Source organism: Acinetobacter sp. RUH 2624 (assembly GCF_000162375.2).
GTDB lineage: Bacteria > Pseudomonadota > Gammaproteobacteria > Pseudomonadales > Moraxellaceae > Acinetobacter > Acinetobacter nosocomialis.
This window is the reverse complement of record NZ_KI391939.1, coordinates 799,950-852,909: the sequence shown is the minus strand read 5'-3', so window position 1 is coordinate 852,909 and position 52,960 is coordinate 799,950. Positions and strand designations below refer to the sequence as shown.

The window sequence follows — 52,960 nt, the reverse complement described above, 5'->3', positions numbered from 1 at the left end:
TTTAGAGCGCTGTTACTGACAAATGATTGTACTCAGAGTATGTCTAGACGTGGAAACTGTTGGGATAATGCAGTGACTGAAAGCTTCTTTCATACGTTGAAAGGTCATGTGGTCCATGGCAGTGTGTTTGCCACTCGAAAAGAAGCGAATGCTGTCTTGTTTGACTATATTGAGATTTATTACAATCGGGTCAGAAGACATTCTGCAAATGGCTGGTTAAGCCCTGAAGCCTTTGAGAAGAAATATTTTAAGAATTTAGAGGGATTTGTTGTCCACGATACTGTCTAGGATCAGCTCTACGTAAAGGTGGACTATATAAAATGACTTCTTCTTCAGCTACTGCCAATAAAGCTGAAACAGCTTTATAGTCGTTATAAGAGTTTTCTAAAAACTCTCTCACTTGATGTGCAATGCTGGTCGGTTTATAACTTCGGCGTTCTTCCTCTGTTACGCCAAAATCATTAAGCACATCTTCTAATAATGGATAATGGGCATATTCAGGGTTTCCCTGATAGTAACCATCTCGATCGGCTCCAGGACGGAATCCAAACTCATCAAATATATTCAGGCTTAAAAGAAAACGCGGGAACATCTTTGCACCGGCATGCAATCTCGGCTCTAACTGCTTAGTTTGATACTGAGCCATTAATAAAGCATCTGTAAATGTTTGTACGATTGCATGACGATACTCTAAATGAATACGCTTTAAATTTTCTTTATTAATTTCTCCGTTATTTAAAGTTTCAATTGCAGGATGATGAGATACAGGATGCTGCGCAATCTTCGCTCTTAATTGAGTTAAAAAGTTAAGATTTTTATCCCAAAGTTCAGCTGAAATGCTTTGTTTCATCCCTGCGAGTGCCTTTTTCCTAGGATTATTAAAGTTCTCAAATTTTTTAGGCATAATCCACTCTCGTTAAACTTATTAAAGTTTTTTGTTTTTCCATATTTTATTTTAAAAACAAAGAGTTATACCAAAAATAAAACTCCTTTTATCAAAAATCCATATTAGAATTAAAATCATACGAAATCAAATAGAATATTTAAAAAAAGTTAAAAATAATGTCTATTATTTTTATAATATTAACTTGAATCAAATTATGTTTTTGATTATGATCAAATTGATTAAAAATTTAAAATCTATGTAAAGTAATAATTAGTTTTAACTAAATGGAATAGTAATGTCAAAAAAAGAAGATATTATAAATACTGCTTTGGATCTTTTTAACCAAATTGGTTATAACGCTACAGGCGTAGATAAAATTATTGCTGAATCAAACGTCGCGAAGATGACTTTTTATAAATACTTTCCCTCTAAAGAAAGTTTAATTATGGAGTGTCTGCATCATCGAAATATTAATATACAAAATTCAATTTATGAAAAATTAAATTTACATCCAGATGCTGAGCCGCTTGAAAGAATACATCTTATTTTTAACTGGTATATTGACTGGATTAATAGCGAAAACTTTAACGGTTGCTTGTTTAAGAAGGCATTTATTGAAGTATCTAAACAATACACTTCAATTCGTGAACCATTTCAAGAATATACAAATTGGCTTATCAATTTACTCAATAGTTTATTAGTAGAGTTAGATATTAAAGACCCTACTCCACTTACTCATATCATCATCTCGATTATTGATGGGATTATTATTGATGGAACCATTGATAAAGAATTGATTGATCTTGTAAAAAAATGGAGATATATCGAGTATTTAATTAAAACCGAGAATTCATAGTATTTTTAATATATAAAAAATTACTTTAAATTGATTTATTATATATTTTTCTATTACGGATTTAAAATATAATATTAATAAATATAAATTTTATTAAATATTTCAATTTAAAAATTAAAATAAATAAAGTTTAACATGTTGATAATTTTCTACCCTTTTAGACCAACTCATATTAGAATTCCGCAACCTTATTGTCTCCCACGTCTCTATGAAAAAGTTTTTAGGCAATTCTATCTTCAAAGCAGTTGGTTGGACCTATGATGTAGATCCTACAATTCTTGAAAAAAAACAAGTAATTATTGGGTTCGAGCACACTTCTAACCTTGATGCGATCTTATCAATCGCTCTGTTTCAAATCTTAGATTTAAAAATTCATACGCTAATTAAAAAAGAGCTTTTTAAAGGCCCAATGAAGCCCATACTTGAAAATCTAGGCGGTATTCCGGTAGACCGTAAAGCAAGTAAAGATATTGTTTCTCAAATGGTCGAAAAATTTCAAAGTAATGATACCTTCAATCTAGTCATTGCCCCTGAAGCAACTCGTGCAAAAGATGGATCTGAGCGCAAACCTATTCGTACAGGTTTCTGGCATATTGCAAAAGCTGCGAATGTTCCAATTGTACTGATGTATGCAAATGCAAGAACAAAGAAAGGTGGCATTTTAGGTAAAATTTACCCTTCAGATTTGCAAAAAGATCTTGAAACAATTAAAGAACTTTATGCGCAATATGATATTGATGTGAAGATTAACTAATTTGTTCTGTAAGCGCTTTTAAGACTAATTTTTTACTTAAATTTAGGCCTTCTAAGCGTTGCTAATTGGTTAACAAAACATAGGACAACAGTTTTCAAGAAAACCATGCCTATGATAATATTCTGTCACTTTTGCATTTTTTAATTTTTGGAGTTCACTTCCATGGCGGGTCATTCTAAATGGGCCAATATTAAGCATCGTAAAGCTAAACAAGATGCAAGTCGCGGTAAAGTTTTTACTAAATATATTCGTGAAATTGTGACTGCTGCCAGACTTGGTGGTGGAGATGCTGCTAGCAACCCTCGCCTTCGTGCTGTTGTCGAAAAAGCACTTTCAGTCAACATGACACGTGACACCATTAACCGTGCAATCCAACGTGGTGTGGGTGGTGAAGATAATGATGATTTAAAAGAAGTAACTTACGAAGGTTATGGCGTTGGTGGTGTTGCTGTCCTTATTGAAACAATGACAGATAACCTCAACCGTACAGTTCCAGATGTACGTCACTGTTTCAGTAAAACAAATGGTAACTTAGGAACTGCGGGTTCTGTATCTTATCTATTTACTAAACGTGGTGAAATTACTTTTGAAGATGTTTCTTTAGAAGACAAAATCATGGAAGTAGCTTTAGAAGCAGGTGCAGAAGATATTGAAGTTTCAGAAGATGAAATTTTAGTAATTACTTCACCAGAGACTTTTGGTGAAGTTCAAGATGCTCTTGCTGCCGCAGGTTTAAAATCTGATAATGCAGAAGTTGTGATGAGTCCATCAACAAAAGCTGAAATTACAGATATTGACCAAGCAAAACAAATTCTTAAAATGATTGATATGTTTGAAGATCTTGATGATGTACAAAACGTTTATACAAACGTTGAATTCTCGGAAGAAGTTTTAGCTCAATTAGATGCTTAAACCAAACATTGAAATTAAAAACGCACCAATTGGTGCGTTTTTCTATAGTTTATTTAATAAGTTATAACAGTTAAATACATTGTACTTTTTGATGACAAAGCTCGAATGTAGAGCGACTACATTGTCAATTTTACCAATGCGTCTTAATAAAATTTCGCTATAGTCATCCATATTGCGCGCCACTAATTCAAGAATGAAGTCAGCACTTTGACCCGTAACTAAAAATGCATTTGTAACTTCAGGAATAGCTTCAATTTCAGAAAGAAATTTATCGAAGGTTTCACTATCATGTTTACTTAAAGAGACTTGTAGCAAAATATGCAAAGTAAACCCTAGTTTGCTAAAGTTAATTTCTCTTTTAAGCTGCCCCATGATATTAGCTTCAATCAAATGCTTAATACGGCGATGGACAGAGCTAACTGAAAGATTAATCCGTTCTGAAAGCTCATTCAAATTCAGGTCTTCATGAGACAAAATTTCCAGAATTTGTTTATCAAAACGGTCAAGCTCCATCCTTTTCTCCAAATAGCATTTTATATAACTTAACAGTATATCCTAAAGCCAAGCCCACTTTAAAAATCAAACCAGATTAAAAATAGGAATAAGCTTTACTTTAATATCTTGAATCAAGTCTGTGCCTGTTAACTGTGCAGTAGCCTGGCATTTATAGCGCATTTGAAATCGCTATAGCGTTATATTTTTTTAATGTTTCACTTAGCACATCAGCAAAAGTATATCTTATTTCAAAAATCTCAAGCTTTATTTAATAAAATCAGTAGTTTTAAAATTTTTTAAAAAGTTGGCACTGTTTTTGTTATGCACATACGGGAAAACTTTATCCGATGTGGGGAATGCTTGTGAAAAATATCAAAACTTTAGTTCTAGCAATGACTACTATTAGCCTAACAGGTGTAGTTATGCCAGCCCATGCAGCTACTGACGCAGAAGTAGATGCTTTACGCAAAGAGGTTGGTGAGTTAAAACAACTTGTGCAGCAATTATCAAATCAGCAAAAAACAGCATCAGCAGTAAATACTCCAACAGTTTCACAAACGACAACCGTAGCTAGCTCACCAGCTCCTCAGAGCAAACCAGATTGGATGCAAATGCCTGATGGACAGACTCAAGTTAAGCTTTATGGAAATGTACGAGTAGATGCCACTTATGACTTTAAAGGTTCAAATGGAAGCATTTCAAATGCAGCCAACTATCCTTTAAACAAAGATGATCCAAGACAGGACTCGCTAAATGTATCTGCAGCAACCACACGTATTGGTTTAGATATCACCCGACCTACGCAATATGGCGATTTAACCGGAAAAATTGAAGCCGACTTTATGGGCGGTAATGGTGACAATGGTAGTGGAACTTTCCGTGTACGCCATGCCTATATGTCTTTAGGTAAATGGTTAGCAGGTCAAACCACTTCACCCTTTGTAAATACGGACACATCCCCAGAAACATTAGACTTTACTGGCGCAGTTGGTACAGGAACAACGCGTACAGTACAAGTTCGTTATACACAGCCTATTGATGCACAACAAAAAATATTATTTGCTTTAGAAGGTGGTGATGTTGAAAAAGTAGGAAATGTGGCGGGTGGAAGCCGCTTCCCTGCTCTAACCACTCGATATGATTTTAAAACTGCTGATAATAAAGGCTTATTACAACTTCATGGACTTGTTCATGAAAACCGAGTAGCACCTAAGGATAGTACGTCTGAAGAAAAATTTGGTTGGGGTGTCGGCATAGGTGGAAAATATGATATTACCCCTCAAGATAGCGTAGTTGCCAACTATTATCATGTTAAAGGTGATGGACGATATTTGTCTTATAGCAACTCTGCCTATGCATATGACACGGCGGCTCAAGACATCCAATTAGGTGAATTTGATAGCGCAGTGATCGGCTATCAACGTAAATGGAATCCATTATTACGCTCTACTTTCGCAATTGGCGGAGTTCAATATAAAGATGACAACACATACGCAAATAGTAATTTGACTAATACCAGTTATAACAAGGAAATTTATAATGCACTGGTAAACCTAATCTGGAACCCTGTCAAGAATATTGACTTAGGTGCAGAATATACCTATGGCCAGCGCAAAACATTTGCAGATGATAAAGGCGATTACTCACGCATAAATTTATTAGCAAAATATAATTTCTAAAAACTTAGAAATAAAAAAGAGCCTTTATAGGCTCTTTTTTATTGTTGTATTTAATGCATTGCCTGAATTTTCTGCAAGAAAAGTTTAGCACGCTCATGACGAGCTTCTAAATTATCAAAAAATTCATTGGTTGGACAATCTTCAAGAATTTTACCTTCATCCATGAAAATTAAACGGTTAGATACGCGTTTAGCAAAGCCCATTTCATGGGTAACACACATCATGGTCATACCTTCATGAGCAAGTTGCACCATAACTTCAAGCACTTCACCTACCATTTCAGGGTCGAGTGCCGAAGTAGGTTCATCAAACAACATACAGACTGGGTCCATAGATAAACCGCGAGCAATTGCAACACGTTGCTGCTGACCACCAGAGAGTTGTCCTGGAAATTTATCTTTGTGAGCAAGTAACCCAACTCGTTCTAAATACTTAAGCCCCTTTTCACGCGCTTCGGCAACTGAACGTTTTAACACCTTCACTTGAGCAATGGTTAAATTTTCCAAAACAGTCATGTGCGGAAAAAGTTCAAAATGCTGGAACACCATTCCTACACGAGAACGGAATTTCGCCAGATCAGTTTTTGGATCTTTTAATGAAACCCCGTCAACAATAATGTCACCTTGCTGAAATGGTTCTAAAGCATTTACAGTTTTAATGAGCGTTGATTTTCCTGAACCAGATGGCCCACAAACAACAACGACATCACCTTTTTCAATACTCGTCGTGCAATCTGTTAAAACCTGAAAATCACCATACCATTTAGAGATATGTTGGATGTCTATCATTGGCATTTAAAATCTCCAATTAGCGAATGATGGCAATTTTTTTCTGTAAACGTTTGACTAATTGCGATAGCACAAACGAGCTACAGAAATACACCACAGCGACGATTAAGTAGAATGTTGCTTTCGTTTCAGGGCCATATGTATTAGCCAATGTATCTGCACGACCTAAGAAGTCCGGAGCACTAATAACATAAACTAATGACACGTCCTGAAACAGAATAATAGTTTGAGTGAGTAATACTGGGAGCATATTACGGAAGGCCTGCGGTAACACTACATAACGCATAGATTGCCCATAGGTAAACCCTAAAGCGTAGCCTGCATTGACCTGACCTTTTGAAATAGACTGAATACCAGAACGTACAATTTCCGAGAAAAATGCAGCTTCAAAAATAGCAAAGGTTACAACACTCGAAAATAATGGCCCCCAATAAGTATCTGATTGAAACTCAAATATTTTTGGTAACAAAAAATAGAAAATAAAGATGACCTGAATTAATGGAATACCACGAAATAGATCTACATAGAACTTTGCAAAGTTACTTGCAATGGTGCTGTTAGATAAACGCATCATTGCTAATGGAGTTCCAATCAGGATCCCCCCCATCATCGCAAGCACCGTTACCGTAAGCGTGAAGATAAAACCTTCTTTTAATGCAGCAATAACATCAGGGTTATGTAGTAGAGAAAAATCCATAATTATTTTCCTCCCGAACCTAAACCTGGTACAGCCATACGTTTTTCAATCCATGCCATCACAAATTTAATGGTGTAGGTAATGATTAAATAAACCGGCGTAGACAGAATAAGAATGATAATGTCCTGAGAAGTTTCTTCTCGCATGGTTTTGGTGTAAGCAAAGAAGTTCAAAACACTTAATGCATATAGAACAGCAGAGTTCTTGAAGACATTCATTGCTTCTGAAGTAATGGTTGGCCATACCGTACGATATGCAACTGGTAAAATCACATAACGATAACTTTGCGCTGTTGTAAAACCCATTGCAGAAGCGGCAAATTTTTGTCCACGAGAAACCGTGTTAATCCCCGCTCTTACATGCTCAGAAACACGTGCTGCGGTATATAGACCCAAAGCAAAAACGCCAATAACAGCAGGATGATGATTTAAAATATTTTTCCACCAGCCACCTGCTACGACGTCCCCACTTCCGGCACTTAAACTATCTGGTAAGAACTCCGGGAATACAAAAGCCCAGAAGAATAACTGTACAATTAAAGGAATATTACGGAATATTTCGACATAACAGTTGCCGATAAAAGCAAGCGGTTTATTGGGTAAAGTACGAATTACCCCGAGGAGAGAACCTAATAAAAATGCGATAAGAAAGGCTACAACGGCAGTCCATACCATAGTAAAGACACCAGAACCTAACATTTGTAACCATGTGGGCGCCTCAGAATAGGCATTGTAGCTAGAGCTACCAATGACTTTACAAACTGATTCTGCCCATGCGGCTTTATCGACACCATATTCATTAGACTCCGCACAGAATATAGTCCAGTTTAGCGAGCCGACTGACATGTTTGCCCCTTAAATGAATATCTTAGAAAATAGACCACTTGTGCAAATGAGGTTTTACACTTGCACAAGTAAATTTAGGACAAAAGGATCTGGTTAGATTCCTGCATCTGTTGGGTGAGCTTTAAGTTTTTTGTAAGATGAACTTGGTTGCATGTTCAAATTAGTATTTTTTGGTGGGATTGGCGATAAGAACCATTTCTTATATAAAGCGTCCATTTGACCAGTTTTCCATAAATTATTTACGGTACGGTCGGCAATTGCTTTAAATTTTGGATCATCTTTTGCAATCATGATGCCATAAGGTTCTGATGAAAGTACTGGCCCTACAATTGCGAACGCTTTTGGTGTAGATGACTTAGCAATTAGTCCAGCTAAGATATTGTCATCCATAACAAATGCTGCGGCACGACCAGATGCCATCATGGCAAACGAGTCAGAATGGTCTTTACCATAAATGTTTTGTACATTAAGTGACTGACCTTTTTCATTCATTTTAATGTACTTGTCTGATGTTGTACCTTGAGTCGTAACGACCGCTTTACCATTTAAATCAGCTAGACTCTTAATACCAGAGTTGGCTTTAACAGCCATACGCACTTCTGTTGCATAGTAGTTTGTTGAAAAACCAACTTGCTGCTGACGTTGTTTAGAGTTTGTAGTTGTACCACATTCCATATCAATATTGCCGGCTAAAAGCTCAGGAATACGTGTTGATGAAGTTACTGCCTTGTATTCAACTTTTAAACCAGGCATTTTCAATTCTTTTTTAATATCATTTGCGAACTGGTTACAAATGTCGACTGCATAACCTACCGGTTTACCTCCAACAACGTATGAAATCGGGTCGGATGATTCTCGGTGACCAATAACGATTTTTCCAGTACTTTTAATTTTAGCTAATGTATCTGCTGCCTGAATTTGAGAAGTAGCACCAACCGTACAAAGCATAATTGTTGAAACAATGAGAGAGGTTGCAGAACGTTTCATAAGAACTCCTTGATGATCATTCTCTCTATTTGTCTACAGAATCATTCTTGTAGAGAAATAGAGCGATTTATTATTAAATTGCAATTATCGAGCCAACTTTTCCAAGCAGGACTCCATCCATTTGCTTCACTTATTATTCATCTGTTTCGCAGAATTAATACCTTTAAAACTGCTCACATGTTTCTACTTTAATCTATGTTTTAATCTTCTGTCTATTATTAAGCTCATCTATTTACACTTAAATGTGGCAAATATTGATTACAATGTAAACATATGCACAATAAAGTCGCTTAAATTTTTCTAAAAACAGTTTTTAGAAAAAGATTATTTTTTAATAAAAAGAAAAAGCAAACTTATTAAATAGTTAGAACAACGTGGATTAATTTTCTCAAAATAAGATAAATCATCAAAATAATATTTATAAATGTTTTAATAAAATCCATTTATAAAATTGATAGTAATATTTTTTACAATTAAAATGCTTTTAGAAATATGAAAAAAAGGCCCGATTTATTTCGAGCCTTTTTATAAAACCTATAGATTAAATGCCTCTCCAATCAACGCGGGCATTTCTTTCAGTTTGATAGATTCTTAAAACATATTGTCCAAGTGGCAAATCAAGTAAACTTTTTTGATAATTGCTCCACTCTGGAGACACCTCTTCATCCTCTTCGGGTTCCCATGGCGTACCTTTTATTTCTAATAAAGGTGCAAGCATAGAACATACTGAAATATCAGCGAGGCTTAATCGGTCTCCAACCATATAACGTCCTTGATTTTCAATAAGATACTGATTCAGTTCATTGATGAGTTCATCCATACGCTCTTTTGACTGGCTCACCACTTCCCCTTCAAGCTTATAGTTCTTTTTTACTAAAGTTTTGAGGAAAGGTTTTGATATTTTTTCAAACTGACGCAAGTAACCTTGTTCGCCCATCATAATCTCGAGAGCATGGTCGCCATGGGCTAAAGTATGCGCTAGTGCCCAACGACGTACATGCACACCCAGTTCATCTGCCAAACTATCAATCTTAAGTGTTTGCTGCCTAAGTTGCTCATCACGGCGTAAAAGTGCATGTTCTGGATAAGTATCATCCAGATAAAGCGCAATTTTAGTTGATTCAGCAATCCAGCGATGGTCATCTTTCAAAATCGGCAATAAGTTTTGCCCTGTTTTGAGTTGTGCAAAAGCACGATGAAAGCCAGGAATCAAATTATGTGCAACGTAATCAAGTTCTTTATGGTCTAACAACCAGCGAGCTTTTTCACAATAATGAGATAAAGGAAACTGATACAAAACCCGCATAAAATCTCCACGTTTATTTTTATTTGACTATTCGTACAAAAATCGTCTTCGGTAAATAGATACTTTAGAAGCTATTTTTAATGAAAACAATGGATATTGTGCTCATTTTTCACTGACAGTTAGGTCTATATTTTTTATATCTTTTTTTACCGTACTTATAGCTCTTTTTCATATTAAAAAGGCTTTAGTAATTCATTTTGCAAATAAAAATTATAATTCTTTGATTTTTAATATGTTTCTATATCTCTATTTATCTATTAAAAATCAAAAAAAGTGCTTTGCATTTTTATTCATAAGCTGAGCATAAGTCTTCGTTTAGTGGAAAAATATTTCTTTTGTAAGGTAATGACAGCAATACAAGGTGTCATTATGTCTAATTCTCTATCTAAAACGACGGCATACGTCCAAGTCATTCAAAATGATCAACAAGCGATTAATGCTGCTTATCAAGTGGCTGATTTTGCTTTAGAGGGTCGTAATACACGTGATCAACAACGCCAACTTCCTTATGAGCAAATTGAAAGTTTTAGCCAAAAAGGTTTAGGTGGAATTCGCATTGCAAAAAAATATGGCGGTGCATTTGTTTCCAATAAAACACTGGCACAAGTTTTCCGTATTTTAAGTAAAGGCGATGCAAATGTTGGTCAAATTCCACAAAATCAGATTAGCCTGTTGAACCTGATTGAAATCATGGGTACAGAACAACAAAAACAATTTATCTTTTCAGAAATATTAGCTGGTAAACGTCTTGCCAACGGTGGTCCAGAGCGTAATACACATGACTCAAAAACACTAAAAACTACCCTTACCATTGAAAATGGAAAATATATTTTAAACGGCGAAAAGTTTTATTCGACAGGAACAAGCTTTGCGCATTGGCTCGCAATTAAAGCGGTTCATCCTGAAGGTCATGTTGTTTTAGTGATTGTTAACCGAGATGCTCAAGGCATTGAAGTCATTAATGACTGGAATGGGTTTGGTCAGCGTACTACAGCGAGTGGTACGGTTAAATTAAATCAAGTTGAAGTTAATCCTGATCTTATTTTTGATGAACGCTTATTAACACAAGTTCCTACCTATCGCGGTGCGTATTCGCAGTTATTACAAGTGGCAATTGATGTCGGTATTGCGGAAGCTGCTTTTGAAGATACTTTATCGACTATACACAAAGCACGCCCAATTATTGATGCAAATGTTGAAAAAGCCAGCTTTGAACATTACACACTGCAAGAAATGGGTAAGTTAAATATTTTACTCGACGCAGCAATTTTACTGCTTGATGAAGCTGCTGAATATTTAGATGAACTTGACCAACTTGAAAATGTGACTGATGAACAAGTAGCTAAAGCTTCAATTTTGGTTGCTGAAGCAAAAGTCTACGCCAATGATGCGGCTCTACAAATCTCTGAAAAACTACTAGAGCTAGGTGGTAGCCGTTCAAGCTTAAGCCAACACAATTTAGATCAACATTGGCGAAATGCCCGTGTACATACCTTACACGACCCTGTTCGCTGGAAATTACATGCCATTGGCAATTATTACCTTAATGGTCATTTCCCTGCCCGCCATGCCTGGATTTAAGGAGCAATTGTCATGACTTCATATCAATCAGTTCAAACCAAACAAACATCGGTATCTGGTCAAGCACATATTATTCAAAATGATGCTGAAGCTTTAGAAGTAGCCAAACAATTTGCCGAACAATTTAAAAAAACCGCAGTTGAGCGAGACGCTAAACGAATTTTACCGTATACCGAAATTGATGCATTGAGCCAGTCTGGACTTTGGGCAATTACAGTACCCAAGCAATATGGAGGTGCGGAAGTTTCAAGCCATACCGTTGCCAAAGTAATTGCGCTTTTAAGTGGTGCCGATGGTTCAATCGGACAAATTCCACAAAACCATTTCTATGCATTAGAAGTGTTACGTAATACGGGCACAGAAGCTCAGAAACAACGTTTATATGGCGAAGTGCTAAATGGCACTCGCTTTGGTAATGCACTTGCTGAGTTTAAAACCAAAACTTCAACCCATAAACAAACCAATATTCGTCCGCATGAAAATGGATATCTCATTCAGGGTGAAAAGTTTTACTGCACAGGAAGTTTATTTGCTCACCGTATTCCAACCTTAGTTTTAGATGATGCAGGTCGAGAGTATCTAGCCTTTGTAAAAAATGGTTCACAAGGATTGAAACTTGTTGATGACTGGTCTGGTTTTGGACAGAAAACCACAGGTAGCGGAACGGTTAAATTTGATCAGGTTTTTGTAGATGCAGATGATGTCATTCCTTTTGATACTGCATTTTTACAACCAACCTTAGTCGGTCCTTTTGCCCAAATTATGCATGCATCTATTGAGGTAGGCATTGCACGTGCAGCCTTTGAAGAAAGTTTGCAAAGAGTGCATCAAGCTCGCCCATGGATTGATTCAAATGTAGAAACTGCAAACCAAGATCCTTTAACGATTTATGAATTAGGACGCATTGCGGTAGATGTACGAGCTAGTGAAGTCCTATTAAAACAGGCAGCTCAATCAATTGATGCTGCAAAAATTGAAACCACACCTGAAAGCATTGCTAAAGCATCCATCGATGTTGCAAAAGTACGTGCTCATAGTACCGATATCGCACTCAAAGCATCGTCTAAGCTGATTGAACTTGCTGGTAGCCGTGGTAGTCAGTCTCAAGATGGCCTAGACCGTTTCTGGCGTAATGCGCGAGTACATACCTTACATGATGCTGCACGATGGAAATATTACTTTATTGGGAACTATGTTCTTAACGGTGTTCTACCACCTCGTCGGGGGACATTGTAATGGCAGACTTTAAAGCAAAAGAAATTCTACTAAATGCCTTTGATATGAACTGTGTTGGTCATATCAATCATGGCTTATGGACACATCCACGTGATGAATCACATCGTTTTAACGAATTGAGCTACTGGACAGAACAAGCCAAAACCTTAGAAAGTGGTTTATTTGACGGTTTGTTTATTGCGGACATTACAGGTGTGTATGACGTCTATCAAAATGGTATAGATCTCACTTTAAAAGAGTCCATTCAGCTTCCGAGCCATGACCCGTCTACACTTATTTCAGCTATGGCAACAGTTACACAAAACTTAAGTTTTGGTGTCACTGTGAATTTGAGCTATGAGCATCCGTATCAGTTTGCACGCCGCTTTGCGAGTCTCGACCATTTAACTCAAGGTCGTATTGGCTGGAATATCGTGACAGGTTATTTAGATAGTGCCGAACGGTTAATTGGTCAAAAAGGTTTAAAAGACCACGATGCTCGCTATGAACAAGCCGAAGAGTTTTTAGAGCTCTGCTATAAATATTGGGAAGGATCTTGGGAAAACGACGCCGTTAAAAAAGATAAAGTACAGCGTGTTTTTACAGATCCATCTAAAGTTCACACTATTCACCACCACGGAAAATATTACCAAAGTGAAGGTGTGTTTCAGGTGTCTCCTTCTGTGCAACGCACCCCGACACTGTTTCAAGCAGGTGCTTCACCAAAAGGCATGCAGTTTGCGACTCGTCATGCTGAGTGTGTATTTATTGGCGGCGACAAACCCGAAAAAATACGTGAACAAGTGAAAAAGATTCGTGATCTTGCAGAACAACAAGGCCGTTCAGCGGATGACATTAAAGTCTTTGTCGGTATAACCGTTGTTGTGGCCGAAACACATGATCTGGCCGTACAAAAACTTAATGAATATCGTCAATATGCAAGTCCTGAAGCAGGCCTCGCACATTATGCGAGTTCAACAGGCATTGACTTAAGTAAATTTGCTGACGATGAAGCAATTCCTTACCAAAAAAGTAACAGCATTGTTTCGATTACCGAAAAATTTAAAGAACAGCAAATCACAAAAAATGACTTAAAAGCTCAACATGTTTTAGGTGGCCGTTATCCCCTTATCATGGGTAGTGGCGAAGAAGTTGCTGAATACTTAATTCATCTTTTAGATGAGACTGATATTGATGGCTTTAATTTGACACGTACAGTTGCGCCTGAGTCTCACCACGACTTTATTCGCTTGGTTATTCCTGAACTACAGCAACGTGGTCGCTATAAAACTGCATATAAAACGGGTTCACTACGGAACAAAATTTTTAATCGGGGTGATCAATTACCAGAACAACACCCTGTTCAAGCGTTCCGATGTAGTCCCTATAACAACAGCAAAAACCTAACAAAAATTGAAGAAATAACCGCTTAAATTTGGAGATAGACATGGCTCAAACAGCCTCTAAAAAATGGCTAGGCGTAGGCTTAGTCGTTGTAGTCCTTTTTGTTGCTTTATTCTTATGGAATAAACATCGTCAAAGTGGCTCAAATGAACTTGTGATTGGCATTAGTCCACCATTTGCAAAACCTTTACAAGCTGCTGCCGATGAAGCAAAAAAACAAGGTTTAAATGTAAAACTGGTTGAGTTTTCTGACTGGAATACCCCAAACATTACCTTAAATCATGGGGATATTGATGCGAACTTTTTCCAGCATCAACCTTTCTTAGACAATGCAATTAAAGAAACAGGCTTTAAATTAAAGGCATTTGCAGTAGGTGCAGCGTCACATGTAGGACTTTATTCAAAGAAATATAAAAGCCTTGATGAAGTGCCACAAAACGCACGTGTAGTCATTCCAAATGATCCAGTGAATCAAGGTCGTGCACTACTACTTTTACAGCAAGCTAAATTAATTACGCTTAAAGATTCAAACAATCATTTATCTGCACTTAAAGATGTAGTTTCAAACCCTAAAAATTTGCAATTCGTAGAGGTTGAAGGGCCACAGACTGCCCGTGCGATTGATGATGTTGACTTGGCTTTTGGCTATCCACATTACTTACGCTTAGCAAAAACAGCTGACCCTAATAGTGCGCTTTTACTTGATGACAATACCAATAAGCGTTATGCCATTTTGTTTGTAGTGCGTGATGACTATCAAGATAAGGGCGACAAACTAAAGAAATTTGTTGAGATCTATCAAAACTCGCCAAAAGTTAAAGCTGTGTTAGACGCTGAAATTGGGCCAAAACTTTGGTTCCCTGGCTGGAAGTAATAACGGAAAGATTATGGCGATTCAGTTCAAACAGCATAAGCCTTGGTTACTCGGAATTACGATTTTAATCGTAGTTCTGGGCCTCGTCGGTTACCGTTATATTAAAAATAAACAAACCGATGATGTTTTAACGATTGGCATTAGCCCGCCTTATGCTGAGCTATTACAAAGCGTTGCCAATGAAGTAGAAAAGCAAGGCGTTCATGTCAAGCTTGTTGAATTTTCTGATTGGCGGGCACCAAACGTTGCCGTACAAAACGGTGATATTGATGCAAACTTTTTCCAGCAAAGCGTATTTCTACGTAATGCTGTTAAAGAAACGGGCTATGACTTACATGCATTTGGTGTGGGCTCAGGAAGTCATGTCGGTTTATATTCAAAAAAATATAAATCACTTGAAGAATTACCTTCAAAAGCACGTGTGGCTATTCCAAATGATCCAGTCAATTTAGCTCGTGCTTTAATTTTATTGCACCGTGCAGGTTTAATTCAGCTTAAAGACATAAATAATGAACTCTCAACAACCCAAGACATTATTGCAAATCCTAAACAACTGAGCTTTGTTGAAGTTGAAGGCCCTCAAACTGCACATGCATATAATGATGTCGATTTAATTTTCGGCTTCCCCCACTACTTAAAAATGGCAAAGGTAACCGACCCACATAGCGCATTATTTTTAGATCCAATCGATAAAAAATATGCAATTTTGTTTGTGACCCGTCGCGATTACCAAGACAAAAACCAAAAACTTGCAACCTTTGTTAAAGCATTCCAGAACTCAAAACAAGCACAAGACATTCTGGATAAAGACTTTGGTAAAGGTTTGTGGTTTCAAGGCTGGAAATAAGGAGAATGGCAATGGTGAGTTTTGGATCACAAGTTGATTTTTCTCTACCTCATATCAAAATTCGTGGTTTAAATAAGTTTTACCAATCTCAAGGTCAAAAACTGCATGCGTTAAAAGAGATTAACCTTGATATCCCACAAGGTAAGATTTTAGGCATTATTGGTAAAAGTGGTGCGGGAAAATCTTCCCTACTCCGCACTTTAAATGGCTTAGAACAAGTAAATACTGGCAGCATTCATATTCATCAACAAAATATTGCTGAATTGAGTCATGCTGAACTCATTCAAACCCGCCAGCGCATTGGAATGATTTTTCAACATTTCAATTTGATGTCTGCAAAAACGGTCTGGGAAAATGTGGCATTGCCCTTAAAAGTTTCCAATTACAACAAAGCAGATATCGACCAACGTGTAAATGAAGTTCTGGCACTCGTAGGTCTTGCAGATAAATCTAACTATTATCCATCACAACTTTCTGGCGGACAAAAGCAACGTGTTGGTATTGCACGTGCACTTGTTCACCACCCTGAAATTTTACTATGTGACGAGGCGACATCAGCACTCGACCCTGAAAGTACTGCCACTATTTTGGCTTTACTTAAAAAGATTAATCAGGAACTTGGCCTCACCATTGTATTAATTACTCACGAAATGCAGGTCATTCGAGAAATTTGTGATCAAGTCGTTGTGATTGATCAAGGTGAGATTGTAGAGGCTGGACAAGTTTGGTCGGTATTTTCACGACCAGAACAACAAATTACTCAAGAACTGTTAAACCTTGAGCAAATTACCCTGCCTTTTAAAATCAGCCCTCTACCCGATGAAAATTCGACGCATATAATCCTAAAACTGAAATATGAGGCGGAAGCACATCAGGTTTCGGATATTCAAGAACTCCTTGCTAGATTTAAAGCACCAGTCAATTTATATCAAAGTCAGGTGGATACCATTCAAGGGCATATTATTGGCTCGCTTTTAGTTGGTATTCCTAACGTAGAAATTGATCTTTCATCTATACAACAAGATGCATTAACAGCAAATGCACAATTTGAGGTACTTGGCTATGCAAGACCAGCTCATTGATTTATTAATTACTGGAACTGTAGATACCTTACTCATGGTAGGTGCATCTGCATTTATTGCTTTTTTAATTGGCTTACCTATTGCTGTTGTTTTAGTCAGTACTTCTGAACATGGCATTCACCCGTCGCAAAAGATTAATCAGTCTTTGGGTTGGGTCATCAACATTACTCGTTCTGTACCTTTTCTTATTTTAATGGTTGCACTTATTCCTCTTACTCGCTGGATTGTCGGCACAAGTTATGGCGTATGGGCAGCGGTGGTTCCACTAACTATTGCCGCCATTCCATTTTTTGCGCGTATTGCAGAAGTCAGCTTACGTGAAGTCGATCAAGGCTTAATTGAAGCAGCACAAGCCATGGGTTGTAACCGTAAACAAATTATTTGGCATGTACTTTTACCAGAGGCTTTGCCGGGTATTGTGGCAGGCTTTACAGTGACTATTGTGACCATGATTAACTCATCTGCGATTGCTGGTGCTATTGGTGCGGGTGGCTTAGGAGACATTGCTTATCGATACGGTTATCAACGTTTTGATATGCAAATTATGTTGGCTGTAATTTTAGTGCTCATTATTTTAGTCATGTTAGTACAAGCGACTGGCGATGCATTAGCCCAGCAACTTGATAAACGTAAAGTTTAAAAGTAATACACCCCTGCTCTAGCCATGACTTTGTCATGGCTTTCATGTAAAATCAGCGACAATTTTTAATTTACACATTTGTGAGTGGTTTTCATGGGTTTTAATTGCGGTATTGTTGGTCTGCCAAACGTAGGGAAATCTACCCTTTTCAATGCATTAACGAAAGCAGCGATTGCAGCGGAAAACTTCCCTTTCTGTACCATTGAACCAAACACAGGTATTGTTCCTGTACCAGATCCACGTTTAGACAAACTTGCTGCGATTGTTAAACCACAGCGTATTTTGCCAACCACAATGGAATTTGTGGACATTGCAGGTCTTGTTGCTGGTGCCTCAAAAGGTGAAGGTTTGGGTAACCAGTTCCTTGCTAACATTCGTGAAACTGATGCGATTGCTCACGTTGTACGTTGTTTCGAAGATGAAAACGTCATACACGTAAATGGCAAAATTGATCCGTTAGACGACATCGCAACTATTAATACTGAACTTGCACTTGCAGACCTTGAAACTGTTGCTAAAGCAATTTTACGCTTAACTAAAGTAGCTAAAGGCGGTGACAAAGAAGCTGTAGCAACTAAAGCAGTTTTAGAAAAAATTCAACCGTTGCTTGACGAAGGTAAACCAGCTCGTGCAGCTGATTTGTCTGATGACGAGCGTAAATTAGTTCGTGGTTTTGGTTTAATGACTTTAAAACCAACTATGTATATTGCAAACGTTGCAGAAGATGGTTTTGAAAACAACCCACACTTAGAAGCAGTTAAAAAACTTGCGGCTGAAGAAAACGCTATCGTTGTTCCTCTTTGCAACCAGATTGAAGCTGAAATTTCATTATTAGAAGATGAAGATCGTGCTGAGTTCTTAGAAGCAATGGGTATGGAAGAACCTGGCTTAAACGTGGTTATCCGTGCAGGTTATGCGCTTTTAGGTTTACAAACTTATTTCACTGCCGGTGTACAAGAAGTACGTGCTTGGACAGTAAAAGTTGGTGCAACCGCTCCTCAAGCAGCTGGTGTGATTCATACCGACTTTGAAAAAGGCTTTATCCGTGCTGAAGTTGTTGCATACGATGACTTCGTACAATACAACGGTGAGAACGGCGCTAAAGAAGCTGGTAAATGGCGTTTAGAAGGTAAAACTTACGTCGTTCAAGACGGCGATGTTATGCACTTCCGTTTTAACGTTTAAGTTAAAGCTAAAAAAGCCCCAATATATTGGGGCTTTTTTTATATTTAATGACTTAAATCCATCGCCTCTCGTTTACTACGGGCCTCTTGTAGAATACGCGCATGCAAAGGCTTTCTAAAACCTAGCATAAATATAAATTCTGCCAATACAAATAATGGACCTATCGCAAGTCCTATTACATCATCAACAAAAGCAGGTTTTTTCTTTTCAAAATAATGACCTACAAACTGAAACACCCATCCCACTACAAAGAAACCAATACTTGCAGCCAACCATTGTCCTAAAGAAAGCTCGGCAATTTGACTCGCCAATGGATACACAGCCACCAATATAATGAGCATGATTAAGCCAAAAACTTTATCTAAAAATAAATAGTAAATTGAGCTTATTGCAATCAACACTATGGCTAAAGTGAGTTTAAAACTGTAAATGTCTAGTCCAGCTCTTGCTGTTAAACATAAAATTGAAAATACAATAAGCGGAATACCAACAAAGTGCGTCAAAATATTTTGATGATTTAAATGATAAGCCGCATATTGGCTCAGTTTCTGTTCCAGATTTGACATAAGTTATTCCCTATTCACCTAACTATAGCCATACTGTACAAATAAGGAAAATTTAAAGTTGTCAGCTATTTGACAAAGTAATGAATTTTTTCATGGATGGGCTGATATTGGATCTTATTTATATTAACCGATTAAAAGAAAACACATGGTTTAGTGTGCTGCCGGAAACATTCCAAAAGTTTATTCTAGAATATGGCAAGCAAATTACTTTTGAGAAAAATAGCTACGTTTTCCACGCTCAAGATGAGTTTGATGGTATTTATACCGTCCTTGAAGGCTCAATTAGCTTGGGTTATGTCGATGTAAATGGTAATGAAGCACTTTCTGCAATTGCTGAGCCGATTATGTGGTTCGGTGAAATATCTTTAATTGACCATGAACCACGTTCGCACGATGCGATTGCTTTGAAAAAAAGTACAGTTCTACATATTCCTGCAAAACCATTAAATGACTTACTCAAAGATAATCCGTATTATTGGTACTATTTTGCACGCTTAACCAGCCAAAAACTCAGGTACGTTTTTTTAGAACAGATTGCCATACAAACACGCAGTCTTTCTCAAAGACTTGCTCAACGTCTTTTATTTATTTTAGAGGGTTACGGCAATCATCTTATTGTCCAAGAAAGACAAATTCATATTTCTCAAGACCAATTAGCTAATATGCTAACCGTCTCAAGACAAACCATTAATCATGAATTAAACCTTTTAGAAAAACAAAATATTATTAAAATTTCGTTTAGAAAAATTGAGATTTTAGATATTGAAAAATTAAATTTAATTGCAAAATCGCATACTTAAAGGTGCTATATAATAAAAACTTAAAATTAAATTAAAAAATCAGATAACACTGCAAAATAAAACATTGTTCAAACTCTATTTCACAAAATAAGTATTCCAAAACAGAAATTTTCATCTTACACTCAAACTGAGCAATAATACTCAACAAGGCGCTGATTAACATGAAAAAATTATCAACAATTCTTACAGCTGGCGTATTGGCAATGTTAAGTGTTTCGGCATTTGCATGTCCAAAAGGAACTCAACTCCAAGGAGGAACTGGACCACATCATAAAGGCGGTAAATGTGTTGCTGTAAGCGGCAAGACTACTGCTCAAAAAGCAAAAAAAGAAGCTGAAAAAACAAAAACAGATGTTAAAAAAGATATGAATGAGCAGAAACATGCTGCAATGACTAGCGCAACTCACGCTAAACAAGAAGCAAATCAAGCTACTCATCAAATGAAACAAGATGCTGTAAAAACTGCGAACACTGCTAAAACCGCAACAAAACCATAATTAATATTGATTAATTTATGGATATAAAAAGGCGAGATTTAAAATCTCGCTTTTTTATATGTAGTCTCTTTATTTCGGAGATGTATTTCCTAAATTAGGATTATCAATCGCGTCCTTACATTGCTGCTTATCACGCTCATAATCAGCCTGTTTTTGAGCAACAGAATTTGCATTTTCCACAGTTTCTCTCGCCCACACATCTAAACTGGTTAAGGCTTTGCGGCAAAGCGCATATTTTCCTTCAGTGACCGAATCCGTCATTTTCACATTAATACGCCAATCCGTACTGAGCTGACGCAGTGGTTTACGAACTTTATCATTTATCTGACTAAGCTGTTTTCCATAGACTAAAGGATCAACGGTATTAATGAGTGTCCATGCTTTGTTTGCATAGGCCGTTGCATCATTGGTTAATTTCGGCGCTGGTTTAATTTCAACTTTTTTATCCGTGCTCTGATTTCCATTATCACAGCCTTGCAATATAAATACGCTCGCACTCAGGATGGCGATATAAACTAAACGAGTTTTTGACTTGAACATATCAAACTGCCGAATTAAACATTTCGGCACTATGCTATTAAATTCGGCTACAATACTCAATCTTTCAAGTTATTATAATTGGTTTACTGCCAAGGTGTCTTGTGTCAAATCAACAACAGATGGCTGCTCAAACAGCAACTTTTTGGCAGGGTGCCAAAGATAGTCAAGCCATCGTACTTACTTATTTACCGGTTTCTTTTGCCTTTGGCGTTTCTGCATCTCAATTTGGTTTTAGCCCATGGGAAGCATTTTTTCTTTCATGTTCAATGTATGCAGGTGCTAGCCAATTTTTAGTGGTGGCTCTTTTAGCAAGCGGCTCCTCTATTTGGCTAACTGCCCTAACGGTTATTGCACTTGATATTCGCCATGTACTTTATGGTCCAGCACTATATAACCTAATTCCAAATAAACTGAACTTAAAAAAGACGGCTGTTTGGGCTTGGGGCCTTACAGATGAGGTTTTTGCGAGTGGAATGATTCAGCTTTCACAGCGCAAGCAGCAATGGTCTGAATCTTGGATGTTAGGCTTAAGTCTGTTCAGCTGGATGTCTTGGGCAAGTGGTTCATTGTTAGGTGGGCTATTTGCAGATCAAGTCGCTCATCTTCCAAAGTTTTTACAAGCAGCTTTAGATTTCTTATTACCTGCTTTATTTTTAAGTTTTTTACTCGCGGCTTTTGAACGTAAACATACTTTAGTCGTCGGTGTATCCTTAATCGTTTCAGCCTTGGCCTGTTATTGGATTAACTTATCTGCTGCTATTTTTATTGGTATTTTTTCAGGCATTTTAGCGGGTCTATTTAAACATTATGTGCTGAAACAGTTTGATGAGGTTGAAGCCTAATATGAACTTAGAAATTATTTTGGTCGGCATTATTGTTGGTATTGCTAATTTTGCTTCCCGCTTCGGACCATTTTTTGTTATACAGAAACTACAAGGTACTCATCAAAAACGTGGGGCTGTCTGGATAAAAATTGCTTTAGGAAGTATTGGTATATCTGCAATTAGTGCAATGCTTGTGGTTGCCACCCTGCCCCCACTTCTTAAAAATCCAGATAAAAGTTTAGCAATGCTCATCGGCTTTCTGGTTTTAGCAGGTCTTTATTTTAAATTTAAGAAAATTGTTCCTGCGACGTTAACTGCTGCACTCGTTTATGGCTTGATCTACACTTATTTACCTTTATAAATAGATAAACTTATCAACATTATATAATATATAAATGCTAGAAGTGATTAAAAATAATGACTTCTAGCATGAAAAACTCATTTTTGAAATTTATTAAAAGATAACACCATCTAGCGATTAGAGATAAAAATGTCACAAGTTAAAATTTATGCAAATGAACAAACGATCATGCAATATCGAGAAATGCTTTCTCATGCGATTCATCAAGCGCTCATTGAAGAGTTGAAATACCCAATCGAGAAAAGATTTCAAAGGTTTATTAGCCTTAAACCAGAAAACTTTATCTATCCTTCAGATCGAAGCCAGCACTACGTTATTATTGAACTTTCAATGTTTACTGGCCGAAGCACCGAAGCCAAGAAAAGATTAATCCAAACCTTATTTCGTAATATTCAACAGTATTGCCGAATTAATCCTCAAGACATTGAAATCACAATTTTCGAAACCCCTAAAGAAAATTGGGGTATCCGTGGTCAAAACGCAGATGAATTACATTTAAATTATCAAGTTAACGTTTAAAAACGACTTACCTCATTGTCTGACAAAATTCATCTTTTTATGCGTTATAAGGCTTAACTCCACCATAAGTTCTGCTATGCTTAAAAAAATAATTTTGTCAGGATGATTCGCATGAGCGTGACACTCGGTACCCCACTTCAATCTTCTGCATTTAAAGTTTTATTGTTAGGTTCAGGAGAGCTTGGCAAAGAAGTTGTAATTTCCCTACAACGCCTTGGTGTAGAAGTACATGCAGCCGACCGTTATGATCACGCACCAGCTATGCAAGTTGCACATTTTTCTTATGTGTTAAACATGGCTGACCCTACTCAATTAAAACAGCTCATTGAAAAAGTTAAACCGAATTTAATTGTTCCAGAAATTGAAGCGATTGCGACAGAAGTTTTGCTTGAGATTGAAGCTAACCAAACAGCAACTGTCATTCCTTCTGCTAAAGCTGTAAACCTCACCATGAACCGTGAAGGTATTCGCCGACTTGCTGCTGAAGAGCTTGGTTTACCTACTTCTGCTTATCGTTTTGCTGACTCTTTAGAAAGTTTCCGCGCAGCTTGTGATGATATTGGTTATCCGAACTTTGTAAAACCAGTCATGTCATCTTCAGGTAAAGGTCAGTCTCGCGTAAAAAGTTTCGATGAAGTCGACGCGGCTTGGGAATATGCAATGCAAGGTGGTCGTGTTAACCAAGGCACTGTCATTATTGAATCTCAAATTGATTTTGATTTTGAAATTACCTTACTTACTGTTCGTGCTAAAAACCCTGAAACCGGTGAAATTGAAACTCACTACTGTGACCCAATTGGTCACCGCCAAGATGCAGGCGACTATGTAGAAAGCTGGCAACCTCAACCAATGACACCTGCTGCACTTGAAGAAGCAAAACGTATTGCAAATAAAGTGACAACAGCACTTGGTGGCTGTGGTATTTTTGGTGTAGAACTGTTTATCAAGGGTGATAAAGTTTGGTTCAGTGAAGTTTCTCCTCGTCCACACGACACAGGACTTGTAACTTTAGCGTCTCAGTATCAAAGTGAATTTGAATTACATGCACGCGCCATTTTAGGTTTACCTGTAAATACAGCACGTCACAGTGTGGCCGCAAGTGCCGTAATTTATGCTGGAGTCGATGCTAATAATTTAAGTTATAGCAATCTGAATGTAGCCTTAGCTCACCCAGATACTGACTTACGTTTATTTGGCAAACCTGAAGGTTTCAAGCGTCGCCGTATGGGTGTCGCAACGGCTCGTGCTGAAAATACTGATATTGCCCGTACTTTAGCGAAAGAAACCGCTGATCAAGTAAGCGTTCAAACAAACTCTTAATTTTTACTTATTGGTAGACCCATTTTCATGATCAATACATCGCCATTGTTGAACTATGTCTCAAGTCATCATGATATTAAAGCCATTAATCAGTGGCGAACGGATGTAGAAAAACAGTTGCAAGATTCATATGAAAATGGGCAATCTATTCGTGAAATTATTAAAGCTCGTTCAGATTTAGTTGATGAAGCACTGATCTTTTTATGGAAACATGCTGAACTTGATCAGACTGAATTGGGTCTTTTTGCTGTAGGTGGTTATGGGCGCCGTGAAATGCTGCCCTATTCCGACGTCGATATCATGATCCTATCGGAACATGAAATTAACGAAGAAAATGAAAAACGCATCTCTACTTTTATTTCTTCATTATGGGACGTTGGAAACTTTAAACCCGGCATTAGCGTTCGTACCATTCAAAGCTGTGTTGAACAAGCCGCTACCGATTTAACGGTTGCAACCACTTTAATTGAAGCGCGTTTAATAACAGGTAATACTCAACTTGCAAGATGGCCTCGCCGCATTGTTTCACAAACATGGACAGATAAAACCTTTTATGACGCAAAAATGGCAGAACAAGCCAAGCGTTACCACCAACACAACAATACTGAAAGTAATTTAGAACCTGACATTAAAAATGCACCAGGTGGTATTCGTGATATTAACCAGATTGGTTGGATTGCTAAACGCCACTTCCGTGTAAACCGTATTTATGACTTAGTACATTTAGGCTTTATTTCAGAATTTGAATTGGGTGTTTTAGAAGAAGCAGAAAGTTTTCTTTGGGAAATCCGTCACCACTTACACCGTTTAGCCAAACGTGATGAAAACCGTTTGCTTTTCGATCACCAAAGGGAAATTGCCGCTAAATTTGGATATGTGCGCCAAGAAGGCCAACCTGTAAATTATGGCGTTGAGCAATTCATGAAACGCTACTATCGTACGGCACAACAGGTTTCAACACTGAATGAAATGTTGCTGGCGTATTTTAGTGAGTCTGTCATTACTCCTCGACTCCCCAACTATGAACGCAAAATTGAAGTTGTTAACGATCACTTTAAGATTGTCGATAATAAACTTGCCGTACAGCATCATAAAATATTTGCAGAACATCCAAGTGCGATTTTAGAGTTGTTCTATATTTTAGCGAATCGACCAGATATCGAAGGTATTCGTGCTCGAACTTTGCGCTTACTTATTCTTGCAGCAAAAAGAATTAACCAAAGTTACCGTAATAACCCAGAAAACCAAGCACTGTTTATGTCGATTATTCGCTCACCGTATCGTCTATACGATACCTTAGTTGCGATGAAACGTTATGGTGTTTTAGGAAACTATATTCCTGCTTTTGGGCAAATTATGGGTCTTATGCAATATGACCTATTCCATATCTATACGGTCGATGCTCACACCTTATTACTACTACGTAATTTAAATCGTTTTAGAGAACCTGAATTTGCCAAAGAGTTCCCTGTGGTAAGCTCAGTTTTCCAACGTCTTGCCCGTCAAGATATTGTCTTTATTGCTGCATTATTCCATGACATTGCAAAAGGCCGTGGTGGTGACCACAGCGAACTTGGTGCAGAAGACGCGATTGAGTTTGGACGTGCACATGGCTTTACAGAGCGTGAATGCAAATTAATCGCATGGCTCATTCAAAATCATTTACTCATGTCTTTGACAGCTCAGAAAAAAGATATTTCCGATCCGGATGTTGTTAAAGATTTCGCTGAAAAACTTGGTGATATGGAGCATCTTGATTATCTCTATACTTTGACGGTTGCCGATATTAATGCGACAAATCCAAAACTCTGGAATACATGGCGCGCATCACTTATGCGTCAGCTTTATACCCATGCCCGTGATGTAATCCGTACTGGTTTAGGTCGTCCTGTTGACTATCAAATGCTGATTGAAGACACTAAGTTTGCAGCAAGTGAATTACTGGTAAATAACTTTGCATTAGCTGATGTCGAAAAAGTATGGCAAGAACTTGGTGATGAATACTTCATTAAAGAGTCAGCAGACGAAATTGCATGGCACACACAAGCAATTTTAAAACATGGTGATAATCCGGAGCCATTAGTCCTCTTGCGTGCCCACCGTAAAGCAGCTCAGGATGCTGTGCAAATCTTTATTTATACACGCGATCAACCTAATCTCTTTGCCACAACCGTTGCTGTTTTAGACCGAATGAACCTAGACGTTCAGGACGCAAAAATTATCACGGCAAGTACAGCATTTAGCTTAGACACTTATGTTGTACTCGATCGTTTCGGTACATTACTTACCGACCCAGAACGCGAAGAAACTGTTAAAAATGCATTAGTGAAGGCACTTAGCCAACCAGACCAATACCCTGGGCTAATGCAACGCCGTATTCCACGTCAATTACGTCACTTCGATATTGAAAATACAGTCGACGTTACATTGAATGAAGCTCTACAGCAAAACATGGTCGAAATTTCAACACTTGACCATCCTGGCCTACTTGCACGTGTAGGTGGTTTATTTATGATGCAAGGTTTAGACATCCATTCAGCCCGAATCGCAACTTTAGGTGAACGTGCCGAAGATATTTTCTTTGTCACCAAAAAAGATGGAAAACCGCTGAATAACGAAGAGGTCAAACTCTTCTCGGAAAAACTGAAAGCTGCATTAGATGAAGCATCTAATCAAATTTGTCAGCACTGAAACTCAACTACTTGGTAACTGTTTAATGAACTCTAGCTTGTCGTTATTACATCCGTATCCATTTGAAAAGTTAAACCAACTTTTTAAGGATACTACTCCTGCTAACCTTCCCTTGATTCCACTATCAATTGGTGAACCTAAGCATCCAGCACCAGAGTTTGTTAAACAGGCTATTATTGATAACTTTAATCATCTATCCACTTATCCAAACAGCAAAGGCTTACCTGAGCTTCGCCAAAGTATTGCAGAGTGGTTAACTAAGCGCTTTAAACTTAATAGTATTAGTGCTGAAAACCATATTTTGCCTGTATCTGGTACACGTGAAGGTATTTTCTCTTTTGTTCAAGCTTTGATTAACCGTGAAGATGCACCCTATGTGGTGATGCCAAATCCGTTTTATCAAATTTATGAAGGTGCTGCTTTACTCGCAGGTGCTAAGCCATACTTTATTAATTGCACAGAAGAAAATGGTTATTTAGGTGACTTTGACGCAGTACCAGCAGAGGTTTGGGAAAAGACAGCGCTTCTTTTTGTATGTACACCGGGCAACCCAACAGGTACTGTACTTTCTAAAGAGCAATTTAAAAAGCTGATTGCCCTATCTGATCAATATAATTTTGTTATTGCTTCTGATGAATGCTATTCAGAACTTTGGTTTGACCAAGCCCCTACAGGTTTATTAGAAGTTTGTGCTGAACTTGGCCGTGATGACTACAAAAACTGTATCGTCTTCCATTCACTTTCAAAACGCTCAAATTTACCGGGCATGCGTTCAGGTTTTGTAGCTGGTGATGCTGATTTGTTAAAACCATATTTGCAATACCGAACCTATCACGGTGCAGCAATGCCCGTACAACATCAGCTTGCTTCAATTGCTGCATGGAATGATGAAAATCATGTTGAAGAAAACCGTAAGCAATATCGTGCAAAATTTGACTTATTCCAATCTGAACTAGGCCATTTGCTTCCATTACAAAAACCTGATGCTGGTTTTTACTATTGGCTAAAAGTTGATAATGATGAAACTTTTGCCAAGATGCTCATGGAAAAAGCACACATTAAAGTTTTACCGGGTCGTTATTTATCTCGTGACACTGAACAAGGTAACCCAGGAGCCAACCATGTACGTATGGCTTTAGTGGCAGACTTGGCACAATGTGAAGAAGTGGTTAAACGTTTAAAAGCGATTCTGTAAGCTTCTTCTTACTTAGTTGTACAGCCTTTACTCAGGTTGTACAACTAGGCTATAAAGCTATTTATATGTAATCAAAAGCACAGCAAAAATAATAAAAGCAATACTAGAACAATAGTATAAACCTGTCGCAGAGCGCTTAATTTTGTCTAAAACCCGCCCCTGAGCAAGTAATCCAATCAGCAGAATATTCCAACCAAGAACAACTCCAACCATCCATACACTCATGAGCAGTTTTTGAATTAAGCTAAACTTATATTGTATAAGCAGCATCAAACTACTATAAAACATAATATTTTTAGGATTTAGAAGACTAGACTGCACACCTAACATTAAACTTTTAATTTTGTTTTTCTTAAGGTTGGCTTGATCACTTAAATTATTGTCTTCAGGTGAAAAAGATAAAACACTAGATCTGGCTGCCTTAAAGCAAAGAACACTCAAATAAACTAAATACGCTGCACCAAGCCATTTCAATAATGTAAGAATGCTACTGCTCAAATCTCCAAGCAGCATAAAACCAAATAAACATGCAGCTAAAATTAAAGCATTTCCGAAAGTAATGCCCAAAACAACACCATAGGTATAACGGCGCCCTTTTTGCAAAAGACTAGTGAGAATTAAAAAGAAATCCGGACCCGGTGATAACAGTGCCAAAAAATGAGTAAATGCAATAACTAAAAAAACTTCCATAACGGCTTCATCTATAAAACAGTCTGGAAAATCTTAGAAATAGAGCTAAACAATTTCTTGTAAATTATTGCGCGGCTGCGAGCTGGAACTGCCGAGGAGTTACCCCTGTATGCGCTTTGAAAGCTTTATGAAAATGGCTTTGATCACTAAAACCTAAGTTGACGGCCAGCTCTGCGAGTGAAATTCCCTGTTTAAGGAGTTCTCGAGCTTGGTTAATTTTTAAATTTATTTGAAAAGCATGGGGTGTTAGACCGACATTTGCTTTAAATAACCGTATGATCGCATAACGGCTCAGACCAATCTGCTGGGCAAGTACCTCTAAAGAAATAAAATCCTCAGAAGAGGTAATTACATTAATTAAATCTAGAAAATCTCTATATAAGTACTGCGGTTTTTGTATTTCTTCTAAAATAAAATGAGGCAATAATAAATCTATAAGACAATCAAAAAGCGCCTGTTCCTTTTCAAGAATTAGCTTTTGCGTATCAAAAAGTGTCTTATTCATTTCAGTAAAAGCTTTGTATAAAGTTTCATCTTTTATAATGATCGGCTTATGCTGTGGCAGATGCAAATCAAAACCTTGCTGTTGAAACTCTGAATATAACTGGCTTAACCAAGTCAGATCTAAATGCAACATTTGGTAACTCCAAGCCATATTTGGCTTAGGATTACAAGAATGCTCAATATGGGCGGGTACAATAACTAAAGTACCCGCGGAGATCTCTTGCGCAGTGCTAAAAGAACTTTTAAAAATACTATTCCCTTCGTCTACAGCACCAATTGAAAATGTTGGATGGCTATGAGACTTATAACATGTTCGGCTAAAACACGACCTTCGAGTTTCAACATATGGCATTCGCCGATCTTGCCAAAACTCGAAAGGTTGAGGAATAGCGTTCATTGAATCGATTAGCCCGCTAATGCTTTTTCAATATCGGCTTCCAATGCCTCTGGTTTAGTTGTAGGTGCATAACGATTTAAAACTGAACCATCTTTGCCAACCAAAAACTTGGTAAAGTTCCATTTAATACTACTACTTCCCAAAATTCCTTTTGCTTCACGTGTTAAATATCTAAAAATCACATGAGCTTCAGGCCCTTTCACATCGACTTTGGCAAACATAGGGAATTTCACCCCATAATTTCGCTGGCAGAAAGCCCCGATTTCTTTATTATTTCCTGGATCTTGCCCACCAAACTGGTTGCAGGGAAAACCTAAAACTTCCAAACCTTGATCTTTATATTTTTCATAAAGTTTTTCGAGGCCCGCAAACTGTGGAGTAAAACCACATTTACTGGCAGTATTTACAATTAATAAAACTTTCCCTTTGTAATCAGCAAATTGCTTAATATCACCTTCTAACAATTCAGCTTCAAACTGATAAATGTTACTCATGGATAAGTTTCCTCGTCATTTTTTTCTTGTGTTTTAAGTTGTAATGATGCCGAGTTCACACAGTAGCGTAAACCTGTCGGCTGTGGTCCATCTTCAAAAACATGCCCAAGATGGGCTTCGCAATCATGACAAACAATTTCAGTTCTGACCATACCATGTGTTAAATCTTCATGTTCATCAATAACAGTTCCATTTACTGGGCGAAAGAAGCTTGGCCAACCGCAACCGCTATCGTATTTTGCATCTGACGAGAACAATTCCGCGCCACAACAACGACAAACATAAGTACCGTGCTGCTTAGTATTCCAGTATTGCCCCGTAAAAGCTGGTTCAGTGCCCTTTTGTCGTGTTATCCGATATTCTTCTGGTGATAACTCTCTTTGCCATTCCCGGTCTGTTTTATTAACTTTTCCCATGACATGCACCTTTTATTCTGATGTAAACATAAATTGATAATCGTATTTTATATTTACGCCATTCATCAAAAAAACACTAGTCTCTGAACGTAAAATTTGTTGGAATTTAATCATCTAAGCAATAGAAAGCAAAAAGTAAGCAAATTACAAAAACAAAAGTAAGCATATTTATGCTTTATTTTCTTTCAAGGAAGCAAAGATGGTGCTATTCTTGTTTGGCACGGTTGTATAGGACAAAACATGTCTCAGAAAAAAAGTGTGCTTTTCCAGCAACTATTACCAGTTATCAAAGAGTATCAGCAATCGGGTTTTACCCATGAAAAAATTGTTGAATTACTAAAAGATCAACATGATCTAAATTTGGTAACGGTTAAAACATTTAAAAGTTATTTATACCGATATGCAAAAGTGAACCCAGCTATGTCTAAAAATACTGCTACTCTCCAATCCATGCCAACTTCTCGGGAAATTAAGAAATCATCGAAGCTTGAGCATGTTTGCTATGACATTCGCGGACCTGTATTACGAGCCGCCAATGAAATGGAAGAGCAAGGACATAAAATCATTAAGCTAAATATCGGCAACCCTGCTCCATTTGGTTTTGAAGCACCACAAGAAATTATTAATGACGTTGCTTTAAACCTACCAAATGCAATTGGCTATGTTGACTCAAAAGGTATCTTCCCTGCACGTAAAGCGATCTGCCAGTACTACCAACAAAAAGGTATCTTAAATATGCACGTTAATGACGTGTATATCGGTAACGGCGTGTCTGAACTTATTGTAATGGCTATGCAAGGTCTACTTGATGATGGCGATGAAATGCTAATTCCAATGCCGGACTATCCGCTTTGGACAGCAGCCGTTAATCTTTCGGGTGGTACTGCTATTCACTATAAATGTGATGAAGAAAATAGTTGGTATCCAGATATTGCCGATATTGAAAGTAAAATTACTTCAAATACCCGTGGTATTGTGATTATTAACCCGAACAACCCAACTGGCTCGGTATATCCACGCCACGTGCTTGAACAAATTGTGGCTCTTGCCAAGAAATACGATTTGATTTTATTTGCTGACGAAATTTACGACAAAATTGTTTATGACGGAATTGAGCACGTTTCGGTTGCCTCTTTAGCTGGCGATCAGTTATGTATTTCGTTCAATGGTTTATCAAAAGCTTATCGTATTGCTGGTTTCCGCTCAGGTTGGATGGCAATCACAGGCGATAGAAGTCGTGCGGCAGACTATATTGAAGGCTTAGATATGTTAGCTTCTATGCGTTTATGCGCAAACGTACAAGCTCAATATGCAATTCAAACTGCGCTTGGCGGCTATCAATCCATTAATGACTTAATCCGCCCGGGTGGTCGTCTATATGAACAGCGCAATATCGCATGGGAAATGTTAAATGAAATTCCTGGGGTAAGCTGTGTAAAACCAGAAGGTGCAATGTATTGTTTCCCACGACTTGATCCTAACATTTACCCAATCGAAGACGACGAAAAGCTAATGTTAGATTTACTTCGTGCCGAAAAAGTACTTTTGGTACAAGGAACGGGATTTAACTGGCCAACACCAGATCATTTCCGGGTTGTTTTCTTACCTGCAGAAAATGAATTACGCGAAGCAATTGGTCGCTTAGGTCGTTTCTTAGCAAATCGCCGTTAAAAAATGCATAATTAAAAAAGGCATCTCAATTAGATGCCTTTTTTATTTTTATACCATTTATGCAGGTAGTTAAAAACTTAACCACTTCATTTTAAGCATACTTGAAAAACAACTTAGTATGTTGATTCAAATATGTTTTTTATAAAACAAATTCATTCTAGTCTTTTCTTAAAAAGAAAATAATATTTTTTACCATTCGATTAAATTCTTATATTTTTCCTGTATTTCTCTTCTCGCTATTATGCAAAAAATGCATGAGTTGATATTTTTTTGCATTTCACACTGCTTCAAAATCGAGCAACAATCCCTTTCCATAACAACATCACCATATTCGATTCGGTTAACACTGATGCAGATTTAGGAAGATGAAATCAGTTAACGGACCGAACTGAACTTACAAGGAAAGCTTTTCAATCATCTCTAGCCCATCTAAAAGATGATTGAACCCAAAGGATAGAGGTTCATATGAAGCAAAAGAAATTGCTCAAGTATATTGTGGTTGCTATTTTATTAGGAGTATTGACAGGTTGGATCTGTCACCACTTCTTTAATGAAGGTGAGCAACTGAAGCAAATCGCTTCTTATTTCAATATCGTCACAGATATCTTTTTACGTCTCATCAAAATGATTATTGCACCACTGGTATTTGCCACAATTGTGTCTGGCATTGTATCTATGGGTAAATCAACTTCTATTGGTAGTATCACGCTTAAGTCAATGACTTGGTTTATTACTGCGTCATTTGTATCGCTTGCAATCGGTATGGGTTTAGTCAATTTTTTTCAACCTGGCGCGGCATTAAATTTAGTATTACCAACAGCTCAAGAACTCAGTAGCGCCTCTCTCCCAGCGACTACTGGCTTTACACTACAGTCATTTTTAAGCCATGTTTTTCCACGCAGTATTGCAGAAGCCATGGCGAACAATGATATTTTACAAGTGCTTGTTTTTGCTATTTTCTTTGGTTCAGCACTCGCATATGTCAATCAGGGTAAAGAAAAAGACTCCGTTATTATTCGTCTAACAGATGAACTCAGTAAAATTATGTTCCGTATTACTGATTACGTCATGAAATTTGCACCTATAGCAGTTTTTGCAGCGATTGCTTCTGCAATTACAGTACAAGGTTTAGGATTAATTGTTGACTACGGAATTTTAATTGCAGAATTCTACTTTGGGCTTTTATTACTCTGGGTTGTTTTATTCTCGGTGGGTGCAATCGTACTGAAAAAAGATATCTTCCGTTTAGGCAAGTTAATTCGTGAGCCTGTAACCCTTGCTTTTGCTACAGCTTCTAGTGAATCAGCTTATCCTAAAGTTATGGACGCCCTAAATAAGTTCGGTGTGCCTAAAAAAGTGACGAGCTTCGTTTTACCTTTAGGTTATTCATTTAATCTTGATGGTTCAATGATGTATACCACCTTTGCGGTACTCTTTATTGCTCAGGCTTACCACATTGATTTGAGCTTTACCCAGCAAATCTTAATTTTGTTAACTCTTATGGTAACAAGTAAAGGTATTGCAGGTGTTTCGAGAGCTTCTATTGTTGTAATTTCAGCGACACTCACGATGTTCCATTTGCCTGAAGCTGGCATTTTGTTATTGCTTGGAATTGACCAATTCTTAGATATGGGCCGCACCGCTACAAATGTGGTTGGTAATAGTATTGCTACCGCAGTTGTGGCAAAACTTGAAGGTGACAAAGTTGCTGATATTGAAGAGTCGCCAGAACCTGTATTAATTAAAACAACACAAGAACAAACGATCGCTTAAGTTTCTCTTTTCTCCCACTCTCCCAACTAAAGAGCAATTTTATATGACCAATAAAATTGCTCTTTTTTTATTCTAAAATTAAACAATAAAAATTTACCGACATTTTTATATTAAATAATGAACTCAATAATAGGTTTTAGTTCCTATTAAATTTCTTAATTTTAAACCTTAAAAAAAGAATAAAAACCAAACAATCAAAATTTATATTTTTAAAAATATAGATCAAATGCTTACTTTTTAATTCAATTTATTGTTTATTATTTATATTAAATAACTGAAATTATTATTGAGTTTAACTATATGAATTTTAATATTATTTATAATTTTAACTATAACATTAAAAATCAACAATATAAAATTATCATCTGGTAAATAAAACTTTAAAACCACCTATTATTTTTTATTTTTATAATAATAAAAAAGTCATTTGTAATCTTTATATAAAAAAGTGAAAAAAGAGAGATAAATTAGAAAAACTTAATAGATTTTTTATTTTTTTCATGATATTTATTAGCGCTGAATAAGAGCAATGACTAAATGATTGTTGTTGAAACAAAATGATATTCAGGGATGCTTCTTATTCAAATAAGTTGTGAATATGTTTTACATGGTATGTATTTTGCTTAGGAAAAGCAGGCGTATTCAGCAAACTTCTACTTCGTCACTTCATAAGGATATTTTCGATGTTGACTAAAACTGTTAAATCTTTCGGTTTAGCTATGGGCTTATTGGCCTGCTCTCTCCCTCTTTACGCAAAAAACAACGTTGTTGTCGTTGCTACTGGCGGTACAATCGCTGGTGCTGGTGCAAGCTCAGCAAATAGTGCAACTTACACAGCAGCAAAAGTTCCAGTTGATGCTTTAATCAATGCAGTGCCACAAATCAAAGATTTGGCAAATGTGAGTGGTATTCAAGCATTACAGGTTGCTTCTGAAAGTATTACTGACAAGGAATTATTACAAATTGCTCGTCAAGTAAACGACCTTGTTAAAAAGCCATCTGTTAATGGTGTGGTAATTACTCACGGTACAGATACTTTAGAAGAAACAGCGTTTTTCTTAAATCTTGTTGTTCACACTGACAAGCCGATTGTTGTTGTTGGTTCTATGCGTCCTTCAACTGCACTTTCAGCAGATGGACCACTTAACCTTTATAGCGCAGTTGCTTTAGCAGCTTCTGATGAAGCAAAAAATAAAGGCGTAATGGTTCTCATGAACGACTCTATTTTTGCTGCACGTGATGTAACTAAAGGCATTAACATTCATACAAATGCTTTTGTTAGCCAATGGGGTGCTTTAGGTACATTAGTTGAAGGTAAACCATACTGGTTCAGACAGTCTGTTAAACGTTTTACAAATGCTTCAGAATTTAATATTGAAAATATTAAAGGTGATGCACTTCCACTTGTACAAATCGTTTACGGTTCAGACTCTATGCTTCCTGACGCTTATGAAGCATATGCAAAAGCTGGCGCTAAAGCGATTATCCATGCAGGTACAGGTAACGGTTCTGTTGCGAACTATATTGTTCCAACTTTACAAAAACTTCATGATAAAGACGGTATTCAAATTATCCGTTCATCACGTGTACCACAAGGTTTCGTATTACGTAATGCTGAACAACCTGACGATAAATATGGTTGGGTAGCTGCTCATGACTTAAACCCACAAAAAGCACGTCTTCTTGCAGCTTTAGCTCTTACTAAGACGAATGATGCTAAAGAAATTCAACGCATGTTCTGGCAGTACTAAATTTTTCAACCAGCCCGAATCAGTTTGGGCTGGTTCTTTTCTCCTGCTTCAAAAGACGCAACATCTTTGATCAATCCTCTACTTTCGTGTTCTCAACATTCTGTTTAAATACTAAAATCCATAACAGTTGCCAAAATATTAAGCATTTCGTTTGAACTTTGCGTGTTAAACTATGCTTCGGTCGCATTAAGGATTGGTTTATGCAGTTTGTTCATCTCGGTATTTACACAGAATTTTCGATTACAGAGTCGATTGTTCGCATACCCGACTTGGTCAAGGCTGCTGTAAAGGATGAAATGCCTGCGCTGGCACTTACCGACTTATCTAACCTTCATGCTGCTGTAAAGTTTTATAACTCTTGCCTCAAGAAAGGTATTAAGCCTATTTTGGGTAGCACAATCCGTCTTAATGATGCCCAGCATCGTGCAACTTTGCTTGCAATGAGCGATATCGGATGGAAAGGACTGACTGAAATTGTTTCGCGTGGCTTTATTGAAGGTCAGCAACTCAGTATTCCTTGTGTACAAAAAGAATGGGTTCTAGAGCAGCATCAAGATATTATTGTTTTACTTGGCCAACATAGTGATGTTGGGCAAATGCTTTGCTCATCTAATCCGCAAAAAGCAGAACCCTTACTTGAAGAATGGATCGAAAAGTTTGGCAATCGAGTTTATCTTGCTTTAACACGTACTGATCGTGCCGGTGAAGAAGATTTTATTCAAGAAGCTGCCAAGTTAGCAGCTAAATATAATATTGGGGTAGTTGCCCACAACGATGTGCACTTTGTTGAAAAAGAAGATTTCGAAGCACATGAAGCACGTGTATGTATTGCAGATGGTTATGTTTTAGCAGATGACCGACGTCCACGTTTGTATAGTCCTGAACAGCATTTCAAAACTTCAGATGAAATGATTGAGCTGTTTTCAGATATCCCGAGTGCTATTGAAAACACCTATCATATTGCTAAACGCTGTAATGTCAGCTTAAAACTCGGCACTTACTTCTTACCTGAGTACCCAATTCCTGATGGTTTTACCATCGATACCTATTTTGAGCACTTATCAAAAGAAGGTTTGGAAGAGCGTTTAAACTATCTTTACCCAGTTGAAAAACGTGGTGAAGACTGGCCTGAAATTCGTAAGCCTTATGATGAGCGAATTGATTATGAAGTTGGAATCATTCTTAAAATGGGATTCCCTGGCTACTTCCTCATCGTCATGGACTTCATTCAATGGGCAAAAAATAACGGTGTCCCTGTAGGGCCAGGCCGTGGTTCTGGTGCTGGCTCATTGGTTGCCTATAGCTTAAAAATTACCGACCTTGACCCTCTTCGTTATGACTTGCTCTTTGAACGTTTCTTAAACCCAGAACGTGTATCGATGCCCGACTTTGACGTCGATTTCTGTATCGCAGGACGTGACCGTGTTATTGACTACGTATCACGTACTTATGGGCGTGAAGCAGTTTCTCAGATTGCAACTTTCGGTACCATGGCTGCAAAAGGTGCGATTCGTGACGTTGCCCGTGTCTTAGGTAAGTCTTATGGTCTAGCTGACCGTATTTCAAAAATGGTTCCAACTAAACCACTCGGTGTAGATTTAGCAACCGCTATTGAGATGGAACCTCAGCTTAAAGATATCGTTACCAACCCTTCAAATCCAGATAATGATGATGCCAGTGAAATTTGGGAAATGGCATTAAAATTAGAAGGTATTACTCGAAATACAGGTAAACATGCCGGTGGTGTTGTTATTGCGCCAGGTAAAATTACTGACTTCTCTGCAGTACTTTGTGATGCAGACGGTACGAACCGTGTAGCTCAATACGATAAAGATGACGTAGAAGCTGCAGGTCTCGTAAAATTCGACTTCTTGGGCTTACGTAACTTAACGGTTATTGAAGATGCAATTCAAAATATTAATAAAAACCGTGGCAATGACCCTTTAAACATTTCACACGTCCCTCTTGACGACCCTAAAGCTTACTCTGTCTTTGCCGATGCAAATACAACCGCGGTATTCCAGTTTGAATCCGTCGGTATGAAGCGAATGCTTAAAGAAGCACGTCCAAGTAAATTCGAAGAAATTATTGCGTTCGTGTCTTTGTATCGTCCGGGCCCGATGGACCTGATTCCTGACTTTATTCACCGTATGCATGGTGGAGATTTTGAATATCTTCATCCATTGCTGGAAGGCGTATTAGAGCCAACCTACGGGATTATGGTTTACCAAGAACAGGTAATGCAAACTGCACAGATTTGTGCGGGTTATACACTCGGTGGCGCTGACTTACTTCGCCGTGCAATGGGTAAAAAGAAACCTGAAGAAATGGTGAAACAACGCCAAATCTTCCTTGAAGGTGCTGGACAAAAAGGCATTGACGAAAGCACAGCCAACCATATCTTTGACTATATGGAAAAGTTCGCAGGCTATGGTTTCAACAAATCTCACGCAGCTGCTTATGCCCTTGTTGCATACCATACAGCATGGTTAAAAGCTCATTATCCTGCCGAATTTATGGCAGCGGTAATGTCATCGGAAATGCAGAACACTGACAGTGTCGTATTTTTGATTGATGACTGTCGAAATAACGGACTTGAGGTCTTACCTCCGTCAGTTAACATGTCAACTTATCATTTCCATGCCAGTGATGATAAAACCATCGTTTATGGTTTAGGTGCAATTAAAGGTGTTGGTGAACAGGCAATGCAGTCTGTTATTGACTCACGTCGTCAACAAGGGCCTTATACTGACCTATTCGACTTCTGCCACCGTATTGATTTGAAAAAAATCAATAAACGAACTTTAGAAGCACTTATCCGTGCTGGTGCGCTTGATTGTTTAGGTATTGAACGTTCAAGTTTAATGGCTCAATTGCCTGAAGCCGTACAAGCAGCTGAACAGGCACGTAGTAACCGTGAAAGCGGTATTATGGATTTATTTGGTGAAGTTGAAGAAGTTCAACGTAAACCAGCTAAACCTGTTAAGCCATGGAGTGATGAGGTTCGTCTTAAAGGCGAAAAAGATACACTTGGTTTGTATTTAACGGGTCACCCAATTGATGTGTACCGCCAAGAACTCAAAGCCTTTATTCCTGCAAAACTTAATGAAATTACCGCAACTCGCCGCGGTGTAACGACAGTTTATGCAGGACTCGTCCTTGACGTAGCGAATTTCCCGAACCGTGTTGTTATCGTACTTGATGACGGAACGGCACGTATTGAAGTCAGCTGTAACCACGAACGTTTCCAGCGCTTTAAAGATATTATTCAAGTTGAGCGTGTAGTTGTCTTTGAAGGCGAGATTTATGAGCGTGAAGGCTTTGATCGTCCAATGGGACGTCTGAACAAAGCATTTAGCTTAAATGAAATCAGACAAAAACGTGCCAATAGTATTCAAATCAAATTAACTAATGATTTAATGCAACCAAGTTTGGCAAAAGATCTACAAAATATCTTATTGCCTTATTGTAATGTTGATATGCATCAGCATATTGCAATACATTTACAGATTGACCAATCCTATGCTCAGGCTGAGCTTCAGCTTGGGCCGCAGTGGAAAGTCGCACCTTTAGATGAACTACTTGCCAAACTAAGAGATTACTTTGGTAAAGATAATATTCATATTGAATATCAGGTAAAATCTAAGGCAGCTAAAGCAGCAGAACCTGTTCGTCCACAACCTGTTGCCTCACCTCCTGTGGACATGACTATTGATGATGCGTTGGATTCATACCAAAGCGAAGTTTCTCAATATTCGTAATTTCTGGAAATCTTATGAGTTTGTTTGACGACACCGCCGTGTCAAAACAATTAGCACAAGTGCGTATTGTCATGGTCAATACCACTTTACCAGCTAATATTGGCAGTGCTTTACGCGCAATGAAAACAATGGGCTTGAGTAAGTTAGTTCTGGTTTCACCAAAAACCTATCCACATCCAGATATTCAGGCGCTTGCTGCTGGTGCACAAGATTTATTAGAACAAGTTGAAATTGTTGAAACACTCGAAGACGCCATTAAAGACTGTCATTTAGTTTTTGGAACGAGTGCGCGAAGTCGTACTATTCCATGGCCTTTGCTTGACGTGCGCCCTGCTTCAAAAGAAGCAATTAAGGCAGCTTCACAAGGTCAACAGATTGCGATCGTTTTTGGACGTGAAGACCGCGGTTTAACCAATGAAGAGTTGGCATTAGCAAACTATCACCTTACTATTCCTGTAAACTCAGACTATGGTGTACTTAACGTTGCTCAAGCGATTCAAGTCGTATGTTATGAACTTCGCATGTCGGTATTAGAGCAAAAAGAATCAGTTTCTGATGATGGGCAAATGCCACTTGCTCAAGGTCAAAGCATGCAGTGGGATGAGCCTTTAGTCACTCAGCAGCAAATGGAAGAGTTCTATCCTCATTTGGAAAAAATGCTCACTGAAATTGAATTTTTAGATCCAGAAAATCCACGTTTATTACCTTTACGCTTGCGTCGTTTATTTGGTCGTATACAATTAGATCGTATGGAATATCATTTACTTCGCGGTATTTTTAGTCGTGTTCAAGCCCTCACAAGCGGCAAATGGAAAAAAGCATCATCGGACAAGGAGGATCAATCCAATGCTTAAACAGCTTAAAGAAGATATACAGGCTGTATTCGCGCGAGATCCTGCTGCACGAAATACACTCGAAGTACTTACCACTTACCCAGGTATACACGCTTTACTTTTGCATAGACTTGCACACGAATTGTGGAAAAAAGATTGCAAAGGTACTGCCCGTTTTGTTTCGTCATTTAGCCGTTTTGCAACCGGTATTGAAATTCATCCCGGTGCTAAAATCGGCAAACGCTTCTTTATCGATCATGGTATGGGTGTTGTGATTGGTGAAACTGCTGAAATTGGTGACGATGTAACGCTATACCACGGTGTTACCTTAGGTGGTACGACTTGGAATAAAGGTAAGCGTCACCCAACTTTAGAAGATGGTGTAGTTGTAGGTGCCGGTGCGAAAATATTAGGACCGTTTACAGTTGGTAAAGGTGCTAAAGTCGGTTCAAATGCAGTGGTGACAAAAGCGGTACCCGCTGGTGTAACAGCAGTTGGAAACCCTGCTCGCTATATTTATAAAGATGCCGACAAAACTAAAGATAAAGATGAAGAGCGCCGCCGTGATTATGCGCAGAGTATTGGTTTTGCTCCGTATGCGACTACTGCTGATCAATCTGACCCAATTTTAGAAGGAATGCGAGTTTTACTTGACCGTATTCAGCACAATGAAACGCGTATGAATAATTTGTGCCAACGCTTATCCGAACTTGACCCCACTTTCAAAAAAGAAAGCCAAGATGAACAGCCTTTTAGTGATGAAGAGCTAAAAATTCTTGAAGAAGTTCGTCGTGAATGCGGTGCACAAAACAAGACATCAAAAACGTAATATTCTTGATTCATAATGTAACACGCTTACCCTTGCATGTGGGTTTAGCTTTTCCTAGACTTAGCTGTACCAAATCTGACTTTACTAAAATGAACGGAAGATCCTATGAATTTTAAGCCATTGGCGTATTTAATCCTTGCAACTTCTAGTTTAACAGCGTGTACAATGGCACCTGTAAAAGAACAAAAAATCGAACCTTTTGTTTTCAAGGAACCAGAGCTTACTCCTCCATTTTATGCGTTAAATCCATTTAATTATGATGCTCCACCTGCCTTTGAAGTTGCTTTAAAAGATGCCGCAGCACAGCCTGTAACTAAAATGGTAGTCACTCGTCAGGACGATCCAACTAAATCGCTTACATTAGATACAAATAAACTGATTGTACCTACCATCAATAATTCACAACGTTCGATGAAGTATGCAGTTTTAGCTGGCGATAATGAAATTGACGTGACTGAAATTGATGACTTCTTACAGCTTGTTGAAGGTAAAGCTCGTCACTACCCGCCTCGCTTTACTGATCGCCAAGAACGTAAAGGTTTTGAGAGCAAACTCAAAGAAGTAACTCAGCGTTTAGATACTTTAGCCGCTAATCCAAATGCTTCATTTGATATTTTAATTCGAGCATTTAAAGCAAGTGTACTTGCTCGTAACCTTGATTTAGGTACTGCCCATACCACTAGATCTTTAGAATATGCACAAAGACTTTTAAAAATTAGCCCAGATGATCCAGAAACTAATTTCTGGTTTGGTTTTGGTTTGTCTGAAGGTGGTGGTCAACGTGAAGCTATTCCATACTTAGACAAAGCCATTAAAGGTGATGTTCAAGAAGCATATTTAGCTGCTGCAAACAACTATATTGCAATGGAACAAAAGAAAAACGCGATTCAGACCTTAAAAAACTACAAGGTTAAATATCCTGACGAAGCTGAAGTTGCAGATCGTTTGATTCAAGAAATTGAAAAACAAGGTCGTTGGAATGTATGGCAAGTTTTAACAAACCCTGCTATGGCACCAGCTACTCCAACTGCACCAGCAAAAAAATAAGAGTATAAACTTACTAAAAAGGGCTGATTTGACAGCCCTTTTTTATATTTGATCAATTGAAAAATACTTTAAAATTTGTATGATCTGCATATTACTGATCCACATATTTGACCATAATGTTTGTTAGAAAAAGAAACTCAGCGCTCTTCACGGTCATACTCCTCGGTTCAATTCTGAGTGGATGTCAGGTGGTAAATGTTAAGCAACAGGCCCTCAACGTCACTATTGCAAACGAACGTAATAGTATTCTTACCCAAGATAAATTGAGTGAAGCAAGTCTTAACGTTTTGTCTATGTCAGGACAAGAAGCCAAAACTTGTACAGATTCCCCTGATACCTGTGTTAATCAGCTTAAAAATCTTCCACAAATTTTAGATGAACAGCTTTTATCTGCCGCGAGTGAAATGTATCTGGCAAAAGCGATGGCTTTATCAGATTCTTCCGAGTGTAAAATTAGTCGGTTCACTAAGCACAAAGCCTCTGATGAACAAAAAGCAATTCAGAACAAATATGACGATTGCTTAGACCAACAATTGAGCTTACTCGATAAGAGCATTCGTTATAGTTATGCCTACTTATTTTCAACAAAACGTCAGCCGACCGATCGTATTTTTGATAATAGGCAAGTTCAAATACGGGACTTTTATAATCAAGCCATTGCTAAAATGGTGAGTATTTATGATCTAAGATACCCTAAAAAAAATGTGGTAGAACCACAAATCCATATTGGTAAGAGTGTCTACTCAATTGACTTTGAGTTTCATAGACAGTTAACTGGTCAAAAGTTAGAAAAATTAATTTCAAGTTATAACTTAAATTTCTCTGGTTTAAGAACAATCAACCGTCGTGATGGTTTCGGTTCCGAATTTGTGGCTGTTTTCCCAAGTTCAGAAAAAGAAGATATTAATGAATACATTTTAGATCCCCTCAATTACAGCTATAAAAATGGTGTGAATCCGAATATTCACCATGCACGTTATTTAGCAGCAACTATTGTTGCCGAACCTAAAAAAGCCAAAACTGTTGAAGAAATTATTAATGATCCAGAATTTGTAATTCGGGTTTATGATCCTTATCGAACAGATAATATTAATGTCGCTGGTAAGCAATACCCTTTAGCTGCCAACTTCTCGGCTCCTTATGGTTTATGGTTAGCTGAAAATAACTTAGGTGTAGCCGCTTATTTAAGCCTGATTGATCGTGATCAGCATTTAACCATGCCGCATCTATATATGCTCGAACCTTATAATCCAAACAAAAAAATTATTGTGTTGGTACATGGTTTGGCAAGTAGCCCCGAGGCATGGATTGCTCTTACTAACGATGTGATGGGCGATACAGTTTTAAGAGATAACTATCAGGTTTGGCAAGTTTTCTACTCGACCAATATGCCAATCTTAGAAAGTCGATTCCAAATTTATGCACTATTAAAACAAGCGTTCGGTTCGTTAAACCCAAGTGACCCTGCTGCACATGATGCCGTGCTTGTGGGACATAGTATGGGAGGTATTATTAGCCGTTTACTGGTCAGTGATGGTGATATTACTCAACCAGCTTTGAAGCTAATGACTGTACGTCAACAGAACCGCTTCAAAAAACATCCTATGGTGACTGAACGATTGCAAATGCATTCAATTGCTAACTTTGATCGCGCAATTTTCTTAGCATCACCTCACAGAGGTACAGATTATGCAGATCGATGGTTTACTTTAGCTGCTCGTAAAATTATTCGTTTGCCGGGAGCTTTTTTATCTGCTGTAGCGACATCACTAACCACTGAAAACCTAGATGTTAAAGATTTCTTGAATAACATTGATAATGGTCTGATTCAAAATGGACCAAGTGACTTAAGCCATCAATCTAAGTTTATGGAACTCACTGAAAATATTAATCCACACCAAGGCTTAGTCTTCCATTCAATTATGGGTAACATTACTAAAAGCGATGATCCAAATGTCATTACCGATGGTATTGTTCCTTATAAGAGCGCTCACTTAGATGGTGCAAAGTCTGAGAAAGTACTTCCGGGTGGACACTCTATTCAGTTAACACCTCAAGCTGTACTAGAGCTACGCCGTATTTTACGAGAGCATTTAGTTGAACATGGTTTGTATAAACCATAAAAAATAAAAAAGAGCCAAAGGTGATCCTTTGGCTCTTTTGTTTTAGGTTAGATTTTATTGCCCAGAACGGATGATGTAATCAAACGCAGAGAGTGATGCTTTAGCGCCTTCACCTGTAGCAATAATGATTTGTTTGTAAGGTACAGTTGTACAGTCACCTGCAGCGAATACACCTTTCACATTGGTTTCATTGCGGTCGTTGACAATAATCTCGCCACGATTAGTTAACTCAACTTCACTTTCTTTCAAGAAGTCAGTGTTTGGTAATAAACCAATCTGTACAAAGATTCCTGCAAGCTCGACCACATGCTCTTCATCAGTCGCACGGGCTTTATATTTAAGACCGGTTACTTGTGAACCATCACCCAATACTTCGGTGCTTAACGCATTCATAATTACTGTGGTGTTTGGCAAGCTGTTTAACTTGTTTTGCAAGACTTGGTCTGCACGAAGTTTAGTATCAAACTCAACCAGAGTTACATGCTCAACAATACCTGCAAGGTCAATTGCCGCTTCCACACCTGAGTTACCACCACCAATCACTGCAACACGTTTACCTTTGAACAATGGACCATCACAGTGTGGGCAGTACGCTACACCACGGGTACGGTATTCAGCTTCACCCGGTACATTCATTTCTCTCCAACGTGCACCTGTAGAAAGGATCACAGTTTTCGATTCAAGTTTTGCACCGTTTTCAAGTTCAACTTCAACCAGACCATTTGCTGTTTGGTTTGCACCAGTGATTTTGCTGACACGTTGCAGGTTCATGATATCAACATCGTATTCACGAACGTGTGCTTCCATCTCGGCTGCAAACTTAGGACCTTGAGTCTTTTGCACAGAAGTGAAGTTTTCAATGTCCATGGTATCCATGACCTGACCACCAAAGCGTTCAGCTACAATACCGGTGTTAATACCTTTACGTGCTGCATAGATGGCTGCTGTTGCACCTGCAGGTCCACCGCCAATCACCAATACATCAAACGCATCTTTGGCATTAAGTGCTGCTGCATCTTTTTCCGCCGAGTTGGTGTCAAGCTTTGCCACGATCTCTTCAAGCGTCATACGACCTTGACCAATGTGTTCATTGTCCTGGAATACCATTGGCACAGCCATGATTTTGCGTTGTTCCACTTCGTCTTGGAAGAAAGCACCATCAATCATGGTTGCCGTAGTGTTCGGGTTATAAATGGCAATCAGGTTAAGCGCCTGTACCACGTCCGGACAGTTATGACAGCTAAGTGATACGAATACATCAAAGTTAGCTTTGAGGTTTAAACCTTTAATCTGGTTAAGCACTTCATTTGACACTTTAGGTGCATAGCCAGACACTTGTAACAGAGCCAAGATCAAAGATGTAAACTCATGTCCCATTGGTAAGCCTGCAAAGAACACACGAGGCTGTTCACCTGCTTTAGCCACACCAAAGCTTGGACGACGTGTATTGTTACCGTCAAAACGGGCTGTTACCTTGTCAGAAAGCTCAGCGATTTCAGTTACTAATTCTTTAATTTGGGCAGCTTTATCTGATTCATCCAAAGCAGCAACTAATTCGATTGGACTTTCTAAACGTTCTAGGTAAGCTTTTAATTGAGTTTTAATGTTTTGATCTAACATCTGTTTTTACTCCAATGCATCCAAATTCTTTCAATAGATGCATAGTACGTGAAAACAATGAATAGGTAAAACAGTATGTTTTTATGTATTTGATCGGTTTTTTAGATTTTATTATTACTTACTTCAAATCAAAAAAAGCCAACCTGAACTTATCCCAGCGCAGATCGGCAAACTGGTCAACTAGAGCAACACGACACCAAATACAGCCCCAGCAATCAAAACATGCAAGGGATGAACTTTTTTAATTAAAGATAATAAAGTCGCAATGACTACCATAATGATAAGTAAAGTATTTATTGCTGCCGCCTCAGAAATAATCCAAGCACTGGCAAGCACAGTCCCCACAGTAACAGGTTGTAAAGCAAGCTGTAAAACACGGCGCCATTTTTTGTCTTTGAACTTAGACCAGCCTCTCATTACAAATACAGTAATAAGAGATGACGGTAAAAATTTAGCGGTAGAAGCTACAAGTAAACCTGACAATCCCGCTACGTGCCACCCTACCAACGGTACAATCATCATGTTTGGCCCAGGAGCTGCTTGAGCCATAGCAAACAATGCACTAAATTCTTGTGCCGTCATCCAATGATGAATGTCGACTACTTGGCGTTGCATTTCAGGTAAAATTGTATTCCCGCCACCAAATGCAATGAGAGACAACTGAGTAAAAATGATCGCTAAAGCAAGTAGAACTGCGCCCATTACACACGTCTCCAAATAATAGATGAATAAAGTGCCAATAAAATCAACATAGTCAAAAGTAAGGGAACTTTTAGAAAAGCAATACTGACAATTGCAGCTACGACAACACACATCGCTATTGGATTACGTAATAAAGGCTTAATCATTTTCAATCCAGTTGCAACCAAAAGCCCAGCTGCTGCTGCCCCTAAACCTTCGAAAAGATGCTTAACCATCAAGTTATCTTGGAACTGTTCATAAACATAATGTAAAAGTACAACAATTACGGTAGGTGCAAGAATCAAACCAATAAGTGAGCTCACTGCTCCACGGACACCGCGAAACTCCATACCAATCGCAACAGATAAATTAATAATATTGCCGCCCGGTAAAAATTGGCACAAACCAAGTAACTCGGTGAACTTTTCAGGACTTAGCCATTGCCTTTGCTCTACAATAACTTTGCGGGCTAAAGGCAAAACACCACCAAATCCCATTAAACCTAATGTTAAAAAACCTAAAAATAACTCTGTGCAGGTAGGTACACTCTCCTTCTGCACGGCAATCTCAACATGGTTCATTTTCGTTACTTTTCACTTTATCTGACCAAGATAGAATGATACTTTTGTGGTATATCTACAAATGCTTTTATTTTCGTTAACCATACCCTAAAGGTATTTCTATGCTCGATTTACATAAGCTTCATGCCTTTGTTGTAGTGGTTGAAGAAAGAAACATTACGCATGCAGCAAACCGATTGTTTATCCAACAGCCGCCTCTAACGCGTTTACTCAAAAAACTTGAAGAAGAACTCGGTACACAGTTACTTATTCGTCAACCGCGCGGGATTGAACCGACAGAAGCAGGTTTAGCACTATTTAAAGAAGCACAACTTTTATTAGAGCATGCTCGTCATATTACCAAATTGGTCCAAGACGTTAGCCAAGGTAAAACTGGACAGCTTAATATTGGTTTTACAAGTTCCGCAGGTTTACATCCGCTCATTTCACTTGTATTACGTTCGTATCGGGAAATGTACCCTGCTGTACAAACTAAACTTGAAGAAGCAGGTAGTCAAAAGCAACTGGACTGGTTAATTTCAGAAAAACTTGATATTGCTTTTTTAAGAGCGCCGATTAGCCGAGATATTGGTTTGAAGCATCTTCATATATTAGATGAACCCATGGTGGTGGCCCTACCTATCGGTCATCCGCTTACACAGAAGAAAAAAATTAGTTTAAGTAACTTGTCAGAGGAAAATTTTGTTTTATACCGTCGCTCTTCAGGGCAAGGCTTATATGACAATATTTTATATAGCTGCTATCAAGCAGGATTTAGTCCACGCATTATTCAAGAAGCTCCGCGCCCTACTGCGACGCTCAATTTAGTGGCTGCTGGTATTGGAATTAGTATTGTACCCGCATCAATGCATAACTTTTGGGACCATGAAATCGTCTATCGCGAGTTTGATGATTCGATAAAACTAAATGCGCCTATTTACTTGATTACTAGAGAAAAAAAAAACTCAGCTAAAGTTTCAAACTTCATTGAACTCATGCAAAAACTTTTACCGACAATGACCTAAGTTTAAAAGCCAGACAATAAAAAGTGCCTATATAAAGGCACTTTTTTAGCGATCTTTAGAAAATAGTTCAAATAAATTTTGCGATTTTTTAAGAGTAATACTTTTTCTTTAACCAAAGCGAAACCGAAACCAGTGAGATCAACACTGGTACTTCAACCAATGGCCCGATCACTGTAGTAAAAGCAACTGGTGATGCCAAACCAAAAGTTGCAATGGCTACGGCTAAAGCCAACTCAAAGTTGTTTCCCGCTGCGGTAAATGAAATAGCAGTGGTACGTGGGTAGTTATTCCCCATCCGTTTACTCATAAAGAAACTGATAAAGAACATTACGACAAAGTAAATCGTCAGTGGAATCGCAATACGTAATACATCTAAAGGTAAACTCACTACATCTCCACCTTTTAGACTAAACATCGCCACAATGGTAAAAAGTAATGCGATTAAACTTAATGGACTAATTTTTGGTAAAAATTTGGTTTGATACCACTCCAAGCCTTTTAATTTAACTAAAATCAAACGAGTTATGAATCCCATTAAAAATGGAATACCCAAATACACTAAAACAGCATGGGTAATGGTCCAGAAATTGACATCAATCACTTGCCCTGCCACACCAAAATACGGTGGTAAAAAGGTTAAGAAAAGCCATGCGTAGCTACTAAAGAATAAGATTTGGAAAATACTGTTAAAGGCAACCAAAGCTGCAACATATTGGTTATCACCGCACGCTAAGCCATTCCAGACCAATACCATTGCAATACAACGTGCTAAGCCAATTAAAATAAGACCTGTCATATACTCTGGATAGTTATGCAAAAAAACAATTGCAAGAATAAACATTAAAACTGGAGCAATAATCCAATTTTGTACCAATGATAAAGTTAAGGTCTTTTTATCTTTAAATACTTCCGGCAAAGCTGCATAGTCCACTTTTGCCAATGGCGGATACATCATTAAGATCAAACCAATCGCAATTGGAATATTAACGTTATCTACACTTAACTTATTTAAAGACACAGATGCCTGAGGAAAGAAAACTCCAATAGCTAAACCTAAAGCCATTGCAATAAAAATCCACAGCGTCAGGTTTCGATCTAAAAAGGAAAGCCCTTGTTTGGTCATGTTTTACTCGAAGAAAGAATTGATTAATTTTGCTCAATACACACAAATGACTAATACATTTATGCTAAGAAAATCCGAATTTTTAAGACAAAAATCTAGAAAGATTAATCACAGCACGTTGTAGTGATAGAAGGCTGATCTTGTTGTTTTACCCTTGTCTCAATCTCGTCATTTTCTATCACCTTTAAAATATCTAAAGCCCATATAGGTAAATCAGGATTTAAGCTGTAATAAACCCACTGTCCTTTTCTTTCATCCAGTAATACGCCATGAGTTCTTAGTAAGGCTAAGTGTCGAGAAATTTTCGGTTGGCTCAACTCAAGCTGCTCTGTTAGCTCACAAACACAAATATTTTGTTTGTTTAGAACTAATTTAAAAATGTTTAACCGAGTTTGGTCAGATAGACATTTAAAGAAATCGACTTGGTTGATCATATCTTCAACAGAGTATATTCGATATTGCAAATATACGGATATCCATATATAAATGCAATAACTTAATTTGAAGATCAATTTATCATGAGCGATCAATTGAAAATCTATCATAACCCTGCTTGTGGAACTTCACGAAATACATTGGCGCTTATTCGTCATGCCGGGTTTGAGCCTATTGTTATTGAATATTTACAAACACCTCCAAGTAAAGATGAACTAATCCAACTCATTCAAGATTCAAACTTAACTGTACGGGAAGCCATTCGTAAAAATGTTGATCCCTATAAAGAATTAGAGTTAGAACAAGACCATTGGACCGATGAACAGTTAATTGACTTTATGGTGCAGTATCCAATTTTAATTAATCGTCCATTTGTGGTTACATCAAAAGGTACACGACTTTGCCGCCCTTCTGAGGTTGTATTGGATATTTTAGATTCAAAAAGCTTAGGCTATTTTGCAAAAGAAGATGGTGAAGTGATTATTGATGAGCAAGGTCATCGTATAAAGTAATTGAAGACACTTACCAATATAAAAAGCTAAATGGCATGGCACCATTTAGCTTTTTATAAATGAAACGGATTAAAAATAGGATTTAATAAAAGGAAGCAGCTGCTCTCCTATTACCATGCCCAATAAACCAACTAATGCAACAAGAGGTGGAGCTGGTGACTTCACATTTAAAACATAATATAAGACACCAACAAGCAACCCTACAGCCAAAGATAATAAGTACATTTTCATGGTACATACCTTAGAAAACCAAGCCATTTAAAGCGGCAGGTTCCCATACTGTTTTATTTAAAATGCAAAACACGAGCACCCTAGTGCGCCCCAGAAAGACTTTTTGTCTTTATTGTTTACAGGAACATCAAGCATCCAAGCGTGGCTGTGTCCATGCATGCCACAGCTGCTAGCACATGCACACAATGCACTTTGTGACTGTAGTGACTCATTGGAAGGCGCATTACGGTTTTCAGATAAACGCCACTGACCACCAAAGCGTTTTACCGGCGACCATGTTGGAGATGCTGGTGGTAACGGCGGATCATCTTGCTTAAACTCTGCCGCTGCGTACACCACTTTTCCGCCCAAAACAGTGAGTACAGACTCAATCCACTGAATATCTTCTGCTTCAACTTTAAAGTAGTCATCGGACAGAACAACCAAGTCAGCAAGTTCTCCTGCTGTGAGTGAACCTTTGATATCTTTTTCACCCGAAAACCATGCCGAACCTTTAGTCCAGAGTTTTAGGGCTGTTTGACGGTCTAATAGATTTTTTTCATCATAGAGCGGTAAGCCACCCACTGTTTTACCTGTAGTCAGCCAATACAAACACACCCAAGGGTTATAAGACGCAACACGAGTCGCATCTGTCCCGGCACCCACAGGAACACCGAGTTCTAACATTTTTTTAACTGGTGGCGTTGCCTGAGCGGCTTCGGCACCATAACGTCTTACGAAAATTTCACCTTGATATGCCATACGGTGTTGAATGGCAATACCGCCACCCAACGCACCAATACGCTCGATATTGCGCTCAGATACAGTTTCGGCATGGTCAATAATAAATCGGGTCGCAAATGGCTGTTTAGCATTTACTCGCTCAAATACATTGAGTAACCGACTAATGCTTTCATCATAGGTTGCATGAATACGGAATGGCCATTTCTTTTCAGCCAAGTGCTCTACAATGGCTTCGAGTTCACCTTCCATTTTTTCTGGTAAATCTGGACGTGGCTCATAAAAATCTTCAAAGTCACCCGCAGACCACGTCAAATTCTCACCGGCTCCATTCATTCTAAATAGTTCATCACCATCGCCCGGAAATGTCATTTCTGTCCAGCGGCGATAATCATCAAGCTCTTGGCCTGCCTTCTGAGCAAATAGGTTATAAGCAATACGTACGGTCATTTGATTTTGGTCGTGTAATTGCTTAATCACATCATAATCTTCAGGGTAGTTTTGACCGCCACCGCCCGCATCAATTGCAGAAGTAATGCCTAATCGGTTCAGCTCACGCATGAAATGACGCGTTGAATTGACTTGATCTTCAACTGGCAATTTCGGTGCTTTACCTAAGGTTGAATACAAAATCATAGCGGATGGCGTTGCGAGCAACAGTCCTGTTGGCTCACCTTTTTCATCTCTTACAATCTTGCCACCCGGCGGGTCTGGCGTGTCTTTGTTAAAGCCTAATACATCAAGCGCAGCTCGGTTGAGCATTGCACTGGCATATAGATGTAAAACGAATACAGGAGTATCTGGCGCAGCTTTATTAATTTCTTCTAAAGTCGGTAAACGCTTTTCGGCAAACTGGAATTCAGTCCATCCACCTACTACACGAACCCATTGTGGAGCTGGAGTATTGTCTGCTTGTTCTTTGAGTAAGCGTAATGCATCTGCAACGGATGGCACACCTTCCCAGCGCAGCTCCATATTGTAATTGAGACCACCGCGAATAATATGCAAATGACTGTCATTTAGCCCCGGTATAACACGACGACCATTTAGGTCTACAACTTTACTTGTTGGTGTTACGAGCTTCATGATCTCATCATTTGTACCCGTGCGGAGAATTTTACCATCTGCAATCGCAATTGCTTGTACTTCGGGGTTCTGAGGATCTAGTGTTGTGATTTTACCGTTTTTGAGTATGAGGTTTATTTCGGTCATTCTGAACTCCATTCTTGTGAATTATTGTTTTAAAAAATAAAGGTATAGCAACAAATATATTTCATTATTCTTTTTTGATTTTACACGACGGAGTCTGACCGTTTTACATCCAATAAGAGGAGTTAATTCTGTTACTTTTCTTTCGGGAAAAGTAACCAAAACCTGAGCTGCCATTAAGGCAGCGCAAGATCTGCAAAACTCGTTCA

At 38.1% G+C, this 52,960-nt stretch carries 50 protein-coding genes and 1 pseudogene; 31 read left to right on the top strand and 20 right to left on the bottom strand.

Annotation, left to right across the window (positions count from 1 at the left end):
* The coding region (locus tag HMPREF0014_RS25355) for an IS3 family transposase (RefSeq protein ID WP_020992217.1) at positions 1–288 on the top strand (288 nt) is incomplete at its 5' end.
* Between the two features lie 4 nt (positions 289–292).
* Here the strand turns inward: HMPREF0014_RS25355 and HMPREF0014_RS10710 are convergent.
* Positions 293–904: pseudogene (locus tag HMPREF0014_RS10710) on the bottom strand (hypothetical protein); the annotation flags it as partial.
* Positions 905–1,181: 277 nt separating this feature from the next.
* Between HMPREF0014_RS10710 and HMPREF0014_RS10705 the strand changes: the two are divergent.
* From HMPREF0014_RS10705 to HMPREF0014_RS10695, 3 genes are all read left to right on the top strand, one after another.
* The gene (locus tag HMPREF0014_RS10705) at positions 1,182–1,742 is read left to right on the top strand and encodes a TetR/AcrR family transcriptional regulator (RefSeq protein WP_006581002.1); all 561 of its coding nucleotides are present in this window, start codon (positions 1,182–1,184) and stop codon (positions 1,740–1,742) included.
* Positions 1,743–1,950: 208 nt separating this feature from the next.
* Complete coding sequence (locus HMPREF0014_RS10700; protein WP_004887551.1) at positions 1,951–2,496, top strand: 1-acyl-sn-glycerol-3-phosphate acyltransferase; 546 nt, start codon at positions 1,951–1,953, stop codon at positions 2,494–2,496.
* Between the two features lie 162 nt (positions 2,497–2,658).
* Positions 2,659–3,408: a YebC/PmpR family DNA-binding transcriptional regulator gene (locus tag HMPREF0014_RS10695; protein WP_002050219.1), complete on the top strand. Its 750-nt coding sequence runs from the start codon at positions 2,659–2,661 to the stop codon at positions 3,406–3,408.
* 42 nt (positions 3,409–3,450) lie between these two features.
* Here the strand turns inward: HMPREF0014_RS10695 and HMPREF0014_RS10690 are convergent, their stop codons facing one another.
* The gene (locus HMPREF0014_RS10690; protein ID WP_004887554.1) at positions 3,451–3,921 is read right to left on the bottom strand and encodes an Lrp/AsnC family transcriptional regulator; all 471 of its coding nucleotides are present in this window, start codon (positions 3,919–3,921) and stop codon (positions 3,451–3,453) included.
* Between the two features lie 344 nt (positions 3,922–4,265).
* Here HMPREF0014_RS10690 and HMPREF0014_RS10685 point away from each other — a divergent pair, with 344 nt between their 5' ends.
* Positions 4,266–5,582, top strand: coding sequence for a DcaP family trimeric outer membrane transporter (locus HMPREF0014_RS10685; RefSeq protein WP_193786197.1), 1,317 nt, complete (start codon positions 4,266–4,268; stop codon positions 5,580–5,582).
* Positions 5,583–5,632: 50 nt separating this feature from the next.
* Here HMPREF0014_RS10685 and HMPREF0014_RS10680 read toward each other — a convergent pair whose 3' ends face one another.
* The 5 genes from HMPREF0014_RS10680 to HMPREF0014_RS10660 form a co-directional block, all read right to left on the bottom strand.
* The gene (locus tag HMPREF0014_RS10680) at positions 5,633–6,376 is read right to left on the bottom strand and encodes an amino acid ABC transporter ATP-binding protein (RefSeq protein ID WP_002049786.1); all 744 of its coding nucleotides are present in this window, start codon (positions 6,374–6,376) and stop codon (positions 5,633–5,635) included.
* Positions 6,377–6,389: 13 nt separating this feature from the next.
* Positions 6,390–7,067, bottom strand: coding sequence for an amino acid ABC transporter permease (locus HMPREF0014_RS10675; RefSeq protein WP_002049960.1), 678 nt, complete (start codon positions 7,065–7,067; stop codon positions 6,390–6,392).
* Positions 7,068–7,069: 2 nt separating this feature from the next.
* Positions 7,070–7,912: an amino acid ABC transporter permease gene (locus HMPREF0014_RS10670; RefSeq protein WP_004709206.1), complete on the bottom strand. Its 843-nt coding sequence runs from the start codon at positions 7,910–7,912 to the stop codon at positions 7,070–7,072.
* Positions 7,913–8,005: 93 nt separating this feature from the next.
* Positions 8,006–8,899, bottom strand: coding sequence for an amino acid ABC transporter substrate-binding protein (locus HMPREF0014_RS10665; protein ID WP_004709208.1), 894 nt, complete (start codon positions 8,897–8,899; stop codon positions 8,006–8,008).
* A 541-nt stretch (positions 8,900–9,440) separates the two neighbouring features.
* The gene (locus HMPREF0014_RS10660) at positions 9,441–10,205 is read right to left on the bottom strand and encodes a glutathione S-transferase family protein (RefSeq protein ID WP_004887559.1); all 765 of its coding nucleotides are present in this window, start codon (positions 10,203–10,205) and stop codon (positions 9,441–9,443) included.
* Positions 10,206–10,550: 345 nt separating this feature from the next.
* Here HMPREF0014_RS10660 and HMPREF0014_RS10655 point away from each other — a divergent pair, with 345 nt between their 5' ends.
* The 8 genes from HMPREF0014_RS10655 (at position 10,551) to ychF (ending at position 19,033) form a co-directional block, all read left to right on the top strand.
* On the top strand, positions 10,551–11,786 hold the full coding sequence (locus tag HMPREF0014_RS10655; protein ID WP_023188367.1) for an SfnB family sulfur acquisition oxidoreductase: 1,236 nt from the start codon (positions 10,551–10,553) through the stop codon (positions 11,784–11,786).
* Between the two features lie 12 nt (positions 11,787–11,798).
* The gene (locus HMPREF0014_RS10650) at positions 11,799–13,022 is read left to right on the top strand and encodes an SfnB family sulfur acquisition oxidoreductase (protein ID WP_006580998.1); all 1,224 of its coding nucleotides are present in this window, start codon (positions 11,799–11,801) and stop codon (positions 13,020–13,022) included.
* A complete protein-coding gene (locus tag HMPREF0014_RS10645; protein WP_006580997.1) occupies positions 13,022–14,434 on the top strand; it encodes an LLM class flavin-dependent oxidoreductase in 1,413 nt (470 codons plus the stop codon). The genes HMPREF0014_RS10650 and HMPREF0014_RS10645 overlap by 1 nt, the downstream gene beginning before the upstream one ends.
* 14 nt (positions 14,435–14,448) lie before the next feature.
* Positions 14,449–15,279: a MetQ/NlpA family ABC transporter substrate-binding protein gene (locus HMPREF0014_RS10640; RefSeq protein ID WP_004887570.1), complete on the top strand. Its 831-nt coding sequence runs from the start codon at positions 14,449–14,451 to the stop codon at positions 15,277–15,279.
* Positions 15,280–15,292: 13 nt separating this feature from the next.
* The gene (locus HMPREF0014_RS10635; RefSeq protein ID WP_004887572.1) at positions 15,293–16,126 is read left to right on the top strand and encodes a MetQ/NlpA family ABC transporter substrate-binding protein; all 834 of its coding nucleotides are present in this window, start codon (positions 15,293–15,295) and stop codon (positions 16,124–16,126) included.
* Between the two features lie 5 nt (positions 16,127–16,131).
* Positions 16,132–17,208 carry an ATP-binding cassette domain-containing protein gene (locus HMPREF0014_RS10630; protein WP_082187627.1) on the top strand — a complete coding sequence of 359 codons (1,077 nt, stop codon included), beginning with the start codon at positions 16,132–16,134 and terminating at the stop codon, positions 17,206–17,208.
* Complete coding sequence (locus tag HMPREF0014_RS10625) at positions 17,189–17,848, top strand: methionine ABC transporter permease (protein WP_004887575.1); 660 nt, start codon at positions 17,189–17,191, stop codon at positions 17,846–17,848. Before HMPREF0014_RS10630 ends, HMPREF0014_RS10625 begins: the two co-directional genes overlap by 20 nt.
* A 93-nt stretch (positions 17,849–17,941) precedes the next feature.
* Positions 17,942–19,033, top strand: coding sequence for a redox-regulated ATPase YchF (gene ychF / locus HMPREF0014_RS10620; RefSeq protein WP_002050104.1), 1,092 nt, complete (start codon positions 17,942–17,944; stop codon positions 19,031–19,033).
* A gap of 44 nt (positions 19,034–19,077) precedes the next feature.
* On the opposite strand, the gene HMPREF0014_RS10615 is transcribed toward ychF, so the two are convergent.
* Entirely contained in the window at positions 19,078–19,599 is a 522-nt protein-coding gene (locus HMPREF0014_RS10615) for an Mpo1-like protein (protein WP_004887576.1), read from the bottom strand.
* Positions 19,600–19,691: 92 nt separating this feature from the next.
* Between HMPREF0014_RS10615 and HMPREF0014_RS10610 the strand changes: the two genes are divergently transcribed.
* Together HMPREF0014_RS10610 and HMPREF0014_RS10605 are read left to right on the top strand one after the other, a co-directional pair.
* The gene (locus HMPREF0014_RS10610) at positions 19,692–20,399 is read left to right on the top strand and encodes a Crp/Fnr family transcriptional regulator (protein WP_004887577.1); all 708 of its coding nucleotides are present in this window, start codon (positions 19,692–19,694) and stop codon (positions 20,397–20,399) included.
* Positions 20,400–20,560: 161 nt separating this feature from the next.
* Positions 20,561–20,896 carry a hypothetical protein gene (locus HMPREF0014_RS10605; protein ID WP_002050113.1) on the top strand — a complete coding sequence of 112 codons (336 nt, stop codon included), beginning with the start codon at positions 20,561–20,563 and terminating at the stop codon, positions 20,894–20,896.
* 69 nt (positions 20,897–20,965) lie between these two features.
* Here HMPREF0014_RS10605 and HMPREF0014_RS10600 read toward each other — a convergent pair whose 3' ends face one another.
* A complete protein-coding gene (locus HMPREF0014_RS10600) occupies positions 20,966–21,436 on the bottom strand; it encodes a hypothetical protein (protein ID WP_002050258.1) in 471 nt (156 codons plus the stop codon).
* A 119-nt stretch (positions 21,437–21,555) separates the two neighbouring features.
* On the opposite strand from HMPREF0014_RS10600, the gene HMPREF0014_RS10595 reads away from it, so the two are divergent.
* The 6 genes from HMPREF0014_RS10595 to dapC all read left to right on the top strand — a co-directional run bounded on the left by HMPREF0014_RS10595 (position 21,556) and on the right by dapC (position 28,346).
* Positions 21,556–22,278 (top strand): AzlC family ABC transporter permease, encoded by a 723-nt coding sequence (locus tag HMPREF0014_RS10595; RefSeq protein ID WP_023188365.1) that lies wholly within the window; start codon positions 21,556–21,558, stop codon positions 22,276–22,278.
* A gap of 1 nt (position 22,279) precedes the next feature.
* The gene (gene ygaH / locus HMPREF0014_RS10590) at positions 22,280–22,621 is read left to right on the top strand and encodes an L-valine transporter subunit YgaH (RefSeq protein ID WP_004709233.1); all 342 of its coding nucleotides are present in this window, start codon (positions 22,280–22,282) and stop codon (positions 22,619–22,621) included.
* Positions 22,622–22,750: 129 nt separating this feature from the next.
* Entirely contained in the window at positions 22,751–23,140 is a 390-nt protein-coding gene (locus HMPREF0014_RS10585; protein WP_004709235.1) for a tautomerase family protein, read from the top strand.
* A 102-nt stretch (positions 23,141–23,242) separates the two neighbouring features.
* Entirely contained in the window at positions 23,243–24,460 is a 1,218-nt protein-coding gene (gene purT, locus HMPREF0014_RS10580; protein WP_079377083.1) for a formate-dependent phosphoribosylglycinamide formyltransferase, read from the top strand.
* Positions 24,461–24,487: 27 nt separating this feature from the next.
* Complete coding sequence (gene glnD / locus HMPREF0014_RS10575; protein ID WP_004709237.1) at positions 24,488–27,151, top strand: [protein-PII] uridylyltransferase; 2,664 nt, start codon at positions 24,488–24,490, stop codon at positions 27,149–27,151.
* A gap of 25 nt (positions 27,152–27,176) precedes the next feature.
* Complete coding sequence (gene dapC, locus HMPREF0014_RS10570; RefSeq protein WP_006580992.1) at positions 27,177–28,346, top strand: succinyldiaminopimelate transaminase; 1,170 nt, start codon at positions 27,177–27,179, stop codon at positions 28,344–28,346.
* A gap of 57 nt (positions 28,347–28,403) precedes the next feature.
* On the opposite strand, the gene HMPREF0014_RS10565 is transcribed toward dapC, so the two are convergent.
* From HMPREF0014_RS10565 to msrB, 4 genes are all read right to left on the bottom strand, one after another.
* A complete protein-coding gene (locus HMPREF0014_RS10565) occupies positions 28,404–29,036 on the bottom strand; it encodes a LysE family translocator (protein WP_004887582.1) in 633 nt (210 codons plus the stop codon).
* A gap of 64 nt (positions 29,037–29,100) precedes the next feature.
* Positions 29,101–29,946: an AraC family transcriptional regulator gene (locus tag HMPREF0014_RS10560; protein ID WP_025466842.1), complete on the bottom strand. Its 846-nt coding sequence runs from the start codon at positions 29,944–29,946 to the stop codon at positions 29,101–29,103.
* Positions 29,946–30,431 carry a glutathione peroxidase gene (locus HMPREF0014_RS10555; protein ID WP_002050111.1) on the bottom strand — a complete coding sequence of 162 codons (486 nt, stop codon included), beginning with the start codon at positions 30,429–30,431 and terminating at the stop codon, positions 29,946–29,948. Before HMPREF0014_RS10555 ends, HMPREF0014_RS10560 begins: the two co-directional genes overlap by 1 nt.
* A complete protein-coding gene (msrB, locus tag HMPREF0014_RS10550; protein WP_002050224.1) occupies positions 30,428–30,847 on the bottom strand; it encodes a peptide-methionine (R)-S-oxide reductase MsrB in 420 nt (139 codons plus the stop codon). Before msrB ends, HMPREF0014_RS10555 begins: the two co-directional genes overlap by 4 nt.
* Before the next feature lie 240 nt (positions 30,848–31,087).
* On the opposite strand from msrB, the gene HMPREF0014_RS10545 reads away from it, so the two are divergent.
* From HMPREF0014_RS10545 to HMPREF0014_RS10510, 8 genes are all read left to right on the top strand, one after another.
* Positions 31,088–32,518, top strand: a complete 1,431-nt coding sequence (locus HMPREF0014_RS10545) for a pyridoxal phosphate-dependent aminotransferase (RefSeq protein ID WP_004709244.1) — start codon at positions 31,088–31,090, stop codon at positions 32,516–32,518.
* Positions 32,519–32,983: 465 nt separating this feature from the next.
* A complete protein-coding gene (locus HMPREF0014_RS10540) occupies positions 32,984–34,291 on the top strand; it encodes a dicarboxylate/amino acid:cation symporter (RefSeq protein ID WP_002049955.1) in 1,308 nt (435 codons plus the stop codon).
* A 683-nt stretch (positions 34,292–34,974) separates the two neighbouring features.
* Positions 34,975–36,042, top strand: a complete 1,068-nt coding sequence (locus HMPREF0014_RS10535) for a type II asparaginase (protein WP_002050061.1) — start codon at positions 34,975–34,977, stop codon at positions 36,040–36,042.
* 200 nt (positions 36,043–36,242) lie between these two features.
* Complete coding sequence (gene dnaE / locus HMPREF0014_RS10530) at positions 36,243–39,803, top strand: DNA polymerase III subunit alpha (RefSeq protein WP_004887588.1); 3,561 nt, start codon at positions 36,243–36,245, stop codon at positions 39,801–39,803.
* A 14-nt stretch (positions 39,804–39,817) separates the two neighbouring features.
* Complete coding sequence (locus tag HMPREF0014_RS10525; RefSeq protein ID WP_004887591.1) at positions 39,818–40,657, top strand: RNA methyltransferase; 840 nt, start codon at positions 39,818–39,820, stop codon at positions 40,655–40,657.
* Positions 40,650–41,465, top strand: coding sequence for a serine O-acetyltransferase (gene cysE / locus HMPREF0014_RS10520; RefSeq protein ID WP_000917698.1), 816 nt, complete (start codon positions 40,650–40,652; stop codon positions 41,463–41,465). Before HMPREF0014_RS10525 ends, cysE begins: the two co-directional genes overlap by 8 nt.
* 105 nt (positions 41,466–41,570) lie before the next feature.
* A complete protein-coding gene (locus tag HMPREF0014_RS10515) occupies positions 41,571–42,512 on the top strand; it encodes a hypothetical protein (RefSeq protein WP_004709249.1) in 942 nt (313 codons plus the stop codon).
* 116 nt (positions 42,513–42,628) lie between these two features.
* Entirely contained in the window at positions 42,629–44,635 is a 2,007-nt protein-coding gene (locus HMPREF0014_RS10510; protein ID WP_029769059.1) for an alpha/beta fold hydrolase, read from the top strand.
* A 54-nt stretch (positions 44,636–44,689) separates the two neighbouring features.
* On the opposite strand, the gene ahpF is transcribed toward HMPREF0014_RS10510, so the two are convergent.
* From ahpF to HMPREF0014_RS10495, 3 genes are all read right to left on the bottom strand, one after another.
* Positions 44,690–46,255 carry an alkyl hydroperoxide reductase subunit F gene (ahpF, locus tag HMPREF0014_RS10505; RefSeq protein WP_006580990.1) on the bottom strand — a complete coding sequence of 522 codons (1,566 nt, stop codon included), beginning with the start codon at positions 46,253–46,255 and terminating at the stop codon, positions 44,690–44,692.
* A gap of 180 nt (positions 46,256–46,435) precedes the next feature.
* Positions 46,436–46,957: a chromate transporter gene (locus tag HMPREF0014_RS10500; RefSeq protein ID WP_004702206.1), complete on the bottom strand. Its 522-nt coding sequence runs from the start codon at positions 46,955–46,957 to the stop codon at positions 46,436–46,438.
* Entirely contained in the window at positions 46,957–47,517 is a 561-nt protein-coding gene (locus tag HMPREF0014_RS10495; RefSeq protein WP_004709256.1) for a chromate transporter, read from the bottom strand. The genes HMPREF0014_RS10500 and HMPREF0014_RS10495 overlap by 1 nt, the downstream gene beginning before the upstream one ends.
* Positions 47,518–47,618: 101 nt before the next feature.
* On the opposite strand from HMPREF0014_RS10495, the gene HMPREF0014_RS10490 reads away from it, so the two are divergent.
* On the top strand, positions 47,619–48,521 hold the full coding sequence (locus HMPREF0014_RS10490) for a LysR family transcriptional regulator (RefSeq protein ID WP_006580989.1): 903 nt from the start codon (positions 47,619–47,621) through the stop codon (positions 48,519–48,521).
* Positions 48,522–48,609: 88 nt separating this feature from the next.
* Here the strand turns inward: HMPREF0014_RS10490 and arsB are convergent, their stop codons facing one another.
* Both arsB and HMPREF0014_RS10480 read right to left on the bottom strand, forming a co-directional pair.
* Entirely contained in the window at positions 48,610–49,644 is a 1,035-nt protein-coding gene (gene arsB, locus HMPREF0014_RS10485) for an ACR3 family arsenite efflux transporter (protein ID WP_004887597.1), read from the bottom strand.
* 104 nt (positions 49,645–49,748) lie between these two features.
* Positions 49,749–50,078, bottom strand: a complete 330-nt coding sequence (locus tag HMPREF0014_RS10480; RefSeq protein ID WP_006580988.1) for a metalloregulator ArsR/SmtB family transcription factor — start codon at positions 50,076–50,078, stop codon at positions 49,749–49,751.
* Between the two features lie 84 nt (positions 50,079–50,162).
* Here HMPREF0014_RS10480 and arsC point away from each other — a divergent pair, with 84 nt between their 5' ends.
* Positions 50,163–50,591, top strand: a complete 429-nt coding sequence (arsC, locus tag HMPREF0014_RS10475; RefSeq protein ID WP_004887599.1) for an arsenate reductase (glutaredoxin) — start codon at positions 50,163–50,165, stop codon at positions 50,589–50,591.
* Between the two features lie 69 nt (positions 50,592–50,660).
* Here the strand turns inward: arsC and HMPREF0014_RS10470 are convergent, their stop codons facing one another.
* Complete coding sequence (locus HMPREF0014_RS10470) at positions 50,661–50,822, bottom strand: DUF1427 family protein (RefSeq protein WP_000784879.1); 162 nt, start codon at positions 50,820–50,822, stop codon at positions 50,661–50,663.
* A 57-nt stretch (positions 50,823–50,879) separates the two neighbouring features.
* Positions 50,880–52,754 carry an amidohydrolase gene (locus HMPREF0014_RS10465; RefSeq protein WP_004887600.1) on the bottom strand — a complete coding sequence of 625 codons (1,875 nt, stop codon included), beginning with the start codon at positions 52,752–52,754 and terminating at the stop codon, positions 50,880–50,882.
* Positions 52,755–52,960: the final 206 nt, after the last annotated feature.

What these genes read in the sequence shown, in the direction of transcription:
- dapC (WP_006580992.1), top strand. Translation starts at nt 27,177, where the DNA reads ATGAACTCTAGCTTGTCGTTATTACATCCGTATCCATTTGAAAAGTTA.
- HMPREF0014_RS10490 (WP_006580989.1), top strand. Translation starts at nt 47,619, where the DNA reads ATGCTCGATTTACATAAGCTTCATGCCTTTGTTGTAGTGGTTGAAGAA.
- HMPREF0014_RS10595 (WP_023188365.1), top strand. Translation starts at nt 21,556, where the DNA reads ATGGCTGCTCAAACAGCAACTTTTTGGCAGGGTGCCAAAGATAGTCAA.
- HMPREF0014_RS10605 (WP_002050113.1), top strand. Translation starts at nt 20,561, where the DNA reads ATGAAAAAATTATCAACAATTCTTACAGCTGGCGTATTGGCAATGTTA.
- HMPREF0014_RS10615 (WP_004887576.1), bottom strand. Translation starts at nt 19,599, where the DNA reads ATGTCAAATCTGGAACAGAAACTGAGCCAATATGCGGCTTATCATTTA.
- HMPREF0014_RS10500 (WP_004702206.1), bottom strand. Translation starts at nt 46,957, where the DNA reads ATGGGCGCAGTTCTACTTGCTTTAGCGATCATTTTTACTCAGTTGTCT.
- arsC (WP_004887599.1), top strand. Translation starts at nt 50,163, where the DNA reads ATGAGCGATCAATTGAAAATCTATCATAACCCTGCTTGTGGAACTTCA.
- HMPREF0014_RS10555 (WP_002050111.1), bottom strand. Translation starts at nt 30,431, where the DNA reads ATGAGTAACATTTATCAGTTTGAAGCTGAATTGTTAGAAGGTGATATT.
- HMPREF0014_RS10565 (WP_004887582.1), bottom strand. Translation starts at nt 29,036, where the DNA reads ATGGAAGTTTTTTTAGTTATTGCATTTACTCATTTTTTGGCACTGTTA.
- HMPREF0014_RS10655 (WP_023188367.1), top strand. Translation starts at nt 10,551, where the DNA reads ATGACAGCAATACAAGGTGTCATTATGTCTAATTCTCTATCTAAAACG.
- HMPREF0014_RS10645 (WP_006580997.1), top strand. Translation starts at nt 13,022, where the DNA reads ATGGCAGACTTTAAAGCAAAAGAAATTCTACTAAATGCCTTTGATATG.
- arsB (WP_004887597.1), bottom strand. Translation starts at nt 49,644, where the DNA reads ATGACCAAACAAGGGCTTTCCTTTTTAGATCGAAACCTGACGCTGTGG.
- HMPREF0014_RS10610 (WP_004887577.1), top strand. Translation starts at nt 19,692, where the DNA reads ATGGATGGGCTGATATTGGATCTTATTTATATTAACCGATTAAAAGAA.
- HMPREF0014_RS10480 (WP_006580988.1), bottom strand. Translation starts at nt 50,078, where the DNA reads ATGATCAACCAAGTCGATTTCTTTAAATGTCTATCTGACCAAACTCGG.
- HMPREF0014_RS10635 (WP_004887572.1), top strand. Translation starts at nt 15,293, where the DNA reads ATGGCGATTCAGTTCAAACAGCATAAGCCTTGGTTACTCGGAATTACG.
- HMPREF0014_RS10675 (WP_002049960.1), bottom strand. Translation starts at nt 7,067, where the DNA reads ATGGATTTTTCTCTACTACATAACCCTGATGTTATTGCTGCATTAAAA.
- HMPREF0014_RS10535 (WP_002050061.1), top strand. Translation starts at nt 34,975, where the DNA reads ATGTTGACTAAAACTGTTAAATCTTTCGGTTTAGCTATGGGCTTATTG.
- ygaH (WP_004709233.1), top strand. Translation starts at nt 22,280, where the DNA reads ATGAACTTAGAAATTATTTTGGTCGGCATTATTGTTGGTATTGCTAAT.
- HMPREF0014_RS10700 (WP_004887551.1), top strand. Translation starts at nt 1,951, where the DNA reads ATGAAAAAGTTTTTAGGCAATTCTATCTTCAAAGCAGTTGGTTGGACC.
- ahpF (WP_006580990.1), bottom strand. Translation starts at nt 46,255, where the DNA reads ATGTTAGATCAAAACATTAAAACTCAATTAAAAGCTTACCTAGAACGT.
- HMPREF0014_RS10705 (WP_006581002.1), top strand. Translation starts at nt 1,182, where the DNA reads ATGTCAAAAAAAGAAGATATTATAAATACTGCTTTGGATCTTTTTAAC.
- HMPREF0014_RS10670 (WP_004709206.1), bottom strand. Translation starts at nt 7,912, where the DNA reads ATGTCAGTCGGCTCGCTAAACTGGACTATATTCTGTGCGGAGTCTAAT.
- HMPREF0014_RS10495 (WP_004709256.1), bottom strand. Translation starts at nt 47,517, where the DNA reads ATGAACCATGTTGAGATTGCCGTGCAGAAGGAGAGTGTACCTACCTGC.
- HMPREF0014_RS10630 (WP_082187627.1), top strand. Translation starts at nt 16,132, where the DNA reads ATGGCAATGGTGAGTTTTGGATCACAAGTTGATTTTTCTCTACCTCAT.
- HMPREF0014_RS10660 (WP_004887559.1), bottom strand. Translation starts at nt 10,205, where the DNA reads ATGCGGGTTTTGTATCAGTTTCCTTTATCTCATTATTGTGAAAAAGCT.
- HMPREF0014_RS10690 (WP_004887554.1), bottom strand. Translation starts at nt 3,921, where the DNA reads ATGGAGCTTGACCGTTTTGATAAACAAATTCTGGAAATTTTGTCTCAT.
- HMPREF0014_RS10525 (WP_004887591.1), top strand. Translation starts at nt 39,818, where the DNA reads ATGAGTTTGTTTGACGACACCGCCGTGTCAAAACAATTAGCACAAGTG.
- HMPREF0014_RS10585 (WP_004709235.1), top strand. Translation starts at nt 22,751, where the DNA reads ATGTCACAAGTTAAAATTTATGCAAATGAACAAACGATCATGCAATAT.
- HMPREF0014_RS10680 (WP_002049786.1), bottom strand. Translation starts at nt 6,376, where the DNA reads ATGCCAATGATAGACATCCAACATATCTCTAAATGGTATGGTGATTTT.
- HMPREF0014_RS10695 (WP_002050219.1), top strand. Translation starts at nt 2,659, where the DNA reads ATGGCGGGTCATTCTAAATGGGCCAATATTAAGCATCGTAAAGCTAAA.
- HMPREF0014_RS10600 (WP_002050258.1), bottom strand. Translation starts at nt 21,436, where the DNA reads ATGTTCAAGTCAAAAACTCGTTTAGTTTATATCGCCATCCTGAGTGCG.
- HMPREF0014_RS10510 (WP_029769059.1), top strand. Translation starts at nt 42,629, where the DNA reads ATGTTTGTTAGAAAAAGAAACTCAGCGCTCTTCACGGTCATACTCCTC.
- HMPREF0014_RS10545 (WP_004709244.1), top strand. Translation starts at nt 31,088, where the DNA reads ATGTCTCAGAAAAAAAGTGTGCTTTTCCAGCAACTATTACCAGTTATC.
- HMPREF0014_RS10650 (WP_006580998.1), top strand. Translation starts at nt 11,799, where the DNA reads ATGACTTCATATCAATCAGTTCAAACCAAACAAACATCGGTATCTGGT.
- glnD (WP_004709237.1), top strand. Translation starts at nt 24,488, where the DNA reads ATGATCAATACATCGCCATTGTTGAACTATGTCTCAAGTCATCATGAT.
- msrB (WP_002050224.1), bottom strand. Translation starts at nt 30,847, where the DNA reads ATGGGAAAAGTTAATAAAACAGACCGGGAATGGCAAAGAGAGTTATCA.
- HMPREF0014_RS10665 (WP_004709208.1), bottom strand. Translation starts at nt 8,899, where the DNA reads ATGAAACGTTCTGCAACCTCTCTCATTGTTTCAACAATTATGCTTTGT.
- HMPREF0014_RS10470 (WP_000784879.1), bottom strand. Translation starts at nt 50,822, where the DNA reads ATGAAAATGTACTTATTATCTTTGGCTGTAGGGTTGCTTGTTGGTGTC.
- HMPREF0014_RS10515 (WP_004709249.1), top strand. Translation starts at nt 41,571, where the DNA reads ATGAATTTTAAGCCATTGGCGTATTTAATCCTTGCAACTTCTAGTTTA.
- HMPREF0014_RS10640 (WP_004887570.1), top strand. Translation starts at nt 14,449, where the DNA reads ATGGCTCAAACAGCCTCTAAAAAATGGCTAGGCGTAGGCTTAGTCGTT.
- ychF (WP_002050104.1), top strand. Translation starts at nt 17,942, where the DNA reads ATGGGTTTTAATTGCGGTATTGTTGGTCTGCCAAACGTAGGGAAATCT.
- HMPREF0014_RS10625 (WP_004887575.1), top strand. Translation starts at nt 17,189, where the DNA reads ATGCAAGACCAGCTCATTGATTTATTAATTACTGGAACTGTAGATACC.
- cysE (WP_000917698.1), top strand. Translation starts at nt 40,650, where the DNA reads ATGCTTAAACAGCTTAAAGAAGATATACAGGCTGTATTCGCGCGAGAT.
- HMPREF0014_RS10465 (WP_004887600.1), bottom strand. Translation starts at nt 52,754, where the DNA reads ATGACCGAAATAAACCTCATACTCAAAAACGGTAAAATCACAACACTA.
- dnaE (WP_004887588.1), top strand. Translation starts at nt 36,243, where the DNA reads ATGCAGTTTGTTCATCTCGGTATTTACACAGAATTTTCGATTACAGAG.
- purT (WP_079377083.1), top strand. Translation starts at nt 23,243, where the DNA reads ATGATTCGCATGAGCGTGACACTCGGTACCCCACTTCAATCTTCTGCA.
- HMPREF0014_RS10540 (WP_002049955.1), top strand. Translation starts at nt 32,984, where the DNA reads ATGAAGCAAAAGAAATTGCTCAAGTATATTGTGGTTGCTATTTTATTA.